We start from the raw sequence: 57041 nt of genomic DNA, 5'->3' as shown, positions 1-57041 counted from the left end.
TATTCCCAGGACAGCGCACCGCCCGTCTGATACTCGATCACACGCGTCTCGAAGAAGTTGCGTTCCTTCTTCAGGTCAATCATCTCGCTCATCCACGGGAACGGGTTTTCCTCGTTCGGGAACAGCGGATCGAGGCCGATCTGCTGGCAACGACGGTTGCTGATGAAGCGCAGATAGCTCTTGAACATCGACGCGTTCAGACCCAGCACGCCGCGCGGCATCGTGTCCTCGGCGTAGCGGTATTCGAGTTCGACAGCCTGCTTGAACAGCTCGCGGATCTCGGCGCGGAATTCCGCGGTCCAGAGATGCGGGTTCTCGAGCTTGATCTGGTTGATCAGGTCGATGCCGAAATTGCAGTGCATCGACTCGTCACGCAGGATGTACTGATATTGCTCTGCAGCACCCGTCATCTTGTTCTGGCGGCCGAGTGCGAGGATCTGCGTGAAGCCGACATAGAAGAACAGGCCTTCCATGATGCAGGCGAACACGATCAGCGACTTCAGCAGCTTCTGATCCGCTTCGAGCGTGCCGGTCTTGAAGGCCGGGTCCGTCAGCGTGTGGATGAACGGGATCAGGAATTCGTCCTTCGCGCGGATCGACGTGACCTCGTGGTACGCGTTGAAGATCTCGCCTTCGTCGAGACCGAGCGATTCGACAATGTATTGATACGCGTGCGTGTGGATCGCTTCCTCGAACGCCTGGCGCAGCAGGAACTGCCGGCATTCGGGCGCCGTGATGTGGCGGTACGTGCCGAGCACGATGTTGTTCGCGGCGAGCGAATCGGCCGTCACGAAGAAGCCGAGGTTGCGCTTGACGATGCGGCGCTCGTCCTCGGTCAGACCGTTCGGGTCCTTCCACAGTGCGATGTCGCGGGACATGTTGATTTCTTGCGGCATCCAGTGGTTCGCGCAACCCGCCAGATACTTTTCCCACGCCCACTTGTACTTGAACGGCACCAGCTGATTGACGTCAGTCTGGCCGTTGATGATGCGTTTGTCGGCGACATTGACCCGCGCTTCCGAACCGCCAGCGGGAACAGCCGATGCTTGCGGCGGCACCGCAAGATCGCCTTCGAAAATGTCGCGGACCTGATGGGCGGCAGGCGTTGCAGCCTGCAGTCCGACAGCCATCCCTGCGGAGGTGCGCATCGCGTTTTGCTGCGCTCCGCTCGCGGGGGTTACGGCAGTCTTCTCGTCATCCCAGTTGAGCATAAATTCTCACCATCAATTTAGAACGGTTTGTACCATCTTTTCCTGAGCGATAAAAGGGTTCGCTCACGAAAAATCCTTTTTTCGATTCGCGTTGCGACCTCGATACAACACTTTGAGCAACGCATCGTCGTTCATGCAGAGCGCGACGCGTGTCACGCATGTATCGCGAGGTGCGCTCGACGCATCGAACGCTGATCGAAACGCGACGTCGTCGGGGATGTTTCGATCGCTTGTCACTGCCTGCAACGCAAGTGCCGCGTTACAGATTCCTTATCATTTTTTTAGTAGAGAGCGGCGCACACTTCAACCTCGATCGGTTGCCGTGCGCGCCGCCCGAACCTTCTTCAGGTCATGCGCGCCGCGTTACTGGCAGGCTTCGCACTCGTCGAAGCCCGGGTCGCCCGGACGCATCGTGCACACCGGACCGTCTGCTTCGACCGGCGCCAGCGCCGGTGCAGCATTGATCGCGCCCGACGATGCATCGCCGCCCGCTGCACCGAAGCCGCCTGCCGCGCCTTGCGCGCCGCCGCTGCTCGAGCCGCCGCTCGTCGGCACTGCGTTCAGCGCGCCGTGTGCGACCGTCGACTTCTCGACGTGCGTCGCCGCCATCGTGCGGAGGTAGTAGGTCGTCTTCAGACCGCGCAGCCATGCGAGCTTGTAGACCTCGTCGAGCTTCTTGCCCGACGCGCCGCCCATGTAGATGTTCAGCGACTGCGCCTGGTCGATCCACTTCTGACGACGCGACGCCGCTTCGACCAGCCACGTCGGGTCGACTTCGAACGCGGTCGCGTAGATCGCGCGCAGGTCGGCCGGGATGCGGTCGATGCGCGACAGCATGCCGTCGAAGTACTTCAGGTCGGCAACCATCACTTCGTCCCACAGGCCGCGTTCCTTCAGGTCGCGAACGAGGTACTCGTTGACCACCGTGAATTCGCCCGACAGGTTCGACTTCACGTACAGGTTCTGGAAGGTCGGCTCGATGCATGCCGACACGCCGATGATGTTCGAGATCGTCGCCGTCGGCGCGATCGCGACGCAGTTCGAGTTGCGCATGCCGTGTGCGGCGATCCGCGAACGCAGCGTCGTCCAGTCGAGCGACTCGGACGTGTCGACCTCGACGTAGCCGCCGCGCGCTTCCGTCAGCAGCTTCAGCGTGTCCTGCGGGAGGATGCCGCGATCCCACAGCGAGCCGCGGTAGCTCGAGTAACGGCCGCGTTCCTCGGCCAGCTCGGTCGACGCGTAGTACGCGTAGTAGCAGACCGCTTCCATCGAACGATCGGCGAACTCGACGGCCGCTTCCGACGCGTACGGCGTGCGCAGCAGATGCAGGCAGTCCTGGAAGCCCATGATGCCCATGCCGACCGGACGGTGCTTCAGGTTCGAGTTACGCGCCTTCGGCACCGCGTAGTAGTTGATGTCGATCACGTTGTCGAGCATGCGCATCGCGACGCTGATCGTGCGCTTCAGCTTGTCGTGGTCGAGCGCGTAGCTGCCGTCGGCCTGCTTCACCAGGTGGGCGACGAGGTTCACCGAGCCCAGGTTGCACACCGCGATTTCGGTGTCGCTCGTGTTCAGCGTGATTTCCGTGCACAGGTTCGACGAATGGACGACACCGACGTGCTGTTGCGGCGAGCGCACGTTGCACGGATCCTTGAACGTGATCCACGGGTGGCCGGTTTCGAACAGCATGCCGAGCATCTTGCGCCAGAGTTGCTGCGCCGGGATCTTCTTGAACAGCTTGATCTCGCCGCGCGCGACCTTGTCTTCGTAAGCCGTGTAAGCCTTCTCGAACTCCGCGCCGAACTTGTCGTGCAGATCCGGGCAGGTCGACGGCGAGAACAGCGTCCAGTCGGCGCCTTCCATCACGCGCTTCATGAACAGGTCGGGAATCCAGTTCGCCGTGTTCATGTCGTGCGTACGGCGGCGGTCGTCGCCGGTGTTCTTGCGCAGCTCGAGGAATTCCTCGATGTCGAGGTGCCACGATTCCAGGTACGCGCACACCGCGCCCTTGCGCTTGCCGCCCTGGTTGACCGCGACGGCCGTGTCGTTGACGACCTTCAGGAACGGGACCACGCCTTGCGACTTGCCGTTCGTGCCCTTGATATGCGAGCCGAGTGCGCGCACGCGGGTCCAGTCGTTGCCGAGGCCACCGGCGAACTTCGACAGCAGCGCGTTTTCCTTCAGCGCTTCATAGATGCCGTCGAGGTCGTCCGCGACCGTCGTCAGGTAGCACGACGACAGCTGCGAGCGGTGGGTGCCCGAGTTGAACAGCGTCGGCGTCGAGCTCATGAAGTCGAAGCTCGACAGCACGTTGTAGAACTCGATCGCGCGCGTTTCGCGGTCGATCTCGTTCAGCGACAGGCCCATCGCGACGCGCATGAAGAATGCCTGCGGCATTTCGATGCGGGTGCCGTCGACGTGCAGGAAGTAGCGGTCGTACAGCGTCTGCAGGCCGAGGTAGCCGAATTGCAGATCGCGGTTCGCGTCGAGCGCTTCGCCCAGACGCTTCAGGTCGAACTGCAGCAGCTTGTCGTCGAGCAGGCCGGCGTCGACGCCGCGCTTCAGGAACTGCGGGAAGTATTCGGCGTAGCGGGCCGACATGTCGGCCTGCACCACTTCCTCGCCGAGGATCTCGCGACGGATCGTGTGCAGCAGGATGCGGGCCGTGACCTGGCTGTATGCCGGATCCTTTTCGATCATCGTGCGCGCAGCGAGGATCGCCGAGTCGTAGACCTGGCTCATCGGCACGCCGTCGTACAGGTTCTTCACCGTTTCCGCGACGATCGGGTCAGGGTTAACCGCAGCGCCGAGGCCGTCGCACGCCGACACGATCAGCGCACGCAGCGCGTTCATGTCGAGCGGACGCGTGACGCCATTGTCGACGACGTTGATGCCGGTGCTCGACTCACCGCCCACGGCCGCTGCTTCCTCGCCCGCATGCTGACGCTCGAGGTGACGCTTCTCGCGATACAGCACGTACGCACGCGCGACGTTGTGCTCGCCGCCGCGCATCAGCGCGAGTTCGACCTGGTCCTGGATGTCTTCGATATGGAACGTACCGCCGTTCGGACGGCTGCGCACGAGCGCGCGCACGACGTTGTGCGTCAGCTGCTCGACGAGTTCGCGTACGCGCGCCGATGCCGCGCCCTGCCCGCCGTTGACGGCCAGGAAAGCCTTGGTCACCGCAATCGCGATCTTCGAAGGCTCGAACGACACCACGCTGCCGTTGCGGCGGATCACCTTGTAGTCGGCGAACGTGGCCTGCGGCGCGAGCGCCTGTGCGCCCTGTTCGGTCCCGCCGAGCGGACGGCTCGAGGCGCTCTCGTACTGGGACGTCGCGTTGTCGGTGGTTTGCATGTGCAAAGCTCCTGGTGTTGGATGGTGCGGAGAGAACCGCGGATTAAAACGAACGCTGCGCAATGGCGTGCGCGAGCGGTAAGAGGCGAGCGATGCGTCGGGGAAGCCGGTTCGGTCGATGCGCGACAACCGTTCCGGTCGTGTGCTTCGTCATGTGTACCCTGCCCCGTCGAAGTTCGCTGCGCTTGATCGCGACGCCCGGACCGCCCGGCCTGGCGCGCCGCCCTGAGAACCCTGTCCGCCGGCGTTGCCCGCCGGCCGGTGCCGCTCGGGTTTCCCCTGCGACACACACTATATCTAGTACAGAACTGCTCAACTGGCACCAAGTATAGTGGACATTCGGACGAGGTCAAAACGGATAATTTGCGATGGAGGTCTTGACATCGCTCGCGCGCAGACACGACAAGGCATTGGTCGGAGAAAAAACTTTCCCCGGTCAAAAAACCCTGCGCTCAGTGCTGACGGAAAGGAAAGTATTCGGCGGAAAAGCCGGCATCGCCTGCGAAGCGTTGCCAATCGAAGTGCGGTCCCGGGTCGGTCTTGCGGCCCGGCGCGACGTCGGAATGCCCGGCCACCGCATCGATCGGATAGCGCGCGGCAAGCGTGCGCGCGAGCACGCCGAGCGTCGCGTACTGCGCCGCGTCGAACGGTACGTCGTCCGCGCCTTCGAGCTCGATGCCGATCGAGAAGTCGTTGCAGCGCGGTCGGCCGAAGAACTCCGACGCGCCCGCATGCCATGCACGCTCGTCGCACGACACGAACTGCACGAGCTCACCGTCGCGACGGATCAGGAAATGCGCGGACACGCGCACGCCGCGCAGGTGGCTCTGGTAATAAGGGTGCGCATCGCAATCGAGGCGATTCAGGAACAGCGCCTCGATCGCGTCGCCGCCGAACTCGCCGGGCGGCAGGCTGATGTTGTGGACGACGACGAGCGTCGGCACCGCGCCCGCGGGCCGCGCCTCGAAATTCGGCGACGGCGCGTGGCGCGCTTCGCGCACCCAGCCGTGCGCGTCGACCGACAGCAGCGCTGCGTCGCTCATCGGGCGTCGCGGCCGCTCGCGTGTGCGCCGTGGCGCTGCGCGTGCTCGGTGCTGCAGAAGTATTCGCCACCCGCGGCGACGGCGTCGCCCTTCGGCGTATGCACGCCGCATTCGGCGCAGCGCACCATCGGTTCGGGCAGCGAGCGCGCATCGCCGTTCGGGCGTGCCGTCCCGGCGCTGCCGGAACCGGGCGCGCCGTCGAAGCCGCCACCGCGGCCGTTGCGCGCCTGCGCGTGCTCCTGGGCCTGGCGCAGCTTGCGCGTGAGCCACGAACCCGCGAAGAAGAGAAGGATCAGGAGAAGAATCTGTCGCATCGGAAACCTGCGTTCAAACCACGGAGCGGTGCAGCAGCACCTCGAAAACGAACCGGCTGCCGACATACGCGAGCAGCAGCGCGGCAAACGACACGAGCACCCAGCGCGCGGCGCCGCGCCCCCGCCAGCCGGACGTCTTGTGGGCGACCAGCAGGCCGCCGAACATCAGCCACGACAGCACCGCGAACACGGTCTTGTGATCGAGCCGCAACGCGCGCGCATCGACCTGCTCGCTGAACAGGATCCCCGACGCGAGCGTCAGCGTCAGCAGCACGAAGCCGGCGCCGATCAGGCGGAACAGCAGCTTCTCGAGCGTGAGCAGCGGCGGCAGCGTTTCGAGCCAGCTCGCGATCCAGCCGGTCGAGCCGTCGCGCCCGCCGCTCCTCAACGACTGCAGACGCCGCTCGACCATCAGCATCAGGACCGCGTGCAGCGCGGCGATCGCGAAAAGGCCGTACGCGATGTTCGCGATCAGGAAGTGCATCTTGAACAGCGGCGCTGCGGCATAAGGCAGCACCCGCACACCGCCGAACACGAGCGGCAGCAGCGACGCGCCGCACGCGAGCGGCAGCACCAGCAGGCGCAGGCTGTCTAGCGGGAAGAAGAAGCTCTCGATCCAGTAGATGCCGGCGCCGAGCCAGAACATCGCGGACAGCGCGAACGCGAAGCCGAAGACCATCGCGTCGTGCGGAAAAATCGTCATGTGCAGCAGCACGCCGTGCGCGACGAGCGCCGCGAACAGCAGCGCGCGGCCGGCCCCGCTCATCCCCGACGCGGCGGACGCCGGAACCGGCACGGCCGGCACGCTCGCGACGAGCGAGGTCGCGCCCTGGCGGTGCGTGCGCCAGCCTGCGACGGCGAGGCCGCCGTACAGGAATGCGGTGAGGGCATACAGTACAATATCCATGTTCGAAGTTTACACTAGGCCCCCTTCCCGCGACGGCTCCCTTTGTTCGGTTCCGTTGCGCCTTCGGGCCCCACTGTCCATCGCTCCCCATGCTCGACAATCTCACTCAACGGATGGCGCGCGTCGTCAAGACGCTGCGCGGCGAGGCCCGGCTCACCGAGGCGAACACCCAGGAGATGCTCCGCGAGGTGCGTCTCGCGCTGCTGGAAGCCGACGTCGCGCTGCCCGTCGTCCGCGAATTCATCGCCAAGGTCAAGGAAAAGGCGCTCGGCGAGGAAGTGATCAGTAGCCTGTCGCCGGGTCAGGCGCTCGTCGGCGTGGTCCAGAAGGAACTGACCGCCGTGATCGGCGGCGACTACGAAGGCAAGGCCGCCGAGCTGAACCTCGCCGTCACGCCGCCCGCCGTGATCCTGATGGCCGGCCTGCAGGGCGCCGGCAAGACGACGACCGCCGGCAAGCTCGCGAAGCTGCTGCGCGAGAAGTACAAGAAGAAGGTGCTGACGGTGTCGTGCGACGTGTATCGCCCGGCCGCCATCATGCAGCTGAAAACGGTGAGCGAACAGGTCGGCGCCGATTTCTTCCCGTCGACGCCGGACCAGAAGCCCGTCGACATCGCACTCGCGGCCGTCGACTGGGCGAAGCGCCACTACCATGACGTGCTGATCGTCGACACGGCCGGCCGCCTCGGTATCGACGAGGCGATGATGCAGGAAATCGCCGCGCTGCACGGCACGCTGAAGCCGGCCGAAACGCTGTTCGTCGTCGACGCGATGCTCGGTCAGGACGCGGTCAACACCGCGAAGGCGTTCAACGACACGCTGCCGCTCACCGGCGTCGTGCTGACCAAGCTCGACGGCGATTCGCGCGGCGGTGCCGCGCTGTCGGTGCGCCACATCACGGGCAAGCCGATCAAGTTCGTCGGCGTCGCCGAGAAGCTCGACGGCCTCGAGGTGTTCCACCCGGACCGGATGGCGAACCGGATCCTCGGCATGGGCGACATCCTCGCGCTCGTCGAGGAGGCCCAGCGCGGCGTCGACGTGCAGGCCGCGCAGAAGCTCGCCGACAAGGTAAAGAAAGGCGGCGACTTCGACCTGAACGATTTCCGCGCGCAGATCTCGCAGATGAAGAACATGGGCGGCCTGTCGTCGCTGATGGACAAGCTGCCCGCGCAGTTCCAGCAGGCGGCGGCCGGCGCCGACATGGGCCAGGCCGAGAAGCAGATCCGCCGCATGGAAGGGATCATCAGCTCGATGACGCCCGCCGAGCGCGCGAAACCCGAAATCATCAAGGCGACGCGCAAGCGCCGCATTGCAGCCGGCGCGGGCGTGCCGGTGCAGGAAGTCAACCGAATGCTGAACCAGTACGACCAGATGCGTACGATGATGAAGAAGCTGAAGGGCGGCAACATGCAGAAGATGATGCGCGGCCTGAAGGGCATGATGCCCGGCATGCGCTGATTTCGCCCGTCGGTCGGCGCGCGGGTTTTTGCCGTAGCGCGCGCCGGCCGTTCTGCTTCATCCTTATTTGTATACCGACTGCCCGCCAGAACACATGAACCGCGAAGAAGCCCTCCACATTTTCGACCACTCCGAAGAGATCGTCTCGGCCGATGCCGTCAACGCATCGATCGCCCGGATGGCCGACGCGATCCGCGCCGACATCGGCGACGCGTTCCCGCTCGTGCTCTCGGTGATGGGTGGCGCCGCGGTGTTTACCGGGATGCTGCTGCCGCATCTCGATTTCCCGCTGGAATTCGACTACATCCACCTGACCCGCTACCGCAACACGACGCAGGGCAGCCCGGAGATGCACTGGCGCGTCGCGCCGCGCGAATCGGTGAAGGACCGGATCGTGCTCGTGCTCGACGACATCCTCGACGAAGGCGAGACGATGGCGGCGATCCGCGACCGCATCCTCGACATGGGTGCGAAGCGCTTCATGTCCGCCGTGCTGTGCGAGAAGACGCTCGCGAAGGCGAAACCGCTGCACCCGGACTTCTGCGGCTTCTCGGTGCCGGACCGCTACGTGTTCGGCTGCGGGATGGACGCAAAGGGCTACTGGCGCAATCTGCCGACGATCCGCGCGCTGACCGCGAACGTCTGACCGCCCTGCCCGCCACAAAGAAAAGCGGCGCCCCGGTTTCCCGGGGCGCCGCTTTTTTGCGTCGGCACGCGCCGCACCGCCCGCGCTACAGCTGGTGCACGAACGCCCGGATGCCGGCCAGCAGCATCTCGACCGAGATCGCGACGAGCACCAAACCCATCAGCCGCTCGAACGCGGCGACGGTTCGCTCGCCGAGCCACTGCTGGATCCGTTCGGCCAGCACCAGCGTGATCGCGCAGACGATCATCGTGACCGTCAGCGCGCCGACCCACTCGAACATCTTGCCCGGCGCCTGCGACGTCAGCAGCATCACCGTCGCGAGCGCGGACGGCCCGGCAAGCGCCGGAATCGCGAGCGGCACGATGAACGGCTCGCCGCCTGCGCGCGGATCGCTGCCGAGCGCGCCGTCCGGATGCGGGAAGATCATCCGCAGCGCGATCAGGAACAGCACGATCCCGCCGCCGAGCCGCAGCGACAGGTCGGTGAGGCTCATCATCCGCAGGAAGCGGTCGCCGACCACCATGAAGAACAGCAGGATCACGAACGCGATCCCCACTTCACGCAGGATCAGCTTCACGCGCCGCTCGCGCGGCACGTCCCGCATCGCCGTGATGAACAGCGGAATGTTGCCGAGCGGATCCGTGATCAGCACGAGGAGCACGGTGGCCGACAGGAAGGTGTATTCCACCGTGTCCCCCGGTTGCAGCGCTTAGCGCGCGAGCGCGGCGCGGATCTTCTCCGTCACCGTCGCCGCGGCCGCGTCGGCCGGCAGCAGCGTCGCTTCGGCGTCGCGGCGGCCCTGATACTCGATCTTGCCCTCCTTCAGGCCACGCTCGCCGATCACCAGGCGATGCGGCACGCCGATCAGTTCCCAGTCGGCGAACATCACGCCCGGGCGCTCGCCGCGATCGTCGAGGATCACGTCGATGCCGGCAGCGGCCAGTTCCGCGTACAGCTTGTCGGCTGCTTCGCGAACCATGTCGCTGCGATCGTAGCCCATCGGGCACAGCACGACCTCGAACGGGGCGATCGACTCGGGCCAGATGATGCCGCGGTCGTCGAAGTTCTGTTCGATCGCCGCGCCGAGAATGCGCGTGACGCCGACGCCGTAGCAGCCCATCAGCATCGGCTGCGGCTTGCCCGATTCGTCGAGGAACGTCGCGCCCATCGCTTCCGAGTACTTGGTGCCGAGCTGGAACACGTGGCCGACTTCGATGCCGCGGCAGATGTCGATCTCGCCCTTGCCGTCCGGCGACGGATCGCCTTTCTTGACGTTGCGCACGTCGGCGACGTCCGGCTCCGGCAGGTCGCGGCCCCAGTTCACGCCCGCGATGTGATAGTCGACCTCGTTCGCGCCGACGACGAAATCGCTCATGTTCGCGACCGTGCGATCGGCGATCACCTTCACCGGCTTCTTCGTGCCGACCGGGCCGAGATAGCCCGGCGGCGTGCCGAACCACTCGACGATTTCCTGCTCGGTCGCGAAGCGGTGGTTCTTCAGCCCCGGCAGCTTCGACACCTTGATCTCGTTCAGATCGTGGTCGCCGCGCAGCATCACGAGCCAGATGGTCGGCTCGGCGCCTTCGTTGTCGGTGGCAAGCACGATCGACTTGATCGTGCGCTCGAGCGGGATCGCCAGCAGTTCGGCGACGGCCTCGCACTTCGCCTTGCCGGGCGTCGCGACCTTCTCCATCGCTTCGGCCGGTGCGGCGCGCGCGGGCGTCAGCGGCAGCGCTTCGGCCGCTTCGACGTTCGCCGCGAAGTCGGACGTCGGGCAGTAGGCGATCGCGTCCTCGCCGGTATCGGCGATCACGTGGAACTCGTGCGAGAAGTTGCCGCCGATCGAGCCGCTGTCGGCCGCGACCGCGCGGAACTCGAGGCCGAGGCGCGTGAAGATGCGCACGTAAGCGTCATACATCTTGCGATACGACTCGTTCAGGCCGGCTGCGTCCTTGTCGAACGAATACGCGTCCTTCATGATGAATTCGCGGCCGCGCATCACGCCGAAGCGCGGACGAATCTCGTCGCGGAACTTCGTCTGGATCTGATAGAAGTTCACCGGCATCTGCCGGTAGCTCTTGATCTGGTTGCGCGCGATGTCGGTGACGACTTCCTCGTGCGTCGGCCCGATCACGAAGTCGTTGTCCTTGCGATCCTTGAAGCGCAGCAGTTCCGGGCCGTACTGTTCCCAGCGCCCCGATTCCTGCCACAGCTCGGCCGGTTGCACGGCCGGCATCAGCAGCTCGATGGCGCCTGCCCGGTTCATTTCCTCGCGCACGATCGCCTCGACCTTGCGAATCGAACGCAGGCCGACCGGCAGGTAGTTGTAGATGCCGCCGGCGACGCGACGGATCATGCCGGCGCGCACCATCAGCTTGTGGCTGACGATCTCTGCGTCGGCCGGTGCTTCTTTGAGGGTGCCGATAAAGAAACGGGAAGCTTTCATGCGGACGGTTCCAAATACGGCGCCCCCAGGCGGGGCGCCCGAAAAAGTTTCAAGGTGAAAAAGCTGCGCGCGACGAACGACGATGGCGCAGATGACGTAGCAGACTAATCAGGGACAATTCAGCCGGTGCACCCCGCGCGGATTCGCTCCGTCACGGTGCGCAGCGCCCGTTATCTGTTTATAATCAAAGCAATTTTAAAGGATTCGAAGGTGGTTGTATGCTGGATCGTGAAGGCTTTCGCCCGAACGTCGGCATCATCCTCTTGAACGCGCGCAACGAGGTGTTTTGGGGCAAGCGGCTCCGCGAGCATTCCTGGCAGTTTCCTCAAGGTGGGATCAAGTACGGCGAGACCCCCATGCAGGCGATGTACCGGGAACTGCACGAGGAGACCGGACTGCACCCGGAACACGTCAAGATAATCGGCCGCACCCGCGACTGGTTGCGTTACGAGGTGCCTGACAAGTTCATCAAACGCGAAGTACGCGGCCATTACCGCGGCCAGAAGCAGATCTGGTTCCTGCTGCGGATGGTCGGACGCGATTGCGACATTTGCTTGCGCGCGACCGATCACCCGGAGTTCGATGCGTGGCGCTGGAACGAGTACTGGGTGCCGCTCGATGCGGTGATCGAGTTCAAGCGGGATGTCTATCAGTTGGCGCTGACGGAACTGTCGCGCTTCCTGCGCCGCCCGGCGCAGCGAGCCGAAAAGCCGCGTGGGCCGCGTCCGTCGCGCTATCCGCGCGTTATCGGTGCGCAGGTCCAGCAGACGCTGACGATTGTCGACACATCGGTGGTCTGTTCGGAGATCGAAGTGGAGGCGAGCACGCTCGACGAGATGCCGCCCCGCGAGATCATCGGCAAATGACGAGTCGGACTGCATGACCGGGCGCGACCTTGTGTCGCGCCCTTTTTTTACGAGGAATGCATATTGAAAGCGATTGCTCTCGCGCTCGCATCGATTGTCGCGGCGGCCACGCTGGCCGGTTGCGCGAATTCGAAGACGCCGACCAACAAGGATGACAGCGAGTTCGTGTACCTGCTGGACCGCCAGGGCAACTGGAAGGAAAACCCGGTCGACACGCTGCCGCCGCTTCCACAAGCAGGCGACCTGTTGCCGTTCAACGTATCGCAGAACACGCCGCTCAAGTTCTCCGTCGATGCGAAGTCGCTCGCGGTCGGCACCGACGGCGTCGTGCGCTATGCGGTCGTCATCACGAGCCCGGCCGGCGCACGCAACGTGAACTACGAAGGCATCCGCTGCGACACCTACGAATGGCGTCAGTATGCAGGCCTGAATTCGGACCACGACGGCTGGGACCGAACGGTCGAGAACGACTGGCGTCGCATCGAGAACGGCGAGCTGAACGCGTACCACTCGGCGCTGTACCAGGACTACTTCTGCTCGAACAAGATGCCGCAGGGCACGACCCAGCAGATTCTCGAGAACATCCGGTTCCACCGCACCGCGATGAGCCAGCTGCGCTGACCGCGCGACGCAGGGCGCCGGCCTGGCCCCTGCCTCTCGCCAGTCGCAACAAAAAGCCCGCATAACGCGGGCTTTTTTGTGTCTCGCGACGCCTTGGCCGGATGATTACACGAGCACGAGGTTGTCGCGGTGAATCAGCTCCGGTTCCAGCATGTAGCCAAGCACCGTCTCGATCTCGCCGCTCGGCTTGCGGTGAATCAGCTTCGTTTCCGCGCTGCTGTAGTTCGTGAGACCGCGCGCCACTTCGCGCCCATCGGGGCCGACACATGCGATCACCTCGCCGCGCGCGAATGCGCCCTGCACGCCGATCACGCCGATCGGCAGCAGGCTCTTGCCGCCAGCCGTCAGCTTCTCGACCGCGCCGGCGTCGATCACGACGTGCCCGCGTACCTGCAGATGATCGGCCATCCATTGCTTGCGCGCGGCCATCCGCGCGGTGCGCGCGATCAACTGCGTGCCGATCGCCTCGCCCGCCGCCAGTCGCACCAGCACGTCGGCTTCACGGCCGCTCGCGATTACGGTGTTCGCGCCGCTGTGCGCTGCGCGCTTCGCCGCGAGGATCTTCGTCAGCATTCCGCCGCGGCCGAGGCTCGAGCCGGCTCCGCCCGCCATCGCCTCGAGTTCCGGTGCGCCCGCACTGGCTTCCGCGACCAGCGTCGCGTTCGGATCCTTGCGCGGATCGGCGGTGAACAGCCCGGACTGATCGGTCAGGATGATCAGCGCATCGCCTTCGATCAGGTTCGCGACCAGCGCGCCGAGCGTGTCGTTGTCGCCGAACTTGATTTCGTCGGTGACGACCGTGTCATTCTCGTTGATGATCGGCACGACGCCGAGCCGCAGCAGCGTGAGCAGCGTCGAGCGCGCATTCAGGTAGCGTTCGCGATCGGCAAGGTCGGCATGTGTCAGCAGGATCTGCGCGGTGCGGATATCGTGCTCGGTAAAGCGGCTTTCGTAGACTTGCGCGAGTCCCATCTGGCCAACCGCGGCGGCGGCCTGCAGTTCGTCGATCTCGCGCGGACGCTTGCTCCAGCCGAGCCGCTGCATCCCTTCAGCGATCGCGCCCGAACTGACGAGCACCACTTCCTTGCCCTGCGCGCGCAGCGCGGCGATCTGGGCCGCCCAGCGGCCGATCGCAGCATGATCGAGCCCCTTGCCGTCGTTGGTTACGAGGCTCGAGCCCACCTTCACCACCAATCGCTTCGAATCCGCGATGATCGAACGCATCGTGCGCTGTCTCCTGTATCTGATGCCGGCCCGACCGGGCGCGATTAAATTCCGGCACCAGGCGCGACACCCGGTGCGTTCCGGCCCCGCTCAGGCGTCGTCGCCGGGCGTCGCGCCGCCATCGGCAGGCGGCGCATCGCGGAACCGCACGTCCGCGGCCAGATCTTCCTCTTCCGCCGCGCGATGCGCGTCCGAATGCTCGGCGAGGTAGTCGTAGATCGCGTAGCACAGCGCTTCGCAGCCCTGACCCGTGAGCGCCGAAATCTCGAATACCGGGCCGTCCCAGCCGAAACGGTCGAGGAAATCGGCGACGCGCGCCTCGCGCTCGTCTTCCGGCACCATGTCGAGCTTGTTGAGGACGAGCCAACGCGGCTTCTCGTAGAGCGCCTCGTCGTACTTGCGCAGTTCGCCGACGATCGCGGTTGCTTCCGCGACCGGATCGACGCTTTCGTCGAACGGAGCCAAATCGACGAGATGCAGCAGCACACCGGTGCGCTGCAGGTGTCGCAGGAACTGGTGGCCAAGGCCCGCACCTTCGGCTGCGCCCTCGATCAGCCCAGGGATGTCGGCGATCACAAAGCTCTTGCTCGGGCCGACACGCACGACGCCGAGGTTCGGCGCGAGTGTCGTGAACGGATAGTCGGCGATCTTCGGCTTCGCATTCGACACCGACGAGATGAAGGTCGACTTGCCGGCGTTCGGCATGCCGAGCAGACCGACGTCGGCGAGCACCTTCAGTTCGAGCCTCAGCATGCGCCGCTCGCCCGGCTTGCCGTCGGTTTTCTGGCGCGGCGCACGGTTCGTGCTCGATTTGAAATGCAGGTTGCCGAGGCCGCCTGCGCCGCCCTTCGCGAGCATCACCTGCTGATCGTGCTCGGTCAGGTCGGCGATCAATTCGCCCGTGTCCATGTCCGTCACGACCGTGCCGACCGGCATGCGCAGCGTGACGTCGTCACCGCCCTTGCCGTAGCAATCGGATCCGCGACCGTTTTCGCCATTGCGCGCCAGGTGCTTCTTCGCGTAACGGTAGTCGATCAGCGTGTTGATGTTGCGGTCGGCGATCGCGTAGACGTTGCCGCCCCGGCCGCCGTCGCCGCCATCCGGCCCGCCGAACGGGACGAATTTCTCGCGGCGCATCGACGCGCTGCCATCGCCTCCGTCGCCGGCGATGACTTCGATTCGTGCTTCGTCAATGAACTTCATTCGTCACTCCGACCAGTATTTCCGCTATTGTGCCGCGCGCCGGCGCGCTTGAACAATCTGCCGTTCGGCCGATTGCCCGCCGTTTCGCGACAGCCGCCGGTGCGCACATGCGCCCGGCGGCCAAATAAAAAAAGGCCCCGCGAAGACTGCGGGGCCTTTCGGCTACGAAGCCCGTGGGTGCCTGAACTTAGGCAGCCGCCGGGACGACGATGACCAGATGCTTCTTGTCCGCGCCCTTGGTCGCGAACTTGACGTGACCGTCGACCAGCGCGAACAGGGTGTGATCCTTGCCCATGCCGACGTTCTCGCCAGCGTGCATGCGCGTACCACGCTGACGCACGATGATGCCGCCAGCGTTGATCGCCTGGCCGCCGTACACTTTCACGCCGAGACGTTTCGACTCGGAGTCGCGGCCGTTCCGGGAAGAGCCGCCTGCCTTTTTGTGTGCCATCTGATTGCTCCTTTACCGAGGCGCTTACGCGTTGATCGCGTCGATGCGCAGCTCAGTGTAGTTCTGGCGGTGGCCGCCGTGCTTTTGGTAGTGCTTCCGGCGACGCATCTTGAAGATGGTGACCTTGGCATGACGACCGTGCGACACAACGGTGGCCTTGACGGAAGCCCCACTGACCAGCGGCGTACCGAACTTAATCGATTCACCTTCGCCCACTGCGAGAACCTGGTCGAGCGTGATTTCAGCGTCAATGTCAGCCGGTATCTGTTCTACTTTGAGTTTTTCGCCAACGGCAACCTTGTACTGCTTGCCGCCGGTTTTTATGACCGCGTACATTGAGAACCTCACTCTGGATCCAATTTTTCCGCACACCACGCGCGGAAAACACGTGATTATACATGGGGTTAGCACCCGAGTCAAAGCCGATCCACGATTGCCGCGCGCAAGCCCTGGCCGGACGGCCAAAATCACGGTGCAGGCACGTCCGACAGACCGGGATATCGCGGATTCGACTTATAATCCGCGGCATCACCCATTTCGATCATCATGTCGTCGTCCACCGCCTCCCCCACCCTCAGCGCCGCCCACCTGCTCGCCCCGATCGCCAGCGACATGGAGCAGGTGAATCGCGTTATCCGGCAAAGCCTCGCGTCCGACGTGCTGCTGATCAACCAGATCGCCGAGTACATCATCGGCGCGGGCGGCAAGCGGCTGCGTCCGGCCCTGTTGTTGCTCGTCGCCGGTGCGCTCGGCGAGACGTCACACCAGCGGCACGTGCTGGCCGCCGTCGTCGAGTTCATCCATACGGCCACGCTGCTGCATGACGACGTCGTCGACGAATCCGAACTGCGGCGCGGCCGCCAGACGGCGAACGCGCTGTTCGGCAATGCGGCGAGCGTGCTGGTCGGCGACTACCTCTATTCGCGCTCGTTCGAGATGATGGTCGGCGTCGGCAAGATGCGCGTGATGGAGATCCTGTCGGAAGCGACGACGATCATCTCCGAAGGCGAAGTGCTGCAGCTTCTGAACATGCACGACGCGGACGTCGACGAGTCGCGCTACATGCAGGTGATCCGCTACAAGACGGCGAAGCTGTTCGAGGCATCGGCCCGCTTGGGCGCGGTGCTCGCCGGCGCCGATGCGCCGACCGAAGCCGCCGCGGCCGAATACGGCCGCCGGATCGGCACCGCATTCCAGATCATGGACGACTGGCTCGACTACGCGGGCACGGCCGAAGCGATGGGCAAGAATGCCGGCGACGATCTGCGCGAAGGCAAACCGACGCTCCCGCTCATCTATCTGATCGAGCGCGGCACGCCCGAACAGTCGGCGCTCGCGCGCGAGGCGATCGAACAAGGCGGCACCGATCGCTTCGATACGATTTTCGACGCGATCACGCGTTCGGGCGCGCTCGACCATACGCTCGAATGCGCGCGCCAGGAAGCACAGGCCGCTGCGGCCGCGATCGCCGCGTTCCCGGATTCGATCTACAAGGAAAGCCTGCTCGCGCTGTGCTCGTACTCGACGTCGCGGCAGTCGTAAACGCGCCGCGAAGGGAACGCGATACCCGAAGGGAACGCGATACCTTGCCTCGAAAAATTTCTTCAACAAGGTATTCCCTTTTAGAAAAAACATCGTTATAGTTACGTTCTTGCTTGAGACGACGCAGCGATCTTCACGAAGGCGCCAGAGTCGGAAGAGCAAAAAATCGGGGTGTAGCTTAGCCTGGTAGAGCGCTACGTTCGGGACGTAGAGGCCGGAGGTTCGAATCCTCTCACCCCGACCAGATTTGAAAAAACCGTGCACCATGTGCACGGTTTTTTTTTGCCTTCGTTTTGCCCGGTCGCACGGGCCCGATGCCGCGTGCGACACATCCCGGCCGCCGGCCTCTGCTATATTCCCTCCATCCCTGTCCTTCACTGCCCTTCTGACGCGTGGACCAAATTCCCTTATGGGCGCAAATCGGCGCCGTCTTCCTGCTTCTCCTCTGCTCCAGCTTCTTTTCCATTTCCGAGACCGCGATGATGGCGCTCAACCGCCATCGGCTGAAGCACCTCGCCGGCCAGGGCGTGCTCGGCGCGAAAACCACGCAGGGTCTTCTCACGCGCACCGACCTGCTGCTCAGCGTGATCCTGATCGGCAACAATCTGTTCAACACGATCATCCCGGTTCTGACGACCTCGCTCGCGCTGCATACGTTCGGCCGTAACAACCTCGCGCTGTCGATCGCGACCGGCATCGTCGCGTTCCTGATCATCGTGTTCGCGGAAATCGCGCCGAAGATCGTCGGCGCAACCTTTCCCGAGCGCATCGCGCTGCCCGCCAGTCTCGTGATCGCGCCGCTGATGCGCGTGTTCAAGCCGGTCGTCTGGTTCGTCAACGCGCTCGCGAACGGCGTGCTCTGGGTGCTGCGCATCAACACGAAGAAGGGCCGCGATCAGCGGATGTCTGCCGACGAGCTGCGCGCGATCGTGCTCGAATCGAGCAGCTTCATGCCGACCAAGCACCGCAGCATCCTGCTCAACCTGTTCGACCTCGAGAACATCACGGTCGACGACGTGATGGTGCCGCGTCGGCAAATCGAATCGCTCAACTTCTACGCGCCGCTCGACGACATCCTGCATCAGCTCGAGACCTGCTATCACAACCGCCTGGTCGTCTACGAAGGCGACATCGACAAGGTGCTCGGCGTGCTGCACGTCCGGAAGACACTCACCGCACTGCACAACCAGGATTTCGACCGCGAAACGTTGCGCACGCTGCTCGCCGAGCCGTACTACGTGCCGTCGGGCACGCCGGTCGTCCAGCAACTCCAGTATTTTCAGGAAAGCCGGCAGCGAACTGCGCTCGTCGTCAACGAGTATGGCGAACTCGAGGGGCTCGTCACGCCCGAGGACATCATCGAGGAACTGATTGGCGAGTTCACGACGTCGATGCCGCGCGGCGAACGCGCGGGCGGCTGGGACCAGAACGGCGAATGCATCGTCGCCGCCAGCATGCCGCTGCGCGAACTGAACCGCTGGCTGCACCTGCAATTGCCAACCGACGGACCGAAGACGCTGAACGGCCTGATCCTCGAAATCCTCGAAGAAATTCCCGAAGGCGACGTGTGCCTGAAAATCCGTGACGTAATGCTCGAGGTCATGCGCAGCGACGATCAGGCCGTGCGCACCGTCAAGCTCTTCAAGCCGCGCAGCACGCGCGCACGCGCCGCGCGCTAGCCGAACGGCCGACTGTCGGCGCCGCTCGCGATACGCGACCATTTGCTGGTCACGATCAACAGGCGGCCGAGCGCCGGCTCACATGCACTTCCCACCTCCCGGGGCGCCGCCGCGCACGCAGCGGCCGCCCGCCTCCCTCGACGCATCGCCCGCTGAAACGCCCCGGTCGCTCGATGCGGCGCAGCTCGACGACTCGCCCGCCGTACGGCTGCTGACCGACACGTTGCACGCCGCCCGCGTGCGCGACGCGTCCGACATCCACGTCGAGCCGTTCGAAGGAGGCTGGCGCATCCGCCTGCGCATCGACGGCGTCCTGCATGAACACGCGCGGCCGCCAGCTCATCTGCGCGATGCACTCGTAACACGCATCAAGGTGCTCGCCCGCATGGACATCGCCGAGCGCCGGCTTCCGCAAGACGGCCGGCTGCGCATCGCGGTCGACGGCGGCATACGAGGAGACTACCGGGTCAGCTCGCTGCCCACACTGTTCGGCGAGAAGCTCGTGTTGCGTCGCCTGGAAATGTTGCCGCCCGACCTCACGCTCGCGCGCCTCGGCTTCGACGCGCGTCAGGCCGCGGCGATGGAGGCCGCGATTCGCGCGCCGCACGGTCTCGTGCTCGTCACCGGGCCGACCGGAAGCGGCAAGACGCTGTCGCTCTATTGCGCGCTGCAGATGCTCGACCGCGATGCGCACAACGTGTGCACGGTCGAGGATCCGGCCGAGATTCAGCTCGACGGCATCAACCAGGTCGGCGTGGCCGAAAAAGCCGGGCTCACTTTCGCCACTGCGCTGCGCGCGCTGCTGCGGCAGGACCCGGACGTCATCATGGTCGGCGAGATTCGCGATGCGGAGACGGCCGACGTCGCGATCAAGGCCGCGCAGACCGGGCACCTCGTGCTGTCGACGCTGCACACGAACGACGCGCCGACAGCCGTCGCGCGACTGCTCGACATCGGCGTCGCACCATACAACCTGGCGGCCGCATTGCGCCTCGTCACCGCGCAACGCCTCGTCCGGCGCCTGTGCACGGTCTGCCGCGTGCGTTCGGACGCATCGGCACGCGCGCTGCGCGAAGCAGGCTGCGATTCGGCAGCGCTGGAATCCGGATGGCGCCCGTTCGTCGCGCGCGGCTGTGCCGCCTGTCACGGCATCGGTTATCGCGGCCGGATCGGCCTGCATCAGACGATGCCGGTTTCACCGGCAATGGTGGAGCACATCGTCGCACGCGCAAGCGTCGGCACGCTCGCGCAATGCGCGGCGTCCGAGGGTGTATGCAGTCTGCGCGACGCGGCACTCGCGCACGTCCGCGACGGCACGACGAGCATCGCGGAAGCGCTGGCTGCAACGCCTGACGCGTGATCGCCATGCATGCACCGCCAAACGAAACCTGCTTCGCGTGGCGCGGCCGTCGTCGCAACGGCACGCCATGCCGCGGGAACGTCATCGCCTTCGATGCAGCCGCCGCACGAGCAGCACTCGCGCGCGACGGCGTCGCGGTGCTGTCGCTCGACGTCCGCGGCGCGGCCCGACCACCCGCGGCCGGCGCACGAGAGGTCACGCGCTTCACGCGTCAGCTCGCGAGCCTGCTGCAAGCCGGACTACCGCTCGCACCGTCGCTCGAGATGCTCGCCCGCACCCGGACACGCGACGGGCTGCCGCGCATCGCCGCCGGTCTCGCGCGCGAGATCGTCGGCGGGCAACGCTTCGCCGCCGCGCTCGCACGCTATCCGTCCCAGTTCGGCACGCTGTATCGCCAGTTGATCGAGGTGGGCGAGGCATCGGGTGCGCTCGGTACCGTACTGACCCGCGTCGCGGAGCACCGGGAACGCGCCGACGCGCAATGGCGCAAGCTGCGTGCCGCGCTCGCGTACCCGGTCGCCGTCATCGTGTTCGCGCTCGCGATCTCGGCCGCGCTGATGGTGTGGGTCGTGCCGACGTTTCGACAGATTTTCGACGGTTTCGGCGCGGCGCTGCCGGCACCAACCCGCGCCCTGCTCGCCCTCTCGTCCGCGACATCGGCCTGGGGTGGCACGTTGGTTGCGGGCGCAGCCGGCGCCGGACTCGTCGCGCGCCACGCGCTGCGGCGCTCGTCTTCGCTGCGCTATACGGTCGCGCGGCATCTGTTGAATCTGCCGCTCGTCGGCACCGCGCTCATACGCTTCGCGACCGCACGCTGGTGCCGCTCGCTTGCAACGCTGCTCGGCGCGGGCGTCCCGCTCGCCGATGCGTTCGCCACGCTCGAGCGCACCGCCGGCCATCCGGTGTTCGAACAGGCCACCGCACAGATCGCGACGCGCGTGCTGCGCGGCGCGCGTCTGGCCGATGCGATGCACGCGGCAGGATGCTTCCCGGACGACGTCGTGCAGCCGATCGCCGTCGCCGAGGAAACCGGCGCGCTCGACACGATGCTCGCCGATATCGCCGCGCTATGCGAGCGTCAGCTCGACGCGCGCCTCGATGCGCTCGCCGCGCTCGGCGAGCCGCTGATCGTGATCGTGCTGGGCGCACTCGTCGGCGGCCTTGTGATCGCGATGTATCTGCCCATCCTTCAGCTGGGCAACGTGGTGTAGCATCGCAACCGATTCTGTCGCCTTTCATGCCCGAACCCGAGCCCCATGACGTCCGCGCCCCTGATCACCGTTTTCGACTCGCCCGACAGTACGTTGCTCGCGCTGGCGATGCTGCCGCCCGCAGTGCAGTATGCGTTCGCCGTCATGCTCGGCCTGTGCGTCGGCAGCTTCGTGAACGTCGTCGTGCACCGGATCCCGGTGATGATGCAGCGCGCCTGGCAGGCCGAGATCGCCGAAGCGACCGGCAGTGCAAGCACGCCGCCGGATGACGGCTATCCGCCGCACTACGATCTGTGGCGCCCGCGCAGCGCCTGTCCGCATTGCGGTCACGTGCTGCGTGCGTGGGAGAACATCCCGCTCGTCAGCTACTTGCTGTTGCGCGGGCGCTGCCGTCAGTGCGGCCATGCGATCGGCGTACGCTATCCGCTCGTCGAGCTCGCCGGTGCGCTGCTCGCCGCCGGTTCGCTCGCCGCGTTCGGCCCCACCGTCGCCGCACTCGCCTCGTTCGGATTGTGCGCGGCACTGCTGGCAATGAGCGCGATCGATATCCGGACCGGGTACCTGCCCGATTCGATGACGCTGCCGTTGCTGTGGGCCGGGCTCGCACTGAACCTCGGCGGCACGTTCACGTCGCTGCGTTCGGCCGTGGTCGGCGCGATGGCCGGTTACCTGTTCCTGTGGTCGATCTACTGGCTGTTCAAATGGTTGCGCGGAATCGAGGGCATCGGCTTCGGCGACCTGAAGCTGCTCGCCGCGCTCGGCGCATGGATGGGCTGGGCCGCACTGCCGCAGGTCGTGCTGTTCGCCGCGGTGACGGGCGCGCTCGTCGGGCTCGTCGCGACCTGGCGCGGACGCATGCGCTTCGAGGAGCCGATTCCGTTCGGCCCGTTCCTCGCGGCAGGCGGCGTCGCGACGCTGTTTTTCGGCACCCCTTTCTATTCGGCACTCGGCGGCTGACATGACGCACCGCCGGCGGTCGCCATGTTCGCTGCGTCGCGGGGAGGCGCTTCGCTGCCTCGTGACGGCACGGCGGAGGCTCACATGTTTGCAATAGGACTCACCGGCGGCATCGGCAGCGGCAAGACGACCGTCGCCGACATGTTCGCCGCACGCGGTGCATCGCTCGTCGATACCGACCTGATCGCGCACCGCATCACCGCACCGGCCGGCCTCGCGATGCCGGCGATCGAACATGCATTCGGACCGGACTTCGTCGCGGCCGACGGCTCGCTCGACCGTGCAAAGATGCGCGCACTCATTTTCAGCGACGACGACGCACGCCGGCGCCTCGAAGCGATCACGCATCCGCTGATCCGCGCCGAGACCGAGCGCGAGGCCCGCGAAGCGCAGGGCCCTTACGTGATCTTCGTCGTGCCGCTGCTCGTCGAGTCAGGTAACTGGAAGGCGCGCAGCGATCGCGTGCTGGTCGTCGACTGCCCGGTCGAGACGCAGATCGCACGTGTGATGCGGCGCAATGATTTCACGCGCGAACAGGTCGAAGCGATCATCGCAAGACAAGCGACGCGCGAAGCACGTCTCGCTGCGGCCGACGACGTGATCGTCAACGACGCGACGACACCCGCAGCTCTCGCCGCACAGGTCGATGCACTGCACCAACGCTATCTCGCATTCGCGGCCGCCGCGCACTGATCGCCGCGCGCGATCGTGATGGTGTACGAAATTGGTGCGTTGCTAGGGTAGACAGTGAGCATTAGAATGTCCTCCATTGTTTCAATCCCTACCCTAGAGGCGAGCGCGCTTGATTCTTTACGAGTATCCGTTCAACGAGCGAATTCGCACGCTGCTGCGCCTCGAAGACCTGTTCGAGCGCTTCGCGTTCTTTTTGGCTCAGGAGGACCCGCGTGAACATCACGTCGCGCTGACGACGCTGTTCGAAATCGCCGAGGTCACGGGCCGCGCGGACCTGAAATCGGATCTGATGAAGGAGCTCGAACGTCAACGCCAGACGCTCGCCCCCTTTCGCGGCAATCCGGGCATCGAACAGAATGCGCTCGAGGCCGTTCTCGGTGAAATCGAGCAGACGCTCGCCAATCTTGCGCAGATGCAGGGCAAGACCGGGCAGCATCTGATCGACAACGAGTGGCTCGCTAGCATCCGCAGCCGCGCGGTGATTCCCGGCGGCACATGCAAGTTCGACCTGCCGTCGTACTATGCGTGGCAGCAATGGCCCGCGGAACAGCGGCGCCAGGACATCGCGAAATGGATCCTGCCGCTGCTGCCGTTGCGCGACGCCGCTGCGATCGTGCTGCGGCTCGCGCGTGAATCGGGCCAGGCTTCGAAAGTGATGGCGATGCAGGGCAGCTACCAGCAGATGCTGTCGGGGCGCACCTATCAGCTGATGCAGGTGCGCGTGCCGCCGGAGCTGCGAGTGATTCCCGAAGCGAGCGCCAACAAATACATGCTGTGGGTACGGTTCACCATGCAGGACGGCGACGTGCGGCCGCGTGCGGTGGACATCGACGTGCCATTCCACCTGACACTGTGCAATCTGTAACGGCCGCGTGCCGGTTCGACGCTCTCGTATGACTACCGTTGTGAAATGTCCTTCGTGCGGCGCAGAAGTGCGCTGGACGCCTGAAAACAAGTTCCGTCCCTTCTGTTCGGCCCGCTGCAAGCAGCTCGACCTCGGCGCATGGGCCGCAGAAAAGTACCGGATCGGCGGGTCCTCCGACGAGGGTCCGTCGTCGGAGGAAGACGGCACCGACGGCCGCCGCGACAGCTGAGCGGCGCGCGACGCCGCCCGTCCTGCGATGTGGCCCGCCTTTCCGGCGAGCCGCCACGGCGTCATTGCGACGCCGCCTCCTTCTCGAGCAGTTCCAGCACCGGCAGCGCCGCCGGCAACAGCGGCGCGACCTCGACCGGCAGTTGCTGCCACACGAACGCCTGCCCTTCCTTGCTGTGCGGTTCGCCCGTCCAGCCCGTCACCTTGCAGAAATAGAGCCGCACGTACGCGTGCGGATAATCGTGCTCGAGCGTATGCCAGCGGTGGCTGGCCGTGACTTCGATGCCGAGTTCCTCGTGCAATTCGCGCGCCAGCGCGTCCTCCACGCTCTCCCCGGCCTCCAGCTTGCCGCCAGGAAACTCCCAGTAGCCCTCGTACGGCTTGCCCTGCAGCCGCTGCGCGAGCAGGTAACGACCGTCTGCCTGCACCATCACGCCGACCGCGACCTCCGTCACCTTGCGTCCATCAGGCGCGCGCACACCGCCTGCTGCGAAATCCGCACTCATGCCTGCTCCTTGCGACCCGACCAGTCGCGCGCGAACTGCCATGCGACGCGACCCGAACGCGAACCGCGCTCGAGCGCCCAGACGAGCGCGTCGCCGCGCGCCGTCTCGATCTCGGCGTCCGCGCAGCCGAAATGGCGCAGCCAGTGCGCGACGATGTCGAGGTAGTCGTCCTGCTTGAACGGGTAGAAGCTGACCCACAGCCCGAAGCGCTCCGACAGCGAGATCTTTTCCTCGACGACTTCACCGGGGTGGATCTCGCCGTCCGGCAGATGCTTGTACGACTCGTTGTCGCTCATGTACTCGGGCAGCAGATGGCGGCGGTTCGACGTCGCGTAGATCAGCACGTTGTCGGACTGCGCGGCGATCGAGCCGTCGAGCGCGACCTTCAGCGCCTTGTAGCCCGACTCGCCCTCCTCGAACGACAGGTCGTCGCAGAACACGATGAACCGCTCCGGACGCTGCGCGATCAGGTCGACGATGTCGCCGAGATCGTGCAGGTCGTCCTTGTCGACTTCGATCAGGCGCAGGCCGTCCTTCGCATACGCGTTCAGGCAGGCCTTGATCAGGGACGACTTGCCGGTGCCGCGCGCACCGGTCAGCAGCACGTTGTTCGCCGGCTTGCACTGGACGAACTGTCGCGTGTTCTGCTCGATCAGCCCTTTCTGTCGGTCGATGTTGTGCAGGTCGTCGAGCGTGACCGACGATGCTGCCGGCACCGGCTGCAGATAGCCGCGCCCCTGGCGCTTGCGCCAGCGGAACGCGGTGGCGGCGTTCCAGTCGATGGCCGCCGGCGCAGGCGGAAGCATCCCCTCGAGGCGGCCGAGCAGCGCTTCCGCGCGCGTCAGAAACTGTTCGAGCTTGTCCATGTCGTTCGAGCGCTCCGGATCAGGAGCGGTAATCCGCGTTGATGCTCACGTAATCGTGCGAAAGATCGCACGTCCAGACGGTTGCCTGCGCGTCGCCGCGGCCGAGCAGCACGCGGATCGTGATTTCGCTCTGCTTCATCACGCGCTGGCCGTCCTCCTCCTGGTAAGCCGGATTGCGGCCGCCGGCCTTCGCGACGAGCACGTCGTCGAGATAGAGATCGATCTTGCCGACGTCGAGATCCGTGACGCCCGCGTAGCCGATCGCCGCGAGGATCCGGCCAAGGTTGGGGTCGGATGCATAGAAGGCCGTCTTCACGAGCGGCGAGTGCCCGATCGCATATGCGATCTGGCGGCACTCGGCGACGCTCTTGCCGCCTTCGACCTGCACCGTCATGAATTTCGTCGCGCCTTCACCATCGCGCACGATCAGTTGCGACAGCACCTGGGCGACCTGCGTGACCGCTTCGCGCAGCGCCGCATAGGCCGGCGAGTCGGTCGACGTGATCGCGGGCAGCGTGCTCTTGCCGGACGCGATCAGGATGAACGAGTCGTTCGTCGACGTGTCGCCGTCGATCGTGATGCAGTTGAACGAGCGGTCGGCCACTTCCTTCACGAGCGTGTCGAGCACCGGCTGCGCCACGTTCGCATCGAACGCGAGGAAGCCCAGCATCGTCGCCATATTCGGCTTGATCATGCCCGCACCCTTGCTGATGCCCGTCAGCGTGACCGTATGGCCGTCGATCGTCACCTGGCGCGACGTGGCCTTCGGCAACGTGTCGGTCGTCATGATCGCCTGCGCGGCGTCGTACCAGTTCGCGGCCTTGCGGTTTGCGAGCGCTGCCGGCAGCCCGGCCTTCAGGCGGTCGATCGGCAGCGGCTCGAGAATCACGCCGGTCGAGAACGGCAGCACCTGTGCAGCGTCGATGCCCGCAAGGCGCGCGAGTTCCGAGCAGGTCTCGCGCGTGTTCGCGAGGCCCGGCTCGCCGGTGCCCGCATTCGCATTGCCCGTGTTCACGACGAGCGCGCGGATGCCCGCACCGCCGGCGCGCACCTTTGCCAGGTGCTCGCGGCACACCGTCACCGGCGCGGCGCAGAAGCGATTCTCGGTGAATACGCCGGCGACCGTCGCCCCTTCATCGACGGAGATGACCAGCACGTCCTTGCGATTCGGCTTGCGGATGTTCGCTTCCGCCCAGCCGAGCGTGACGCCGGCGACGGGATGGAGTTGGGCGGGATCGATCGACGGAAAATTGACAGCCATGGGGCACACCTGCCGGATGGAAAATGCCGGCATGCGCCGGCATCGATTGGAAGAACCGGCGGCCGCACGCGCGGGCCGCCGCAACTCACATCACTGACTCGAAGCTGCGAACGAAGCGGCACGCGAATGCGCGCCGCCGCCGATCATGACAGCTTCCCGTGACATTGCTTGTACTTCTTGCCGCTGCCGCACGGGCACGGGTCGTTGCGGCCGACCTTCGGCATCTCGCCGCCGGGGCCGCTGTGGGTCATCGCGCTGCCGACCATGTCGGCCGTGGCCGTGGCCGCGGTGGCGGCCGCGACGTTCGCGACCGGCGCGCCGGATTCCGCATAGTCGGCATGCTGATACTCGACGTTTTCGAGATGACCGCCGCGCTCCTCGATCTGCTCGGCGGCTTCCTCGAGCTGTTCCGGCGACTGGATCTGCACGTTCATCACGATGCGCGTGACTTCCTGCTTGATCGCCTCGAGCATCGCGGCGAACAGCTCGAACGCTTCGCGCTTGTATTCCTGCTTCGGGTTCTTCTGCGCATAGCCGCGCAGGTGGATGCCCTGGCGCAGGTGGTCGAGCGCCGCGAGGTGCTCGCGCCACAGGCGGTCGACCGTCTGCAGCATCACCGAGCGCTCGAACGCGCTGAACGATTCGCGGCCGACCATCGCGACCTTCGTCTCGTATTGCTCGTCGGCGGCGGTCGTCACCGCTTCGAGAATCTCCTCGGCCGTGATCGACGTCGACTCGTTCACCATTTCCTGGATCGCAAGGTCGAGCTGCCAGTCGTTGCGCAGCACTTCCTCGAGTTCGGGCACGTCCCACTGTTCCTCGATGCTGCCTTGCGGCACGAACTGGTGGACGACTTCGGCGATCACGCCATGACGCATCGCCGAGATCGTCTCGGTGATGTCGTGAGCTTCGAGCAGTTCATTGCGCTGCTGATAGATCACCTTGCGCTGGTCGTTCGACACGTCGTCGTATTCGAGCAGCTGCTTGCGGATGTCGAAGTTGCGCGCTTCGACCTTGCGCTGCGCGGACTCGATCGAACGCGTGACGATGCCGGCCTCGATCGCCTCGCCTTCCGGCATCTTCAGGCGATCCATGATCGAGCGCACGCGGTCGCCCGCGAAAATACGCAGCAGCGGATCGTCGAGCGACAGGTAGAAGCGCGACGAGCCCGGGTCGCCCTGGCGGCCCGCACGGCCGCGCAGCTGGTTGTCGATCCGGCGCGATTCGTGGCGCTCGGTGCCGATGATGTGCAGGCCGCCCGCAGCCTTCACCTGCTCGTGCAGCGTCTCCCACTCGTCGTGCAACTGCTTGATGCGGCGCGCTTTTTCGTCGGCGGGGATCGCGTCGTCGGCGTCGATGAACGCAGCCTGCTTCTCGGCGTTGCCGCCGAGCACGATGTCGGTACCGCGACCGGCCATGTTGGTCGCGATCGTGATGCGGTTCGGCCGACCGGCTTCCGCGACGATCGCGGCTTCACGCTCGTGCTGCTTCGCGTTCAGCACCTCGTGCGGCAGGCCTGCCTGCTTCAGCAGGTGCGACAGCAGTTCCGAGTTCTCGATCGACGTCGTGCCGACCAGCACCGGCTGGCCGCGCTCGTAGCAGTCGCGAATGTCGCGGATCACCGCGTCGTAGCGCTCCTTGGCCGTCTTGTAGATCTGGTCCTGCTTGTCGATCCGCTTCGGCGGGCGGTTGGTCGGGATCACGACCGTCTCGAGGCCGTAGATCTCGTTGAATTCGTACGCTTCGGTGTCGGCCGTACCGGTCATGCCCGCGAGCTTCGCGTACATGCGGAAGTAGTTCTGGAACGTGATCGAGGCGAGCGTCTGGTTCTCGCTCTGGATCTTCACGTGTTCCTTCGCCTCGACCGCCTGATGCAGGCCGTCGGACCAGCGGCGGCCCGCCATCAGGCGGCCCGTGAATTCATCGACGATCACCACTTCGCCGTTCTGCACGACGTAGTGCTGGTCCTTGTGGAACAGCGTGTGCGCGCGCAGCGCGGCGTACACGTGGTGCATCAGCGTGATGTTCTGCGGCGCGTACAGGCTTTCGCCCTCGCCGATCAGGCCCCACTCGGCAAGCAGCCGCTCGGCCTTCTCGTGGCCCGACTCCGTCAGGAACACCTGGCGCGCCTTCTCGTCGAGCGTGTAGTCGCCCGGCTTCTCGACGCCCGTGCCGTCGGCCTTCTCCTCGCCGATCTGGCGCTCGAGCAGCGGCGGAAGCGCGTTCATCCGCACGTACAGTTCGGTGTGATCTTCCGCTTGGCCGGAGATGATCAGCGGCGTACGCGCCTCGTCGATCAGGATCGAGTCCACTTCGTCGACGACCGCGAAGTTCAGTGCCCGCTGCACGCGCGCGTCGGTCTCGTAGACCATGTTGTCGCGCAGGTAGTCGAAGCCGAACTCATTGTTCGTGCCGTAGGTGATGTCCGACGCGTAGGCTTGCTGCTTCTGGTCGTGCTCCATGCCGGACAGGTTGATGCCGACCGACAGACCGAGGAAGTTGTAGAGGCGCGCCATCCATTCGGCGTCGCGCTGCGCGAGGTAGTCGTTGACCGTCACGACGTGCACGCCACGGCCGGCCAGCGCATTCAGGTAGACGGGCAGCGTCGCGACGAGCGTCTTGCCCTCGCCGGTGCGCATTTCCGCGATCTTGCCGTAGTGGAGCACCATGCCGCCGATCATCTGCACGTCGAAGTGGCGCATCTTCAGCACGCGGCGGCTCGCCTCCCGGCAGACCGCGAACGCCTCGGGCAGCAGCTTGTCGAGCGACTCGCCGCCCGCGATCCGCTGGCGGAACTCATCCGTCTTGCCGCGCAACTGGTCGTCCGTCAGCTTCTCGATCTGCGTTTCGAGCGCATTGATCGTCGCGACGGTCTTTTGGTATTGCTTGACGAGCCGCTGGTTGCGGCTGCCAAAAATTTTCTGGAGAAAACCGGTTGTCATCGGATCGGATCCTGCGTCGCAGCACCGGCGCCCGGCGCGCGTTGCGCGCCCCGACGCCCGAGCCTCGGCGGCTTAGCGAATTAGTGGAATCAAACGAGGAATTTTAGCACGCGAGGAAGCATGCGCCGGTGTCCCGGCCGGACTCGCGCCGCACGCCAAACCCGTGCGAGCAATCGGGCGCATGGCCGGAAAGCCGCCCGTGCGCGAGCCGGCGCGGGTACAATCGGCGTCAACGTCCGCGCCCGTGCGCGCCCGAAGAATGCCTCGATGAACCGATTTTCCAAGCGTTTCGGCCCGCTCGCCGCGTATCGCCCGCAACCCGTGTCCGAAGTGCTCAACCGCACCGACGCGTTCGCGGCGCTGCGCGCCGGCGTCGAACAGGTCGCGTCGCTGCAGCGCGACCTCGCCGCGCTGCTGCCCGACTATCTCGCGAATCACGTCGAGCCGGGCTCCATCAAGGACGGCACCCTGACCCTCTTTGCCGCGCACAATGCGCTCGCCGCCCGGCTGCGGCAGGTCGAGCCGCGCCTGCTCGCCGATCTCCAGAAGCGCGGCTGGCCGGTCTCGGCGCTGCGCGTGCGCGTGCGTCCGAAGGACGCGCCGGAACCCCCGCACGTGAAGCAGGCGCGCATGACGACCGTCGGCGCCACCGCGTTGCGCGACCTCGCCGATCACCTCGAGCCGTCGCCACTGCAGGCTGCACTCGCGCGAATGGCCGCGCGGCACGGTGCAAAGTCGTCGCGCTGAGTGCGCGCCGCCCCCGCGGGCCTGACGCCCAACAAAAAAGCGACCCGAAGGTCGCTTTTTTATCGCGGGTGCCGAACGCCGATCAGGCGAAGGCCGTCTGCGTGTCGAACGCGAAGCCGCTCGGCGCGGCTTGCGGGTCGTCGAACGTGACGATCTCGTACGCGTCCTCGTGCGCGAGCAGTTCGCGCAGCAGCGCGTTGTTCAGCCCGTGACCCGACTTGTATGCGGTGTACGACGCCAGCAGCGGATGGCCGACCACGTACAGGTCGCCGATCGCGTCGAGCATCTTGTGCTTCACGAACTCGTCGTCGTAGCGCAGCCCGTCGTTGTTCAGGATCCGGTATTCGTCGAGCACGATGGCGTTGTCCATGCTGCCGCCGCGTGCGAGACCCAGCTCGCGCATCATTTCGACTTCATGGGCAAAACCGAACGTGCGCGCACGCGCGATCTCGCGCACGTACGACGTGTTCGCGAAGTCGACCTCGAGTTCCTGGCCGGTCTTGTCGACGGCCGGGTGACGGAAGTCGATCGTGAACTTCAGCTTGAAGCCGAAATACGGATCGAGACGCGCGAACTTGTCGCCGTCGCGGATTTCGACCGGCTTCTTCACCTGGATGAAGCGCTTCGGCGCGTTCTGCTCCTCGATGCCCGCGGACTGGATCAGGAACACGAAGGACGCGGCGCTGCCGTCCATGATCGGGATTTCCTCGGCCGTCACGTCGACATAGAGGTTGTCGATGCCGAGACCGGCACACGCCGACATCAGGTGTTCGACGGTCGACACGCGCGCACCATCCTTCTGCAGCACCGACGCGAGCCGCGTGTCGCCGATCGACATCGCGGATGCCGGAATGTCGACAGGCGTGGGCAGGTCGACGCGCGAGAAAACGATCCCCGTGCCCGGCGCGGCCGGGCGGAGCGTCAGTTCGACCTTGCGGCCCGAGTGGAGACCGATGCCCACGGTCTTCACGATCGATTTGATGGTGCGCTGCTTCAGCATGATGTTCTTCATCTTGATTGAGAATATCAATCAGGAGTTATATTCGATAGGTGGGATTATAGCGTAATTCCCTATTCAACGCTGTTTGAAACTGCGTATCAATCTGTTTCGACTGTTTACCCGCGCCGATACGGGACGGGCCGATGCCCGGAACGGAGGCGTTTCCGGTCATCGGCCCGTGTTACAACTGCCCTGAGGCCGGTGAGTAGCGTTGCCGGCAGGCAACGGCGCACCGCACGATCAGGACGTCAACGTCGCGAGCACACTCGCCGCATCGCTCACTTCGAACTTGCCCGGCGCTTCGACGGCCAGCGTCTTGACCACACCGTCGTCGACCACCATCGCGTAGCGCAGGGAACGGATTCCCATGCCACGCGCGGACAAATCCTGCGTCAGCCCCAGCGCATGAGTGAAAGCAGCGCTGCCGTCCGCCATCATGCGCACCTTGCCCGCGGTGTGCAGATCACGTCCCCATGCGCCCATCACGAATGCGTCGTTGACGGACACGCACCAGAGCTCGTCGATGCCCGCCGAGCGCAGTTGCTCGGCGTGCTCGACATAGCCCGGCACATGCTGCGCCGAACAGGTCGGCGTGAAAGCGCCCGGCAATCCGAAGATCACCACCCGCTTTCCCGCAACCTGATCGCGCACGCTGCAGGCATTCGGCCCCAGCGTGCAGCCTTCGCGCGCGTCGTCGATGAACTCGAACAGTTGCGCGTCGGGCAGCGCGTCGCCCACTTGAATCATGGCTGGTCCCTCATAGCGATACGGTTTTTCGGCGTATTGCGGACAGCACGTCCCATCCCGCTCCGCTCATGCGAAGAGGGCACGTTTCCCGGCCCGGCGTCGCATTCGACGCGGCCTGTCGTGGTCCGTGGCATCCGTCACGCCGGCGTTACCGCGGCAATCTCGTCGATCGCGCCGCGGCTTCGCCTGTGTGTGCGTCGTCAGTCAGCCTGCTTGCGCAGGAAAGCCGGGATGTCGTACGTGTCGACACCCTTCTCCTGCAGCGCCTGCACGTGCGATGCCGCGGTTTCGCGCGAGTTGCGCCACACCGCCGGCGTATCGAGCGCGCCGTAGTCGGCCGTGCTGACGTGCTGCGGCTGCGCATAGCCGTGCGAGACCGCGCTGACCGGCTGGTTGTCGGTACCCGTGCGCAGCAGCGTCATCGGTGCCGATTGCTGCTTCTTCGCCGCACGGCCCAGACCCGTCGCCACGACCGTCACGCGCAGTGCATCGCCCATTGCGTCGTCGTACACCGCACCGAAGATCACCGTGGCGTCTTCCGCCGCGTAGCTCTTGATCGTGTTCATCACTTCGCGCGTTTCCGACAGGCGCAGCGAACGGCTCGACGTGATGTTGACCAGCACGCCGCGCGCGCCCGACAGATCGACGCCTTCGAGCAGCGGGCTCGCCACGGCCTGTTCCGCCGCGAGGCGTGCGCGATCGACGCCGGCGACCGTCGCCGTGCCCATCATCGCCTTGCCCTGCTCGCCCATCACCGTCTTCACGTCTTCGAAGTCGACGTTCACGAGGCCATCGACATTGATGATTTCGGCAATGCCTGCAACCGCGTTGTTCAACACGTCGTCCGCGCACTGGAAGCACTTGTCCATCTCGGCGTCATCGCCCATCACGTCGAACAGCTTGTCGTTCAGGACGACGATCAGCGAGTCGACGTGATCCTCCAGTTGCTGCGAGCCTGCTTCCGCGACGCGCATGCGCTTGCCGCCTTCGAATTCGAACGGCTTGCTGACGACACCCACCGTCAGGATGCCCATCTCCTTCGCGATCTGCGCGACCACCGGCGCCGCGCCCGTGCCCGTGCCGCCACCCATGCCGGCCGTGATGAACACCATGTGCGCGCCACGCAGCGCGTCGGCGATGCGCTCGCGCGCCTCTTCCGCCGCCGCCTTGCCCATTTCCGGCTTCGCGCCGGCGCCGAGGCCGGTGTTGCCGAGCTGGATCACGGACGGTGCGCGCGCGCGCGACAGCGCCTGTGCGTCGGTGTTCATCACGATGAAGTCGACGCCCTGCACGCCACGGTTGATCATGTGCTGAACGGCATTGCCGCCAGCGCCGCCAACGCCGACCACCTTGATGATGGTGCCGTTGGTTTCGGTTTCCAGCATTTCGAATTCCATTGTTGCCTCCGTCAAGAAAATAAAACTACTCGGCCGTTATTCGGCAGGAGATCGGGCAACCCCCTGTCGCGCGCCAGCCGCCGGCACCGGCGCGAATTTCGATTCGGTTCGTCAGAAGTTGCTCAGGAACCATTCCTTCATCCGCGAGAAGATCTGCCCCGCGTTGCCGGACTGCACGGCGACCTTGCGGCCGCGCATGCGCTGAGCACTACCTTCGACGAGCAGGCCCATCGCCGTCGAGTAGCGCGGATTGCGCACCACGTCGGCGAGGCCGCCTGCGTATTCCGGCGCGCCGATGCGGACCGGTTTCAGGAAAATGTCTTCGCCGAGCTCGACCATGCCCGGCATCATCGAAGCCCCGCCGGTAATGACCACGCCGGAGCTCAGCAGTTCTTCGTAACCCGACTCGCGCACGACCTGCTGCACGAGCGAGAACAGTTCCTCGACGCGCGGCTCGATCACGGCCGCGAGCGCCTGGCGCGACAGCGTGCGCGGGCCGCGTTCGCCGAGGCCCGGCACTTCGACCATCTCGTCCGGATCGGCGAGCGCCTGCTTCGCGATCCCGTAGCCGACCTTGATGTCTTCCGCGTCCGGCGTCGGCGTGCGCAGCGCCATCGCGATGTCGCTCGTGATCTGGTCGCCGGCGATCGGAATCACCGCGGTATGGCGGATCGCGCCTTCGGCGAAGATCGCGATGTCGGTCGTGCCGCCGCCGATGTCGACCAGCACCACGCCGAGATCCTTCTCGTCTTCCGTCAGCACGGCCAGCGACGACGCGAGCGGCTGCAGGATCAGGTCGTTCACTTCCAGCCCGCAGCGGCGCACGCACTTGACGATGTTCTGCGCGGCACTGACCGCGCCCGTCACGATGTGCACCTTCACCTCGAGGCGGATGCCGCTCATCCCGATCGGCTCGCGCACGTCTTCCTGGCCGTCGATGATGAATTCCTGCGTGAGGATGTGCAGCACCTGCTGGTCGGTCGGGATGTTGATCGCCTTCGCGGTCTCGATCACGCGCGCGACGTCCGTCTGCGTGACTTCCTTGTCCTTGATCGCGACCATCCCGCTCGAGTTGAAGCTGCGGATATGGCTGCCGGCAATCCCCGTAAACACGTTGGTGATCTTGCAGTCGGCCATCAGCTCGGCTTCCTCGAGCGCGCGCTGGATCGACTGCACGGTGGCCTCGATATTGACCACCACGCCCTTCTTCAGACCCTTCGATTCGCTCTGGCCGAGGCCGATCACCTCGTAATGGCCTTCGCCCTTCAGCTCGGCGACGATGGCCACCACCTTCGACGTGCCGATGTCGAGGGAAACCAGCAGATCCTTGTAGTCTTTGCTCATAAAGTGCTCTTGCGTGTGATCTCTCGTTACTTCTTGCGCTTGTCGGTATCGGTCAGGAACCGCATGCCTGCCGCACGAATCGCGAATCCGTTCGGATAACGCAGGTCCGCGTACTCGATGTCGTTGCCCCAACGCTCCGTGACGGCCGGCCACGCGGCGACGAGGCGCTGGCTCCGGTCATGCAGGGTCTCGCTGGTGCGCTCCTTGCCCAGCTCGACCTGCATGCCGTTCGACAGCTTCACCGTCCACGCGTAGCGCGCCGACAGCGTCACTTCTTCCGGCGCCGCCTTCAGCGGCGCAAACCAGTTCGTGAAGTCGCGATACCGCGTGACGACTTCCTTCGCACTGCCCTCCGGGCCGTCGAACGCCGGCAGTTCCTGATCCAGTTCGCCCTGGTTTGCGGTGAACAGCTCACCGTCTACGCTCACGAGCTGCGCGCTGCCCCAGGTCCCGAGCGGTTTGTACTCCTCGAGCGTGACAGCCAGCGCATTCGGCCACACCCGGCGCACGCTCGCGTGGCGCACCCACGGCATCTGCTCGAACGCGGCACGCGCCGTATCGAGATCGACCGTGAAGAAATTGCCCTTCAGCCGGCCGACCACGCCCGCACGCACCGTCGGCGTGTTGATGTGCTCGGTGTCGCCGTCGATCCGGATTTCGCGCAGCGCGAACGTCGGACGCTGGATCAGCCAGTAGCAGCCGGCCGCCGCCAACACGAGCAGCAACAGCGCGTACAGCGCGCTGGCGGCAAGGTTGAGTTGGCGAACGTTGTTCCACATACGTCGTTCCGTTCCTGCGTCAGTCGTTGAGCGTAAGCGACAGCACCTTCACGACCAGCTCCGAATAGCTGATGCCGATCGATCGCGCGGCCTTCGGCGGCAGCGAGTGGTCGGTCATCCCGGGGGCCGTGTTCACTTCCAGGAAATACGCGTTGCCGGCGGCATCGAGCATGAAGTCCGCCCGACCCCAGTCGGTACAGCCGAGCACGTCGAACGCGCGGCGCGCGATGCGCTTCAGTTCCGCTTCCTGTTCCGCGGGCAGCCCGCACGGAATCAGGTACTGCGTATCGTCGGCGACATACTTCGCGTGGTAGTCGTAGAACTCGCCTGCCGGCACGATCTTGATCAGCGGCAGGTCGAGATCGCCGGCGATGCACGCGGTGTATTCGCCGCCGCCTTCGATGCTCTTCTCGACGATCACGATCTTGTCGTGCGTCGCCGCTTCCGACAGTGCGGCGGGCAACGCGTCGGCCGTCTTCACCTTCAGCACCGCGACGCTCGAGCCCTCGCTCGCCGGCTTCACGAACAGCGGCAGGCCGAGCTTCGCGACGATGTCCGCCGCGCGCGCCGCGTAGTCGTCGCCGCGCATCACCGTCTCGAACGGCGGCGTCGGCACGCCCGTCTGCTGCCACACGAGCTTCGTGCGGAACTTGTCGAGGCCGAGCGCCGAGCCGAGCACGCCGCTGCCCGTGTAGCGGATCCCGTAGAAGTCGAGCGCGCCCTGGATCTGGCCGTTCTCGCCGTAGCCGCCGTGCAGCGCGTTGAACGCGCGCACGAAGCCTTCGTCCTTCAGCGCCGACAACGGCCGCTCGGCCGGGTCGAACGGATGCGCGTCGACGCCCGCGTCACGCAGGCCCTGCAGCACGAGACGGCCCGAGGTGAGCGACACCTCGCGCTCGGCGGATTCGCCGCCGAACAACACCGCCACCTTGCCGAAACGTTTCGGATCGATCCCGCTCATGTCATGCCTTCTGTTGTGTGTGTTGCACGAGCTTCGCCGGCACGCCGCCGATCGAACCCGCGCCCATCGTGATCACCACGTCGCCGTTCTGCGCGACCTTGGCCAGTGCGTCCGGCACGTCGTCGACCGTCGCGACGAACACCGGGTCAACCTTGCCCACCGCGCGCAGCGCACGCGACAGCGCGTCGCCGTTGGCCGTCGCGATCGCCGCTTCGCCCGCGGCATAGACTTCCGTCAGCACCAGCGCGTCGACCGTCGACAGCACATTGACGAAGTCGTCGAAACAATCGCGCGTGCGCGTGTAGCGGTGCGGCTGGAACGCCAGCACGAGGCGGCGGCCCGGGAACGCGCCGCGCGCGGCCGCGATCGTCGCGGCCATCTCGACGGGGTGGTGGCCGTAGTCGTCGATCAGCGTGTACTGGCCGCCGTCCGCGCTCGGCACCTCGCCGTAGCGCTGGAAGCGTCGGCCGACGCCGTTGAATTCCGCCAGCGCCAGCTGGATCGCGTCGTCCGCCACGCCGAGATCGGTCGCGATCGCGATCGCCGCGAGCGCGTTCTGCACGTTGTGCAGGCCCGGCAGGTTCAGCACCACCGCGAGCGGCGCACGGCCTTCGCGGATCACCGTGAAGTGCATGCGGCCGTCGCGCGCGTCGATGTCTTCCGCGCGCACCTGCGCGTCCGGCGACAACCCGTAGCGCACGACCGGCTTCGAGATGAACGGGATGATCTGCCGCACGTTCGGATCGTCGACGCACACCACCGCGCTGCCGTAGAACGGCAGGCGCTGCGTGAACTCGATGAACGCCTGCTTGAGCCGCGCGAAATCGTGGCCGTAGGTGTCCATGTGATCGGCGTCGATGTTCGTGATGACTTCGATCACCGGATACAGGTTCAGGAACGACGCGTCCGACTCGTCGGCCTCGGCGACGATGAAGTCGCCCGTGCCGAGCCGCGCGTTCGCACCGGCGCTGATCAGCCGGCCGCCGATCACGAAGGTCGGGTCCAGCCCGCCCGCCGCGAGCACGCTCGCGACGAGGCTCGTCGTCGTGGTCTTGCCGTGCGTGCCGGCGATCGCGATCCCCTGCTTCAGGCGCATCAGCTCCGCGAGCATCACCGCGCGCTGCACGATCGGCACGCGCTGGTGGCGCGCGGCGAGCACTTCGGGGTTGTCCGAGCGCACGGCCGTCGACACGACGACCGCGTTCGCGCCCTCGATGTTCGCCGCGTCGTGCCCGATCGCGATCCGCGCGCCGAGCGCCGCGAGACGATCGGTCACCGCGTTGCGCGACAGGTCGGAGCCGCTGACCTCGTAGCCGAGGTTGACGAGCACTTCGGCGATGCCGCTCATGCCCGCGCCGCCGATCCCGACGAAATGAATGTGTTTGACGATGTGTTTCATTGCAGTTGTTCCAGGTTCGCGCCGGCCACCTTCGCGCAGACGCGCGCGACTTCGTCGGTGGCCTCGGGCTTCGCCAGCGAGCGCGAACGCTCCGCCATGTCCGCGAGCGACACCCGCGACTGGCCGCGCAGCCAGTCGGCAAGCAGTTCCGCCGACAGGTCGCGTTGTTGCACCAGCACCGCCGCGCCCGCATCGGCGAGGAACGCGGCGTTGGTCGTCTGGTGGTCGTCGACCGCGTACGGGAACGGCACGAACAGCGCCGCCACGCCCACCGCCGCGATTTCCGACACCGTCATCGCGCCGGAACGGCAGATCACGAGATCCGCCGCCGCGTAAGCGGTGGCCATGTCGTCGATGAACGGCACGAGCCGCACGTCGTCGCCGCCGGTGAATCCGGCCGCTTCGTAATTCGCCTTCAGCGCGTCGATGTGCTTCGCGCCGGCCTGGTGCACGATACGCGGGCGCTCGCCCGGCGCCAGCAGCGCCAGCGCGCGCGGCACGACTTCGTTCAGCGCGGCGGCGCCGAGACTGCCGCCGACGACCAGCACGTTCAGCGGGCCGCTGCGCGACGCATAGCGTGCTTTGGGCGTTTCCGTGCGCGCAAGTTCCGCGCGAATCGGGTTGCCGGTCCATTCCGCGTGCGGCAGTGCGCCCGGGAACGCGACGAGCACACGCTTCGCGAATTTCGCGAGCACCTTGTTCGCGAGACCGGCGATCGAATTCTGTTCGTGCAGCACGAGCGGGCGGCCCGACAGCGCGGTCATCACGCCCGCCGGGAACGTGATGTAGCCTCCCATCCCGAGCACGACGTCCGGCCGCACGCGACGCAGCGCGCCGAGACTCTGCCAGCACGCGCGCAGCAGGTTGATCGGCAGCGTCAGCTTGGTCTTCAGGCCCTTGCCGCGCAGTCCGCCGAAGCGCACGTATTCCATCGGAATGCCGTGCTTCGGCACGAGCGTCGCTTCCATCCCGGCCGGATTGCCGAGCCACACGACGCGCCAACCCGCCGCTTCCATCCGGTGCGCGACGGCGAGCCCCGGGAACACGTGGCCCCCGGTGCCGCCTGCCATCACCATCAGCGTGCGTCGCGACGCGGTCATACCTTCCCTCCCCGCATCAATACGCGATTTTCATAGTCGACCCGCAACAGCACCGCAAGCGCGACACAGTTCAGCAGGATGCCCGAGCCGCCGTAGCTCACGAGCGGCAGCGTCAGGCCCTTGGTCGGCAGCAGGCCGAGGTTCACGCCCATGTTGATGAACGTCTGCGCGCCGAACCAGATGCCGATGCCCTTCGCCATCAGGCCCGCGAACGTGCGGTCGAGCGCGAGCGCCTGACGGCCGATCTCGAACGCGCGGCGCACGATCCAGTAAAACAGCAGGATCACGACCAGCACGCCGACGAAGCCGAGTTCCTCGCCGATCACCGCGAGGATGAAGTCGGTATGCGCTTCGGGCAGGTAGTTCAGCTTCTCGACGCTGCCGCCGAGGCCGACGCCGAACCACTCGCCGCGGCCGAACGCGATCAGCGAGTGCGTGAGCTGGTACGCCTTGCCCTGCGCATAGCGTTCGTCCCACGGATCGAGGTACGCGAAAATCCGCTCGCGACGCCACGGTGACAGCCATACGAGCATCGTGAAGGTGCCAACCGCCGTCGCGACCAGGCCGCCGAACAGCTTGCCGTTGACGCCGCCGAGGAACAGCACGCCCATCGCGATCGCGGCAACCACCATGAACGCGCCCATGTCCGGTTCGAGCAGCAGCAGCGCGCCGACGAGACCGACCGCGAACGCCATCGGCAGGAAGCCCTTCGCGAAGCTCTGCATGTATTCCTGCTTGCGCACCGTGTAGTTCGCCGCGTAGATCGTCACCGCGAGCTTCATGATTTCCGACGGCTGCATGTTCGTGATGCCGAGCGGAATCCAGCGGCGCGCACCGTTCACACCCTTGCCGACGTGCGGGATCAGCACGATCACGAGGCCGACCAGTGCGATCAGGAAGAGATGCGGCGCGTATTTGTCCCAGGTCGACACGGGCACGCGGAACGCGATCACCGCCGCGATGAACGCGACGCCAAGCGACACGCAGTGGCGCATCAGGAACGCATAGTCGTGATACGACGCGTATTTCGGCGAATCGGGCATCGCGATCGACGCCGAGTACACCATCACCACGCCGAGCCCGAGCAGCGCGATCGCGACCCACAGCAGCGAGTAGTCGAAATCGAGCATCCGCGAGCGGCTCGGCCGCACGCCGTTGACGACGCTCGCGAGGCCGCCGGTCGCGGCGCGCGTGGCCGACGCGACGCGGCCGCCGGCGGCATTGCCGCCGGTGTCGCGCCGGTCGTTGAAACGGGAGACGAGGCGATCGGACCAGCTCATGGCGTCGCTCCTTTGTCGATGGCGATTTCATCCACCGCCGCGCGGAACACATCCGCGCGATGGGCGTAGTTCCTGAACATGTCGAGGCTTGCGCACGCGGGCGACAGCAGCACCGCATCGCCCGGCTCGGCGAGGTCGGCAGCGGCACGCACCGCGCCTTCGAGCGTCGCGTGGTCGGCGAGCGGCACGCCGGTTTCGGCGAGCGTGTCGCGAATCGCCGGCGCATCGCGGCCGATCAGCATCACCGCACGACACCAGCGCGCGACCGGCGCGACCAGCGGCGCAAAATCCTGCCCCTTGCCGTCGCCGCCGGCGATCAGCACGATCTTCTGCGCGAGCCCGTCGAGCGCGGCTACCGTCGCGCCGACGTTCGTTCCCTTGCTGTCGTCGACGTAGTCCACGTCGTCGATCGTCGCGATCACTTCGACGCGATGCGCCTCGCCGCGATATTCGCGCAGCGCGTGCAGCAGCGGCGCGGCCGGCAGGTCGATCGCGCGTGCAAGCGCGAACGCGGCCAGCGCGTTCGCCGCGTTGTGCAGCCCGCGGATGCGCAGCGCGTCGGCCGGCATCAGGCGCTTCTGCGCGATGTCGGGCGTATGCGCGCCGTCGCGCTTGCGGCGACGGCTCGTCGTCTCGTCCGGCGCGTCGCGGTCGACCGCTTCGACCAGCCACGCAATGCCGTTGTCGCGCGACAGGCCGTAGTCGCCGTCCTGCGTCGGTTCGTTCAGGCCGAACGTGACCGTGCGCGCCGCATCGGCCGCGCCGGCGGCCGGCGCGAACTTCATCACGGCCGCATCGTCGCGGTTGAGCACGCGCGTGGTCGTCGCGCCGAAGATCCGGCCCTTCGCGGCCGCATAGGCGTCGAAGCTGCCGTGCCAGTCGAGGTGATCCTGCGTGATGTTGAGGATCGCGGCCGCGTCCGGCGCGAACGTGCGTGCCGTCTCGAGCTGGAAGCTCGACAGTTCGAGCACCCAGACGTCGGGCAACGCCGTATCGTCGATCGCGCCCGCGAGCCGGTCGAGCATCGCCGGGCTGATGTTGCCCGCGACGGCGACCTTCTTGCCCGAACGCTGGCACAGCAGGCCCGTGAGGCTCGTCGTCGTGGTCTTGCCGTTGGTGCCGGTGATCGCGAGCACCTTCGGCTGGTAGCCGCTCGTGCCGAGCGCGCGCAGCGCCTGCGCGAAGAATTCCAGTTCGCCCCACACGGCGATCGCGCGCTCGTTCGCGGCCGCGATCAGCGCCGCCAGTGCCGGTTCAAGCGGCGACAGGCCGGGGCTCAGCCCGACGATCTCGACGCCGCCGTCGAGCAGTGCAGGCGTGAACGGCCCGCCGACGAACTCCGCATCGATGCCTTCGGCCTGCAGCGCGGCAAGGTTCGGCGGCGCCTCGCGGGTATCGGCAATACGCAGCCGGCACCCGTGCCTCGCGCACCATCGCGCGATCGCGAGACCCGATTCCCCGAGCCCCAGTACGAGCACCATCGGCCGCTGCCGATCTCCAAACATCTCGCCAGACATCCTTGTTACCTTTCCTTTACCGCAACTTGAGGGTGGACAGACCGAACAGGCACAGCATCAGCGTGATGATCCAGAAGCGCACCACCACCTGCGTTTCCTTCCAGCCGGACAATTCGAAATGGTGATGCAGCGGTGCCATCTTCAGCAGGCGCCGCCCTTCGCCGTAACGCTTCTTCGTGTACTTGAACCACGACACCTGCAGCATCACCGACAGCGTTTCCGCGACGAAGATGCCGCCCATGATGAACAGCACGATTTCCTGGCGCACGATCACCGCGACCGTGCCGAGCGCGCCGCCAAGCGCCAGCGCGCCGACGTCGCCCATGAACACCTGCGCGGGGTGCGTGTTGTACCAGAGGAACGCGAGCCCTGCCCCGCCCATCGCGGAGCAGAAGATCAGCAATTCACCGGCGCCCGGGATGTGCGGGAACAGCAGGTATTTCGAATAGACCGAGCTGCCCATCACGTACGCGAACACACCCAGCGACGCACCGACCAGCACGACCGGCATGATCACGAGACCGTCGAGGCCGTCGGTCAGGTTCACCGCGTTGCTCGCGCCGACGATCACGAAGTAGGTCAGCACGATGAAGCCCCAGACGCCCAGCGGGTAGCTGATCGACTTCAGGAACGGCAACATCAGGTCGGCCCGCGCGGGCAGCCCCATCGACAGGCCGCTGCGCACCCACGCCATGAACAGGTCGAACACACGCACGTTGTTCGCCTCGGACACGCTGAATGCGAGGTAGACGGCCGCGAACAGCCCGATCACCGACTGCCAGAAATACTTTTCGCGCGACGACATCCCGCGCGGGTCCTTGTAGACGACCTTGCGGTAGTCGTCGACCCAGCCAATCACGCCGAAGCCGAACGTGACGAGCATCACGATCCAGATGAAACGGTTCGTCAGGTCGCCCCACAGCAGCGTCGCGACTGCGATGCCGATCAGGATCAGCACGCCGCCCATCGTCGGCGTGCCGGACTTGACGAGATGGCTCTGCGGGCCGTCCTTGCGCACGGCCTGCCCGACCTTCATTTGCGTCAGCTTGCGGATCACCCACGGTCCGCACACGAGCCCGATCCCGAGCGCGGTGATGGTAGCCATCACCGCACGGAACGTCAGGTACGTGAACAAGCGCAAAAAGCTTGCGTCTCCTTGCAGCCATTGCGCCAGCGCCAGCAGCATGCTTCCTTCCTTCTACTCAGTGTGCCGCGGGCACCGTGCCCGCCGCGGGTTGTTTCGTCAGCGCGTCGACCACGCGCTCCATCTTCATGTACCGCGAGCCCTTCACGAGCACCGTCGCCTGCGCGCCGTAGCCCGCCGCGAGCAGTGCCGTCACCAGCGCGCCGACGTCGCCGAAATGGCAGGCCGTGTCGCCGTACGCGGTACATGCATCGCGCGACGCATCGCCGAGCGCGAACAGCGCATCGATGCCGCGCTCGCGCGCATACGCGCCGATCTCCCGGTGAAATGCCGGGCCTTCGTCGCCCACCTCGCCCATGTCGCCGATCACCAGCACGCGCGGCACCGGTTGTGCGGCCAGCACGTCGATCGCCGCGCGCATCGAATCGGGGTTCGCGTTGTAGGTGTCGTCGACGACCGTCGCGCCCGCGAGGCTGCCGACGTCCGCTCGCCGGACCTGCAAACGGCCCTTGACCGGCTCGAACGATTCGAGGCCCTGCTTGATCGCGGCCAGCTCGATACCGGCCGCGAGCGTCGCGGCCGTGGCCGCCAATGCGTTGCGTGCGTTGTGCTCGCCGAGCGCGCGCAGCCGCACCGTCACCGAGCCGGACGGCGTGTCGATCGCAAGCTCGCCGCCGTGCAGACGGCCCGTGACCTGCGCTTCGATCTGCCGTTCGGCGTCGTGCAGCGCGAAATCGAGAATCCGGTTGCCGGTCGCCGCGACACGCCAGATACCGGCGTACGCATCGTCGGCCGGAAACACCGCGACGCCGTCCGGTGTCAGCGCGTGGATCACGGCCGCGTGTTCGAGCGCGACCGCCTCGACCGTCGCCATGAATTCCTGGTGTTCGCGCTGCGCATTGTTGACGAGCGCGACGGTCGGCGCCGCGAGGCGCGCGAGAACTTCGGTCTCGCCCGGGTGATTCATCCCGAGCTCGATCACCGCGACGCGATGCGCGCCCGACAGGCGCAGCAGCGTCAGCGGCACGCCGATGTCGTTGTTCAGGTTGCCGGCCGTCGCCAGCCGCGCGTCCGTGCCGACTGCCGCCGTAAAGATCGACGCGATCATTTCCTTGACGGTCGTCTTGCCGTTGCTGCCCGTCACCGCGACGAGCGGCACCGCGAAGCGCTTGCGCCAGCCATGCGCGAGCGCGCCGAGCGCGGCACGCGTTTCACCGCCCTCGACGACCGGCATCGCAAGGCCCGCCGGCGCGTGCGCGACGAGCGCCGCGGCCGCGCCGCGCGCGGCCACGTCGCCGAGGAAGTCGTGCGCGTCGAAGCGCTCGCCCTTCAGCGCGACGAACAGGTCGCCCGGGCCGACCGTGCGGCTGTCCGTCGACACGCGCTCGAAGGTGGTGTCCGGATCGCCGTGGACGGTCGCGCCGGGAATCAGGCGCGCGGCTTCGCCGAGACTGAGCATCGTCATTCGCCGCCTCCCTTGCCGTGCGTCGCGCGTGCCGCGAGCGCGAGCCGCGCGTGATCCTGATCGGAGAACGCGCGCTTCTTGCCCATGATTTCCTGCGTCGCCTCGTGCCCCTTGCCGGCCAGCACGACGACGTCCTCGCGGGCGGCGCCGCGCACGGCCTGCAGGATCGCGCTCGCGCGATCCTCGATACGGCGTGCGCGATCGGGCGCGGTCATCCCCGCGATGACCTGGTCGATGATGCGCTGCGGATCCTCGCTGCGCGGATTGTCGCTCGTCACGACGACTTCGTCGGCGAGCCGCTCGGCGATCGCGCCCATCAGCGGGCGCTTCGTCGCGTCGCGATCGCCGCCGCAGCCGAACATGCAGACGAGCCGCCCGCCGCGCGCCGCCGCGATCGGGCGCAATGCATCGAGCGTCTTGTCGAGTGCATCGGGCGTGTGCGCGTAGTCGATCACGACCAGCGGTTCGTCGTTCTGCAGCCGGCCGCCAAGGCGCTGCATGCGCCCGTTGACGGACTCGAGCCGCGTAATCTCCGCGACGGCCGCATCGAACGGCACGTCGGCCGCGAGCAGCGAGCCGAGCACCGCGAGCAGGTTGCTGACGTTGAACGTGCCGAGCGTGCCGACCTCGACGTCCGCGTCGCCCCACGACGAGCGCAGGCGGAAAGCCGTGCCCGTGGCGGTCGCGCGCACGTCGAGCGCGACCAGCTCGCGATCGGCGTCGGCCGCCTGTGCGTCGCCTATCCCGTATGCGATCGTGCGCACGCGGCCGGCCAGCTTCTCGAGCAGGCGACGGCCGGCCTCGTCGTCGCGATTGACGACCGCCGCGCGCAGACCGCGCCACGCGAACAGCTTCGACTTCGCGGCTTCGTACGCGTCGAACGTGCCGTGATAGTCGAGGTGATCCTGCGTGAGGTTCGTGAAAACGGCGATGTCGAATGCCGTGCCGTTCACGCGGCCCTGATGCAGCGCGTGCGAAGACACTTCCATCGCGACGGCTTTCGCGCCCGCGTCGTGCAGTTGCGCGAGGCTGCGCTGCAGCTGCGGCGCGTCAGGTGTCGTGAAGCCGGTCGGCACCAGCTGCCCCGGCATGCCGCTGCCGAGCGTGCCGATCAGCGCGCACGGCTGGTGCAGCGCCGTCAGCGCGGCCGCGATCCATTGCGTGCAGGACGTCTTGCCGTTGGTGCCGGTCACGCCGATGGCGAGCAGGCTGTCGCTCGGGTCGCCGTACCAGCCGCTGACGATCTCGCCGGCCAGCTGGTCGAGCGCCGGCACCGCGAGTGCGACGGGCACGGCCGGTGCGGCTTCGAGACCTTCCGGCTGATACAGCACGGCGGCCGCGCCGCGCGCGACGGCATCGGAAATGAAGGCGCGATTGTCTGCCCCGTCGACCGCATAGCCGAGGAACACGTCGCCGGTCTTCAGGCTGCGCGTGTCGGCATGCAGTTGCGCTGCGGGGGCCACATGCTGGCGCAGCCACGCAAGCGCGGCCGCGATCTGCTGATGCGCCGGATGGGAACTGCGAGCGGCGCTCATCGAACAACTCCTGGTGAATTACGTGTCGTGCTGGATACGATCATATGCTTCGCACCGCCGCCCGCGGCGAGCTTTTGCGGGCCCGTCCCGGCGGGCGCGCCAGGCGCGTCGTCGGACACGACGAGCTGCTTGATCGGCATGTTCGGTGGCACGTTCAGCGCGCGCATCGTATCGCCCGCGATCGCCGAGAATACGGGGCCCGACACCTGGCCGCCGAAGTGGCTGCCGGCGGTCGGCTCGTCGACCGACACCGCGATCACGACGCGCGGATTCGGCATCGGCGCCATGCCGACGAACGACGCGCGGTACTTGCGCGTGTAGCCGTGACCTTCATGCTTGTACGCGGTACCGCTCTTGCCGCCGACGCGATAACCCGGCACGGCCGCATCGGGCGACGTACCGCCCGGCGCCACCACCGTTTCGAGCATCGCACGCACTTCGCGCGCGGTAGTCGGGTTGAACACCTGCGTGCCCACGATCGGCTGATTGGGGTCGGTCTTGAAAATGGTCACGGGCATCAGCTCGCCGTCATGCGCGATCGCCGTATAGGCGCGCGCGAGCTGGAACAGCGACACCGACAGGCCGTAGCCGTACGACATCGTCGCCTGCTCGATGCGACGCCAGCTCTTCCACGGACGCAGGCGACCGGCCACCGCGCCCGGGAACCCGACCTTCGGCGCCTGGCCGAGGCCGATGCTCGTATACATATTCCACATTTCCTCGGGCCGCATCGTCATCGCGATCTTCGTCGCACCGATGTTGCTCGACTTCTGGATCACACCGCCGACCGTCAGCGTGCCGAAACCTGCGTCGTCGGTGATCGGTGCGCCGTCGAGCACGAAATGCCCGTTGCCCGTCTCGACGAGCGTGTTCGGCGTCACGCGGTGCAGGTCGAGCGCGAGCGACACCGTAAACGGCTTCATGATCGAACCCGGTTCGAACACGTCGGTCATGATCCGGTTGCGCAACTGCTCGCCCGTCATGCGCGAGCGGTCGTTCGGGTTGTACGTCGGGTAATTGACGAGCGCCAGCACCTCGCCGGTGCGCACGTCGACGACCATCGCCGCGCCGGCCTTCGCCTTGAACTTCTCGACGGCGGCCTTCAGATTCGCATACGCGATGTACTGGATCTTGCTGTCGATCGACAGGTCGACGTCCGTCCCGTTGTGCGGCGGAATCTGTTCGGCGACATCCTCGACGATGTGCCCCATCCGGTCCTTGATCACGCGGCGCACGCCGGATGTGCCGGACAGCATCTTCTGGTCGCCGAGTTCGACGCCCTCCTGCCCTTCGTCCTCGACGTTCGTGAAGCCGATCAGGTGAGCGGTGATCTCGCCTTCCGGATAGAAGCGCTTGTATTCGTTGCGCTGATAGATACCGGGAATGTCGAGCGCTGCGACCTTGTCCGCGACGTCGATCGGCACCTGGCGCTTTACGTAGACGAAACCCTTGTCCTGCGACAGCTTCACGCGCAGTTCCTTCGGCGTCATGCCGAGGAGCTTGCCGAGCTGGTTGACCTTGCCGGCGTCGAGATCGTCCGGCACGGCGTCGGGAATCGCCCAGATCGCGCGCACGGGCAGACTCGTCGCGAGCACGAGCCCGTTACGGTCGAGGATCTTGCCGCGCGTGGCCGGCAGCTCGATCGTGCGCTGGTAGCGGCTCTCGCCCTGCTTCTGGTAGAACGCGTTGCCGGGGCCCTGGATCCAGAACGCCCGCGCGGCGAGCGCGACGAACGCCATGAACAGCAGGAACACGACGAGTTTCGAGCGCCACATCGGCAGGTGCACGCCGAGCACGGGGCTCGACGAGAACTTCACGTCCTGGCGCTTTTGCGACGGCTTCATCGCGCGCCTCCATTGCCCTTGGTGGCCGTATCGGCCGACGCGGGAATCGGCGCGTCGATCGCCTTCGCGGCGCCCGACGGCAGCGTCAGGTACTGGGTGCGGCCCGTCGTGATCGGCTGCATCTTCAGCGAATCGTTCGCGAGCTGCTCGATGCGGGACGTCTTGGACAGCGCGCTCTGCTGATATTGAAGCTGCGCGTAGTCCTGCTGGAGCTGACGCTCCTGCGACTGCGCGCGCTGCAGCTGAATGAAGATCTGGCGCTGCTGGTTCGTCGAGTTGACGACCGACAACGCGCAGCCCATCACGATGATCAGCAGGAAGATGTTGAAGCGGCTCATGGCGTGACGCGCTCCGCGATGCGCATCACTGCCGACCGGGCGCGCGGATTCGCGGCGACTTCCGCCTCGCTCGGGAACTGACGGCTGATGATCTTGAGCGGCGGGCTTGGGAGGTCGACGGCACGGATCGGCAGGCGACGATCGACCGCGGGCGCACTCGCGTGCGCTTGCATGAATCGCTTGACGATCCGGTCTTCGAGTGAATGAAAGCTGATGACCACCAGCCGCCCCCCTTGCTCCAGCAACGACAATGCCGCGTCTAGTACGACTTGCAGGTCCGCAAGCTCTTGATTGACGTGAATCCGTATAGCCTGAAAGGTGCGGGTTGCCGGATCCTTGCCCTTCTCACGGGTTTTGACGACGTTACCCACGATTTGGGCAAGCTCGCCCGTGGTGTCGAGAGGCCCAAGACGGTCGGACTCTGCCCGGCGAGCAACAAGCGCCTTTGCAATCTGAAAAGCAAACCGTTCTTCCCCATAATCTCGTATCACCTCCGTCAATTCCTGCACCGAAGCCCGCGCGAGCCACTCGGCCGCCGACTCGCCGCGCGTCGGATCCATTCGCATGTCCAGCGGGCCATCCGCGCGAAAGCTGAAGCCGCGCGCCGGATCGTCCACCTGCGGCGAGGACACGCCCAGGTCCAGCAACACACCCGACACCTTCTCGACACCGCGCGCCGCAAGCGCATCGCGCATCGATGCAAAGCTGTCATGCACGATCGAGAAGCGCGCATCCTCGATGCGCTGCGCCGTCTCGATCGCCCTCGGATCCTTGTCGAACGCGATCAGCCGGCCGCCCGGCGCCAGCCGCGCGAGCACCGCGCGACTATGACCGCCGCGCCCGAACGTGCCGTCGACATAAATGCCGTCCGGCCGCGTCACGAGCGAATCGACCGCTTCGTCCAACAGTACGGTCCGATGCTGCAATTCGTTTCCCATCGCGGGCGTCTCCGTCACCGCAATCAGAACGTGAAGTTCTTCAGCGCGTCGGGCATGCCCTGCGCCATCGCTGCCTGCTCCTTCGCGATGTAGGTCTGCGAATCCCACAGCTCGAAGTGACTACCCATTCCCAACAACATGACTTCCTTTTCCAGTCCGGCCGCCATCCGCAGCTCGGGCGATACGAGAATCCGGCCTGCGCTGTCGAGATCGACATCCATCGCATTGCCGAGAAAAATTCGCCGCCACCAATGCGCGTCCATCGGCAGCGCGGCGATCTTGGCGCGAAATACCTCCCATTCGGGGCGCGGAAACAGCAACAGGCAGCCGTCCGGGTGCTTGGTCACAGTCACCCGTCCTTCTGCCTGTCCTTGCAGCGCTTCGCGATAGCGAGCCGGCACCGACATCCGCCCTTTCGCATCGAGCGTCAGCGCCGACGCCCCTTGGAACACTTTCCGCTCTCCCGTTCAGGGCACCGAAGCACCCGCTCAATGCTCAAGAATTTAGCCGGAATAGCCCGCTAAATCACACAAAAATACACTTTCTCACACTGTCTCCCACTTTAGTGGAAGGGTTTGGCACGGTCAAGGGAGCGGCCCGGTTTTTTGACGAATTTTGTTAGTTAGAACAAGGACTTACGCGCGCATGCTCATGCGGCCCCTCATACCAAAAACCGTTATAAATGAATGAGCTAGTGCAACTTGTGAAGGTGATACGTGAGAAAGGCGGGCCAGACTGGCGTGCGGACGGGGCTTTCGGGGGCGGGAAAACGCGGAAAAAACGGGCGGTATCGGGGACGGCGAACCAGGACGGCGTCGCGCGCCGCCCCGGCCCGAATGTCAGAGATAGTATGCAGTGCTCGTCATGACTTTCGATGCGGCGCGCATCAACATCCGGGCAGGCAACGGCAGCTCGATCCCGCCTGCATCGGTCGCGGCCTTGCCGTGCTTCACTTCGTCGAGCCGCATCTGCTCGACGATCGCACGCGACGCCGTGTCGGTCGGCGGCAGCTCGGACAGGTGCCCGTCGAGATGGCTCTCGACCTGACGCTCCGTCTCCGCCATGAAGCCGAGGCTGACCTTGTCGCCCAGCGTGCCGGCGACGACGCCGATCGCGAGCGCGCCAGCGTACCACAGCGGGTTGAGCAGGCTCGGACGCGAATCGAGTTCCTTCAGCCGATGCGCGGTCCACGCGAGATGATCCTCCTCCTCGCGCGCGGCTTCCTCGAACATCGCCTTCGACGACGACGAGCGCGCGGTCAGCTTCTGCGCCTGATAAAGCGCCTGCGCGCAGACCTCGCCGACATGGTTCACGCGCATCAGCCCGGCGGCGTGCGTGCGCTCCGCGGGCGTCAGTTCGCCGGCCGGCGGCTCCGCCGGCGCGGGCACCGGGCGGCTCATCCGGCTAATGCCGGTCAGCGATCGCAGGCCGCGATCGAATTCGCTGATCAGTTCATCCAACACCATCCTGTTCTCCTGGCTGCGTGTGCTGCCGCGGGCGGCAAAGGCACGTGCTCCGCTGCGTAACCGACTTGATTATTCAGCGGAAATTGCGGTTAACCCGTGATTTTAACCATTGTTGCATAAAGGAAACATGGCAGCCTTGCGCCACGGCATTTCGCTTTGTCGGAAAAATCGGCTTTGCTACATTACGTGCAACTTCTTGCGAAGTTGACGGGGCCCGTCAACACAACATAACTATCCGCCCCGCCAAAAAAATTCAGTGTTTCTTGGAGATCCGTTAATGAAAAAGTCGCTTCTCGCGCTCGTCGCGCTGGGCGCGTTTGCTGGCGCAGCCCATGCGCAAAGCAGCGTGACGCTCTACGGCATCATCGATGAAGGCTTCATCTTCAACAACAACGCCAAAGGCGGCCACCTGTACGGTCTGGCAAGCGGCGTGATGCAAGGCAGCCGCTTCGGCCTGCGCGGCACCGAAGATCTGGGCAGCGGCCTGAAGGCGATCTTCGTGCTCGAAAACGGTTTCGACGTCAACTCCGGCAAGCTGGGCCAGGGCGGCCTGATGTTCGGCCGCCAGGCTTACGTCGGCCTGTCGAGCCAGTACGGTACGGTCACGCTGGGTCGCCAGTACGACTCCGTCGTCGACTTCGTCGGCCCGCTCGAGGCAGGCGACCAGTGGGGCGGCTACATCGCTGCTCACCCGGGCGACCTCGACAACTTCAACAACGCATATCGCGTGAACAACGCGGTCAAGTACACGAGCCCGACCTACGGCGGCTTCTCGTTCGGCGGCCTGTACAGCTTCGGCGGTCAAGCCGGCCAGTTCTCGAAGAACCAGGTCTGGTCGCTCGGCGCCGGTTACAACAACGGCCCGCTGGTGTTGGGTGTCGGCTACTTGAATGCACGCACGCCGGCGAACTTCGGCGGCATGTTCAACACCGGTGCGTCGGCTGCAGCGACGGCCGTGTCGTCGCCGGTCTACGGCGCATATGCGAACAGCGCGAACACGTACCAGGTCATCGGTGCGGGCGGTGCGTACACGTTCGGCGCAGCAACGATCGGCGCGACGTACTCGAACACGAAGTTCAAGGGCTTCTCGGTCGGTCCGTTCGTGAACCAGACCGCGACGTTCAACAACGGCGAAATCAACTTCAAGTATCAGCTGACCCCGGCGCTGATCGTCGGCGCGGCGTACGACTACACGCAAGGCAGCAAGATCGACGGCAACTCGGCAGCCAAGTACCACCAAGGCTCGCTGGGCGTCGACTACTTCCTGTCCAAGCGCACGGACGTCTACGTGATCGGCGTGTACCAGCATGCGTCGGGCAACGTGCTCGACTCGGCAGGCAACGTCGTTCAGGCACATGCGTCGATCAACGGTCTCGATCCGTCGAGCACCAGCAACCAGGTTGCAGCGCGCGTCGGCATCCGTCACAAGTTCTAATCAGCTTGACTGACAAGCCGCAGCATATTGAAGGCGCCTTCGGGCGCCTTTTTCTTTTGCGGCTGCGAAGCGGCGAGCGGCGAACAGGACGATCACCGGGCGGCCCGTTCACGGCGACGACGCGTTCGCGACGCCTCATCCACGTGAAGGCCGCCGCTGCCGGCGGGTGGCACGCACCGAGACCGCGCCATGCGGATCGTGGCCGGCGGCGGCCCGCTCGAGCCGCTCCGTCGGCCACGGCGCCCCCCCCGGTAGAACGCGCGCCGTTACTGCGACCGTCGAACCACGATGCGGCATCCTCAATGCCCGCCACGAATAAAAAAGCCCGGCACTGGCCGGGCTGGTTGATTCGACTTCGGTGTTACGCGCGTCCGTCGCGCAGTTCGCGCCTCAGGATCTTGCCGACATTCGTCTTCGGCAATTCCGTGCGGAACTCGACGAGTTTCGGCCGCTTGTAGCCGGTTAGCCGCTCCTTGCAGTACGCGAGGATGTCCTTGTCGGTAAGCGCCGGATCCTTCTTCACGACGAACAGCTTCACGGCTTCGCCCGAGTGCTCGTCCGGCACGCCGACCGCCGCCACCTCGAACACGCCCGGGTGCGACGCCACCACGTCCTCGACCTCGTTCGGATACACGTTGAAACCGGATACCAGGATCATGTCCTTCTTCCGGTCGACGATCTTCACGTAACCGCGCGCGTCCATCACGCCGACGTCGCCGGTCTTGAAGAAACCGTCCGGGAACATGACCTTCGCGGTTTCGTCCGGACGGTTCCAGTAGCCGGCCATGACCTGCGGCCCGCGGATACAGATCTCGCCCGGCTCGCCGAGCGCGACGTCGTTGCCGGCGTCATCGCGGATGGCGACTTCCGTCGACGGCAGCGGCAGGCCGATCGTCCCGCTGTATTCGGTCGCGGTCACCGGGTTGCAGGTCGCGACCGGCGAAGTCTCCGACAGGCCGTAGCCCTCGACGATCGCCGTATGGGTCTTCTCATACCAGCGCTTCGCGACACCTTCCTGGATCGCCATGCCGCCACCATTGGCGATCACGAGCTTCGACAGGTCGAGCTGATTGAATTCGGGATGGTTCAGCAGTGCGTTGTACAGCGTGTTGACGGCCGGAATCGTCGAGATCTGGTACCCCTTCAACTCCTTGATCATGCCGCCGATGTCGCGCGGATTCGGGATCAGGACGCCCATGCCGCCCGTGCGCATCGTCAGGAAGCCGCAGACCGTCAGCGCGAACACGTGATAGAGCGGCAGCGCGACAACCGTCACGAACTGTTTCACCTCGGGGTACTTCTCGTGCGCGGGATGATGCCATGCGCCCGCCTGCAGCACGTTCGACACGATGTTCCGGTGCAGCAGCGTCGCGCCCTTCGCGACACCCGTCGTACCGCCCGTGTACTGGAGGAACGCGACGTCGTCGGGGCCGAGCTTCTCTGCCTTGAAGGTCTGCCGCGCACCTTCCGACAGCGCGGCCTTGAAGCGCGTGAACGACGGAAGCTGCCAGGCCGGCACCATCTTCTTCACGTTGCGCACGACGTAATTGACGAGCCAGCCCTTGATGCCCAGCAGATCGCCCATCGACGCGACCACGACATGCTTGACCGCGGTATTGGCGATGACGGCCTGCAGCGTGGACGCGAAATTCTCGAGAATGACGATCGCCTCCGCTCCGCTGTCCTTCAGCTGATGTTCGAGCTCGCGCGGCGTATAGAGCGGGTTGACGTTGACGACGGTGAAACCCGCGCGGAGCACCGCGACGATCGCCACCGGGTACTGCAGCACGTTCGGCATCATGAGCGCGACGCGCGCACCGCGCTTCAGGCCGCGCGACTGCAACCACGCGCCGAACTGGCGCGACAGCGCATCGAGTTCGCCGTACGTGATGCTCTTGCCCATGCAGACGAACGCCTTGCGGTCACGATACTGCTTGAAGCTTTCGTCGAGGAGATCCGGGATGGAAGGATACGGGGACGCGTCAATTTCGGCTGGAACGCCGGGTGGGTACGATTTCAGCCAAATTTTGTTCATACTGCGCGTCTCCTCACATATTTTCGAATGGTCGTGCTAAAACGCATCGTAGCGGCTCGTCCATGCTGAGACAACAGGGTTAGATGCCCACTTCGAACTTTCGGATGCATTCATCTGATGATATCAAGAAGTTCGGTCAAATCCGCTCAACTTCCACCAGACAATCGTAAAACGTCGCCGAGTTTCCGAGATCGGTCAGCGCCTGGCTCGTCACCTCGTTCGCGTTCCGTCCATCCGCCGACAATTTCTTCCACCAGATCGACAGTCCGACGACGAGCCCCGCGCGCGCACGATCAGTCACTCTCGCGACCGCCTGCATCGATCCGCGGTCGTTGAAGATGCGCACGATGTCGCCCTCCCCGATGCCGCGCGCGTCGGCGTCGGCCGGGTGTATATCGAGGTGCGGCTGGCCTTCCGTACTGCGCAGGCTGTCCACGTTCACGAACGTGCTGTTCAGGAAGTGGCGGGCCGGCGGGGAAATCATCGCCAGTGGATAGCGAGCGGCGAGTTCAGGCGCGGCCTCCGCCGATTCGAACGGCGGCAGATAATCAGGCACCGGGTCCATGCCCATCTGCTCGAGCCGCGCACTGTAGAACTCGCATTTGCCGGACGGTGTGCGAAAGCCGCCATTCGCGAAAGGCGCGTCCGCGACCTTGAGCTTCAGCCAGCCGGCACGCTTCAACGTCTCCCAATCGCTGTCGAGTGCCGGATCGTCCCAACGGAGCGCCGTCTGCGCAACCTCTTCGTCGCTGTGATAAAGCGCGGGCTCGTCGAGCCCCATGCTGAGTGCGATGCCCCGAAAGATTTCCGTGTTCGGCCGTGCGTCGCCAACTGGCGGAATTGCCGGTAGATTCGCCATCACATAGGTGTGGCCGTACGACTTGTGGACGTCGAGATGCTCGAGTTGCGTCGTGGCAGGCAACACAATGTCGGCGAAATCGACCGTATCTGTCTTGAAGTGCTCCAGAACGACCGTGAACAGATCTTCGCGCGCGAACCCGGCGGCAACTTTCGACGAGTCGGGCGCGACCGCGACGGGATTCGAGTTGTAGACGATCACCGCTTCGACCTTCGGCCCGAAGGTGGCGTCGCCCGGATGCAGCAGCGCATCGCCGATTGCATTCATGTTGATGATGCGCGGCAGTTTGTGAGGCCAGCCGGGCATCAGATCCGGACGCAGCAGCCCCGCCTGATTAACCGGTGCGGATTCCGACGACGACAGCAGAAGCCCGCCGGCCCGGTCCCGCCACGCGCCTGTCAGCGCGGGCAGGCTCGCAATCGCGCGCACGGCATTGCCGCCGCCGCGCACGCGCTGCATGCCGTAATTGAGGCGAATCGACGCCTTGCGGGTCGCGCCGTAACGACGTGCGAGTTCGATCAGTTCCGACGCTTCGATGCCGCAGATTTGCGCGACACGCTCCGGCGGATAGGACAGGGCTCGCGCCTTGAGCGCGTCGAAGCCGAGCGTATGACGCGCGATGTAGTCGTGATCGAGCAGATCTTCGGTAATCAGCACATGCATCATGCCGAGCGCGAACGCGCCGTCGGTGCCCGGTTTCAACGCGATGTGCTGATGGCATTTCTCGGCCGTCAGTGAGCGGTAGGGATCGATCGCGACCAGACGGGCGCCTCGACGCTTGGCTTCCTGCGCTCGGGTCCAGAAATGCAGACTGGATGCGATCGGGTTGGCGCCCCAGATCAGAATCAGTTCGCTTTCCTCGAAATGCTCGAGATGCATGCCGACGCTTCCACCATACGTGTAGCGCAGCCCCGCTGCACCGGCTGCGGCGCAGATGGTCCGCTCAAGCCGGGACGCACCGAGCTTATGGAAGAACCGCTGCGCAATGCCTTCGCCCTGCACGAGTCCCATCGTTCCCGCGTAGCTGTACGGCACGATCGCCTCCGGCGCGCGCGCGGCGATTTCCCCGAGACGACGACCGATCTCGTCAAGTGCTTCGCTCCAACTGATCGGCACGAAGCGCCCTTCCCCCTTCGCGCCGATGCGCTTGAGGGGAACGGTGAGCCGGTCGGGGTGATGAACGCGGTCGGCATATCGGCTGACTTTCGTACACAGCACACCCTGCGTGGGCGGATGGTCGGGATCGCCCGTCACCTTGATGGCCCGGCCGTTTTCGACGGTCACGCGCATTGCGCACGTGTCCGGACAATCGTGAGGGCAAACGGCCCGAGCTATCTGAGTGGCGGCGTTCATCGTTCTGGATGCGACTGGGGTGGAGATTCGCAAATTTTACGTGGATGGGCCGAATAAGGCCTCATTTCGCGCGAATTTCCTGCCTATGCAGTGAGAAAATAGAGATGGCGGATGAAAAATATCAACGCTGAACCGACTCCGAATCGCCGATGCGACGATACGGACGCGGAGCGGGTGTTAGAAGTGCCTTGCCGAACCGGCAAGAGTCGTCTCCCTGGCTGGAGATTGCAACGAATCGGCGGTTGATTGGTCCGGGATGATGGAAAGCGGTGGATTCCGGCGACGCGCTTGGGCAGCAAACGGAGAGGTTCGATTGCCTGCACTCGCATTTCCGTCGCGCCAATGCAAAAACCCCCGCCTTGTCGGGCGGGGGTTCTTGGCTTGAGGGAGCCTGACGATTACCTACTTTCACACGGGAATCCGCACTATCATCGGCGTAGAGTCGTTTCACGGTCCTGTTCGGGATGGGAAGGGGTGGGACCGACTCGCTATGGTCATCAGG

Annotated in this window: 49 protein-coding genes, 1 tRNA gene and 1 rRNA gene (1 of these 51 running past the window's edge); 15 read left to right on the top strand and 36 right to left on the bottom strand. The window is 65.6% G+C overall.

The features are described 5' to 3' along the window. The 5 genes from HWX25_RS24905 to ccsA all read right to left on the bottom strand — a co-directional run. A protein-coding gene (locus HWX25_RS24905; RefSeq protein ID WP_059535212.1) for a ribonucleotide-diphosphate reductase subunit beta crosses the window boundary here: on the bottom strand, positions 1-1211 show its 5' portion. Its footprint begins 1 nt before the window's first position; the window shows 1211 of its 1212 coding nt (coding positions 1-1211); it begins with the start codon at positions 1209-1211; the stop codon is cut by the window's left edge — 2 of its three bases fall inside, at positions 1-2. Between the two features lie 363 nt (positions 1212-1574). Next, positions 1575-4568 carry a ribonucleoside-diphosphate reductase subunit alpha gene (locus HWX25_RS24900; protein ID WP_059820706.1) on the bottom strand — a complete coding sequence of 998 codons (2994 nt, stop codon included), beginning with the start codon at positions 4566-4568 and terminating at the stop codon, positions 1575-1577. Positions 4569-5020: 452 nt separating this feature from the next. Continuing rightward, entirely contained in the window at positions 5021-5611 is a 591-nt protein-coding gene (gene ampD, locus HWX25_RS24895; RefSeq protein ID WP_059608190.1) for a 1,6-anhydro-N-acetylmuramyl-L-alanine amidase AmpD, read from the bottom strand. Beyond that, a complete protein-coding gene (locus HWX25_RS24890) occupies positions 5608-5925 on the bottom strand; it encodes a PP0621 family protein (RefSeq protein ID WP_059700725.1) in 318 nt (105 codons plus the stop codon). The genes ampD and HWX25_RS24890 overlap by 4 nt, the downstream gene beginning before the upstream one ends. Before the next feature lie 13 nt (positions 5926-5938). Then, positions 5939-6832: a cytochrome c biogenesis protein CcsA gene (gene ccsA / locus HWX25_RS24885; RefSeq protein WP_059535204.1), complete on the bottom strand. Its 894-nt coding sequence runs from the start codon at positions 6830-6832 to the stop codon at positions 5939-5941. Between the two features lie 89 nt (positions 6833-6921). Here ccsA and ffh point away from each other — a divergent pair, with 89 nt between their 5' ends. Both ffh and HWX25_RS24875 read left to right on the top strand, forming a co-directional pair. Continuing rightward, positions 6922-8289 carry a signal recognition particle protein gene (gene ffh / locus HWX25_RS24880; RefSeq protein WP_059465333.1) on the top strand — a complete coding sequence of 456 codons (1368 nt, stop codon included), beginning with the start codon at positions 6922-6924 and terminating at the stop codon, positions 8287-8289. Positions 8290-8383: 94 nt separating this feature from the next. Then, positions 8384-8935 carry a hypoxanthine-guanine phosphoribosyltransferase gene (locus tag HWX25_RS24875; RefSeq protein ID WP_059465332.1) on the top strand — a complete coding sequence of 184 codons (552 nt, stop codon included), beginning with the start codon at positions 8384-8386 and terminating at the stop codon, positions 8933-8935. An 85-nt stretch (positions 8936-9020) separates the two neighbouring features. On the opposite strand, the gene HWX25_RS24870 is transcribed toward HWX25_RS24875, so the two are convergent. Both HWX25_RS24870 and HWX25_RS24865 read right to left on the bottom strand, forming a co-directional pair. After that, complete coding sequence (locus tag HWX25_RS24870) at positions 9021-9623, bottom strand: MarC family protein (RefSeq protein WP_012363042.1); 603 nt, start codon at positions 9621-9623, stop codon at positions 9021-9023. Between the two features lie 21 nt (positions 9624-9644). Further along, on the bottom strand, positions 9645-11381 hold the full coding sequence (locus HWX25_RS24865) for a proline--tRNA ligase (RefSeq protein ID WP_059820705.1): 1737 nt from the start codon (positions 11379-11381) through the stop codon (positions 9645-9647). 218 nt (positions 11382-11599) lie between these two features. Here HWX25_RS24865 and HWX25_RS24860 point away from each other — a divergent pair, with 218 nt between their 5' ends. Together HWX25_RS24860 and HWX25_RS24855 are read left to right on the top strand one after the other, a co-directional pair. Beyond that, positions 11600-12247: an RNA pyrophosphohydrolase gene (locus HWX25_RS24860; RefSeq protein ID WP_059535199.1), complete on the top strand. Its 648-nt coding sequence runs from the start codon at positions 11600-11602 to the stop codon at positions 12245-12247. 63 nt (positions 12248-12310) lie between these two features. Next, a complete protein-coding gene (locus HWX25_RS24855) occupies positions 12311-12868 on the top strand; it encodes a CNP1-like family protein (RefSeq protein WP_059465329.1) in 558 nt (185 codons plus the stop codon). 105 nt (positions 12869-12973) lie between these two features. On the opposite strand, the gene proB is transcribed toward HWX25_RS24855, so the two are convergent. From proB to rplU, 4 genes are all read right to left on the bottom strand, one after another. After that, positions 12974-14092, bottom strand: coding sequence for a glutamate 5-kinase (gene proB / locus HWX25_RS24850; protein ID WP_059465328.1), 1119 nt, complete (start codon positions 14090-14092; stop codon positions 12974-12976). A gap of 90 nt (positions 14093-14182) precedes the next feature. Next, positions 14183-15295, bottom strand: a complete 1113-nt coding sequence (cgtA, locus tag HWX25_RS24845; RefSeq protein WP_059535195.1) for an Obg family GTPase CgtA — start codon at positions 15293-15295, stop codon at positions 14183-14185. Positions 15296-15482: 187 nt separating this feature from the next. Beyond that, positions 15483-15746, bottom strand: coding sequence for a 50S ribosomal protein L27 (gene rpmA, locus HWX25_RS24840; protein ID WP_006476999.1), 264 nt, complete (start codon positions 15744-15746; stop codon positions 15483-15485). A gap of 24 nt (positions 15747-15770) precedes the next feature. Next, positions 15771-16082, bottom strand: coding sequence for a 50S ribosomal protein L21 (gene rplU, locus HWX25_RS24835; protein WP_006025184.1), 312 nt, complete (start codon positions 16080-16082; stop codon positions 15771-15773). Positions 16083-16292: 210 nt separating this feature from the next. Between rplU and HWX25_RS24830 the strand changes: the two genes are divergently transcribed. The 9 genes from HWX25_RS24830 (at position 16293) to HWX25_RS24790 (ending at position 24282) form a co-directional block, all read left to right on the top strand. Then, positions 16293-17288 (top strand): polyprenyl synthetase family protein, encoded by a 996-nt coding sequence (locus HWX25_RS24830; protein WP_059451907.1) that lies wholly within the window; start codon positions 16293-16295, stop codon positions 17286-17288. A gap of 167 nt (positions 17289-17455) precedes the next feature. Next, positions 17456-17532, top strand: a tRNA-Pro gene (locus tag HWX25_RS24825). Positions 17533-17680: 148 nt separating this feature from the next. Beyond that, positions 17681-18967, top strand: coding sequence for an HlyC/CorC family transporter (locus tag HWX25_RS24820; RefSeq protein WP_081055055.1), 1287 nt, complete (start codon positions 17681-17683; stop codon positions 18965-18967). An 82-nt stretch (positions 18968-19049) separates the two neighbouring features. Next, positions 19050-20327 (top strand): ATPase, T2SS/T4P/T4SS family, encoded by a 1278-nt coding sequence (locus HWX25_RS24815; RefSeq protein WP_175911072.1) that lies wholly within the window; start codon positions 19050-19052, stop codon positions 20325-20327. Between the two features lie 5 nt (positions 20328-20332). Next, a complete protein-coding gene (locus HWX25_RS24810) occupies positions 20333-21538 on the top strand; it encodes a type II secretion system F family protein (protein ID WP_175911070.1) in 1206 nt (401 codons plus the stop codon). A 45-nt stretch (positions 21539-21583) separates the two neighbouring features. Beyond that, positions 21584-22495 (top strand): A24 family peptidase, encoded by a 912-nt coding sequence (locus tag HWX25_RS24805; protein WP_175911068.1) that lies wholly within the window; start codon positions 21584-21586, stop codon positions 22493-22495. Between the two features lie 84 nt (positions 22496-22579). After that, positions 22580-23188 carry a dephospho-CoA kinase gene (gene coaE / locus HWX25_RS24800; RefSeq protein WP_059820699.1) on the top strand — a complete coding sequence of 203 codons (609 nt, stop codon included), beginning with the start codon at positions 22580-22582 and terminating at the stop codon, positions 23186-23188. 109 nt (positions 23189-23297) lie between these two features. Beyond that, entirely contained in the window at positions 23298-24053 is a 756-nt protein-coding gene (gene zapD, locus HWX25_RS24795; protein WP_059535184.1) for a cell division protein ZapD, read from the top strand. A gap of 28 nt (positions 24054-24081) precedes the next feature. Beyond that, positions 24082-24282 (top strand): DNA gyrase inhibitor YacG, encoded by a 201-nt coding sequence (locus HWX25_RS24790; RefSeq protein WP_039317342.1) that lies wholly within the window; start codon positions 24082-24084, stop codon positions 24280-24282. Positions 24283-24343: 61 nt separating this feature from the next. Here the strand turns inward: HWX25_RS24790 and HWX25_RS24785 are convergent, their stop codons facing one another. From HWX25_RS24785 to secA, 4 genes are all read right to left on the bottom strand, one after another. After that, positions 24344-24787: an NUDIX domain-containing protein gene (locus HWX25_RS24785; RefSeq protein WP_059535183.1), complete on the bottom strand. Its 444-nt coding sequence runs from the start codon at positions 24785-24787 to the stop codon at positions 24344-24346. Further along, positions 24784-25653 (bottom strand): ATP-binding protein, encoded by an 870-nt coding sequence (locus HWX25_RS24780; RefSeq protein WP_175911067.1) that lies wholly within the window; start codon positions 25651-25653, stop codon positions 24784-24786. The genes HWX25_RS24785 and HWX25_RS24780 overlap by 4 nt, the downstream gene beginning before the upstream one ends. Positions 25654-25672: 19 nt before the next feature. Beyond that, positions 25673-26914, bottom strand: a complete 1242-nt coding sequence (gene argJ / locus HWX25_RS24775) for a bifunctional glutamate N-acetyltransferase/amino-acid acetyltransferase ArgJ (RefSeq protein ID WP_175911066.1) — start codon at positions 26912-26914, stop codon at positions 25673-25675. A 143-nt stretch (positions 26915-27057) separates the two neighbouring features. After that, the gene (gene secA / locus HWX25_RS24770; RefSeq protein WP_175911065.1) at positions 27058-29856 is read right to left on the bottom strand and encodes a preprotein translocase subunit SecA; all 2799 of its coding nucleotides are present in this window, start codon (positions 29854-29856) and stop codon (positions 27058-27060) included. Positions 29857-30123: 267 nt separating this feature from the next. Between secA and HWX25_RS24765 the strand changes: the two genes are divergently transcribed. Continuing rightward, on the top strand, positions 30124-30603 hold the full coding sequence (locus HWX25_RS24765) for a DUF721 domain-containing protein (protein ID WP_059535175.1): 480 nt from the start codon (positions 30124-30126) through the stop codon (positions 30601-30603). 82 nt (positions 30604-30685) lie between these two features. On the opposite strand, the gene lpxC is transcribed toward HWX25_RS24765, so the two are convergent. From lpxC to coq7, 18 genes are all read right to left on the bottom strand, one after another. Then, positions 30686-31603, bottom strand: coding sequence for a UDP-3-O-acyl-N-acetylglucosamine deacetylase (lpxC, locus tag HWX25_RS24760; protein ID WP_059535496.1), 918 nt, complete (start codon positions 31601-31603; stop codon positions 30686-30688). A gap of 240 nt (positions 31604-31843) precedes the next feature. Next, positions 31844-32350 carry a peroxiredoxin gene (locus HWX25_RS24755; RefSeq protein ID WP_059535173.1) on the bottom strand — a complete coding sequence of 169 codons (507 nt, stop codon included), beginning with the start codon at positions 32348-32350 and terminating at the stop codon, positions 31844-31846. A 200-nt stretch (positions 32351-32550) separates the two neighbouring features. Beyond that, positions 32551-33747, bottom strand: a complete 1197-nt coding sequence (gene ftsZ, locus HWX25_RS24750; RefSeq protein ID WP_011883181.1) for a cell division protein FtsZ — start codon at positions 33745-33747, stop codon at positions 32551-32553. Positions 33748-33858: 111 nt separating this feature from the next. Continuing rightward, positions 33859-35091, bottom strand: a complete 1233-nt coding sequence (ftsA, locus tag HWX25_RS24745) for a cell division protein FtsA (RefSeq protein ID WP_006752447.1) — start codon at positions 35089-35091, stop codon at positions 33859-33861. 26 nt (positions 35092-35117) lie between these two features. Beyond that, the gene (locus HWX25_RS24740; RefSeq protein WP_057926855.1) at positions 35118-35870 is read right to left on the bottom strand and encodes a cell division protein FtsQ/DivIB; all 753 of its coding nucleotides are present in this window, start codon (positions 35868-35870) and stop codon (positions 35118-35120) included. A 19-nt stretch (positions 35871-35889) separates the two neighbouring features. Continuing rightward, positions 35890-36831 (bottom strand): D-alanine--D-alanine ligase, encoded by a 942-nt coding sequence (locus tag HWX25_RS24735; protein ID WP_059535171.1) that lies wholly within the window; start codon positions 36829-36831, stop codon positions 35890-35892. 1 nt (position 36832) lies between these two features. Further along, positions 36833-38230, bottom strand: coding sequence for a UDP-N-acetylmuramate--L-alanine ligase (murC, locus tag HWX25_RS24730; protein ID WP_175911064.1), 1398 nt, complete (start codon positions 38228-38230; stop codon positions 36833-36835). Then, positions 38227-39330 (bottom strand): undecaprenyldiphospho-muramoylpentapeptide beta-N-acetylglucosaminyltransferase, encoded by a 1104-nt coding sequence (gene murG / locus HWX25_RS24725; protein WP_175911063.1) that lies wholly within the window; start codon positions 39328-39330, stop codon positions 38227-38229. The genes murC and murG overlap by 4 nt, the downstream gene beginning before the upstream one ends. Next, entirely contained in the window at positions 39327-40610 is a 1284-nt protein-coding gene (ftsW, locus tag HWX25_RS24720; RefSeq protein WP_059535166.1) for a putative lipid II flippase FtsW, read from the bottom strand. Before ftsW ends, murG begins: the two co-directional genes overlap by 4 nt. Beyond that, positions 40607-42115 (bottom strand): UDP-N-acetylmuramoyl-L-alanine--D-glutamate ligase, encoded by a 1509-nt coding sequence (gene murD, locus HWX25_RS24715; RefSeq protein ID WP_059820693.1) that lies wholly within the window; start codon positions 42113-42115, stop codon positions 40607-40609. Before murD ends, ftsW begins: the two co-directional genes overlap by 4 nt. Before the next feature lie 28 nt (positions 42116-42143). Beyond that, a complete protein-coding gene (gene mraY / locus HWX25_RS24710; protein ID WP_059451891.1) occupies positions 42144-43313 on the bottom strand; it encodes a phospho-N-acetylmuramoyl-pentapeptide-transferase in 1170 nt (389 codons plus the stop codon). Between the two features lie 16 nt (positions 43314-43329). Further along, the gene (gene murF, locus HWX25_RS24705; RefSeq protein WP_175911062.1) at positions 43330-44736 is read right to left on the bottom strand and encodes a UDP-N-acetylmuramoyl-tripeptide--D-alanyl-D-alanine ligase; all 1407 of its coding nucleotides are present in this window, start codon (positions 44734-44736) and stop codon (positions 43330-43332) included. Continuing rightward, a complete protein-coding gene (locus HWX25_RS24700; RefSeq protein WP_175911061.1) occupies positions 44733-46271 on the bottom strand; it encodes a UDP-N-acetylmuramoyl-L-alanyl-D-glutamate--2,6-diaminopimelate ligase in 1539 nt (512 codons plus the stop codon). The genes murF and HWX25_RS24700 overlap by 4 nt, the downstream gene beginning before the upstream one ends. Beyond that, entirely contained in the window at positions 46268-48115 is a 1848-nt protein-coding gene (locus HWX25_RS24695; protein ID WP_059535159.1) for a penicillin-binding protein 2, read from the bottom strand. The genes HWX25_RS24700 and HWX25_RS24695 overlap by 4 nt, the downstream gene beginning before the upstream one ends. Beyond that, positions 48112-48453, bottom strand: coding sequence for a cell division protein FtsL (ftsL, locus tag HWX25_RS24690; RefSeq protein WP_059535158.1), 342 nt, complete (start codon positions 48451-48453; stop codon positions 48112-48114). Before ftsL ends, HWX25_RS24695 begins: the two co-directional genes overlap by 4 nt. Continuing rightward, positions 48450-49391, bottom strand: a complete 942-nt coding sequence (gene rsmH, locus HWX25_RS24685; RefSeq protein WP_059535156.1) for a 16S rRNA (cytosine(1402)-N(4))-methyltransferase RsmH — start codon at positions 49389-49391, stop codon at positions 48450-48452. The genes ftsL and rsmH overlap by 4 nt, the downstream gene beginning before the upstream one ends. A 23-nt stretch (positions 49392-49414) precedes the next feature. Further along, complete coding sequence (gene mraZ / locus HWX25_RS24680) at positions 49415-49843, bottom strand: division/cell wall cluster transcriptional repressor MraZ (protein WP_006400450.1); 429 nt, start codon at positions 49841-49843, stop codon at positions 49415-49417. Between the two features lie 387 nt (positions 49844-50230). Beyond that, entirely contained in the window at positions 50231-50857 is a 627-nt protein-coding gene (gene coq7, locus HWX25_RS24675) for a 2-polyprenyl-3-methyl-6-methoxy-1,4-benzoquinone monooxygenase (RefSeq protein WP_059535152.1), read from the bottom strand. A gap of 277 nt (positions 50858-51134) precedes the next feature. Here coq7 and HWX25_RS24670 point away from each other — a divergent pair, with 277 nt between their 5' ends. Continuing rightward, the gene (locus HWX25_RS24670) at positions 51135-52292 is read left to right on the top strand and encodes a porin (RefSeq protein WP_175911060.1); all 1158 of its coding nucleotides are present in this window, start codon (positions 51135-51137) and stop codon (positions 52290-52292) included. 361 nt (positions 52293-52653) lie between these two features. Here HWX25_RS24670 and HWX25_RS24665 read toward each other — a convergent pair whose 3' ends face one another. The 3 genes from HWX25_RS24665 to rrf form a co-directional block, all read right to left on the bottom strand. Further along, the gene (locus tag HWX25_RS24665; RefSeq protein ID WP_059820688.1) at positions 52654-54327 is read right to left on the bottom strand and encodes a long-chain fatty acid--CoA ligase; all 1674 of its coding nucleotides are present in this window, start codon (positions 54325-54327) and stop codon (positions 52654-52656) included. 136 nt (positions 54328-54463) lie between these two features. Further along, positions 54464-56539: a molybdopterin oxidoreductase family protein gene (locus tag HWX25_RS24660; RefSeq protein ID WP_175911059.1), complete on the bottom strand. Its 2076-nt coding sequence runs from the start codon at positions 56537-56539 to the stop codon at positions 54464-54466. 389 nt (positions 56540-56928) lie between these two features. Next, a 5S ribosomal RNA gene (gene rrf, locus HWX25_RS24655) occupies positions 56929-57041 on the bottom strand.

The organism is Burkholderia sp. BCC1640 (genome assembly GCF_902833125.1).
Lineage (GTDB): Bacteria > Pseudomonadota > Gammaproteobacteria > Burkholderiales > Burkholderiaceae > Burkholderia > Burkholderia diffusa.
The sequence above is the reverse complement of the archived record's forward strand: the minus strand, read 5'-3'. Positions and strand labels throughout refer to the sequence as shown.

Excerpts from the sequence above, each read along its gene's own strand:
- ftsW (WP_059535166.1), bottom strand. The coding sequence starts at position 40,610 with ATGAGCTGGTCCGATCGCCTCGTCTCCCGTTTCAACGACCGGCGCGAC.
- rsmH (WP_059535156.1), bottom strand. The coding sequence starts at position 49,391 with ATGGGAAACGAATTGCAGCATCGGACCGTACTGTTGGACGAAGCGGTC.
- HWX25_RS24780 (WP_175911067.1), bottom strand. The coding sequence starts at position 25,653 with ATGGACAAGCTCGAACAGTTTCTGACGCGCGCGGAAGCGCTGCTCGGC.
- murD (WP_059820693.1), bottom strand. The coding sequence starts at position 42,115 with ATGTTTGGAGATCGGCAGCGGCCGATGGTGCTCGTACTGGGGCTCGGG.
- HWX25_RS24670 (WP_175911060.1), top strand. The coding sequence starts at position 51,135 with ATGAAAAAGTCGCTTCTCGCGCTCGTCGCGCTGGGCGCGTTTGCTGGC.
- HWX25_RS24805 (WP_175911068.1), top strand. The coding sequence starts at position 21,584 with ATGACGTCCGCGCCCCTGATCACCGTTTTCGACTCGCCCGACAGTACG.
- HWX25_RS24660 (WP_175911059.1), bottom strand. The coding sequence starts at position 56,539 with ATGAACGCCGCCACTCAGATAGCTCGGGCCGTTTGCCCTCACGATTGT.
- HWX25_RS24755 (WP_059535173.1), bottom strand. The coding sequence starts at position 32,350 with ATGATTCAAGTGGGCGACGCGCTGCCCGACGCGCAACTGTTCGAGTTC.
- HWX25_RS24810 (WP_175911070.1), top strand. The coding sequence starts at position 20,333 with ATGCATGCACCGCCAAACGAAACCTGCTTCGCGTGGCGCGGCCGTCGT.
- ftsA (WP_006752447.1), bottom strand. The coding sequence starts at position 35,091 with ATGAGCAAAGACTACAAGGATCTGCTGGTTTCCCTCGACATCGGCACG.
- murC (WP_175911064.1), bottom strand. The coding sequence starts at position 38,230 with ATGAAACACATCGTCAAACACATTCATTTCGTCGGGATCGGCGGCGCG.
- ftsZ (WP_011883181.1), bottom strand. The coding sequence starts at position 33,747 with ATGGAATTCGAAATGCTGGAAACCGAAACCAACGGCACCATCATCAAG.
- HWX25_RS24785 (WP_059535183.1), bottom strand. The coding sequence starts at position 24,787 with ATGAGTGCGGATTTCGCAGCAGGCGGTGTGCGCGCGCCTGATGGACGC.
- HWX25_RS24735 (WP_059535171.1), bottom strand. The coding sequence starts at position 36,831 with ATGAGCGGGATCGATCCGAAACGTTTCGGCAAGGTGGCGGTGTTGTTC.
- mraY (WP_059451891.1), bottom strand. The coding sequence starts at position 43,313 with ATGCTGCTGGCGCTGGCGCAATGGCTGCAAGGAGACGCAAGCTTTTTG.
- HWX25_RS24900 (WP_059820706.1), bottom strand. The coding sequence starts at position 4,568 with ATGCAAACCACCGACAACGCGACGTCCCAGTACGAGAGCGCCTCGAGC.
- HWX25_RS24815 (WP_175911072.1), top strand. The coding sequence starts at position 19,050 with ATGCACTTCCCACCTCCCGGGGCGCCGCCGCGCACGCAGCGGCCGCCC.
- HWX25_RS24860 (WP_059535199.1), top strand. The coding sequence starts at position 11,600 with ATGCTGGATCGTGAAGGCTTTCGCCCGAACGTCGGCATCATCCTCTTG.
- cgtA (WP_059535195.1), bottom strand. The coding sequence starts at position 15,295 with ATGAAGTTCATTGACGAAGCACGAATCGAAGTCATCGCCGGCGACGGA.
- lpxC (WP_059535496.1), bottom strand. The coding sequence starts at position 31,603 with ATGCTGAAGCAGCGCACCATCAAATCGATCGTGAAGACCGTGGGCATC.
- HWX25_RS24665 (WP_059820688.1), bottom strand. The coding sequence starts at position 54,327 with ATGAACAAAATTTGGCTGAAATCGTACCCACCCGGCGTTCCAGCCGAA.
- ftsL (WP_059535158.1), bottom strand. The coding sequence starts at position 48,453 with ATGAGCCGCTTCAACATCTTCCTGCTGATCATCGTGATGGGCTGCGCG.
- secA (WP_175911065.1), bottom strand. The coding sequence starts at position 29,856 with ATGACAACCGGTTTTCTCCAGAAAATTTTTGGCAGCCGCAACCAGCGG.
- HWX25_RS24865 (WP_059820705.1), bottom strand. The coding sequence starts at position 11,381 with ATGAAAGCTTCCCGTTTCTTTATCGGCACCCTCAAAGAAGCACCGGCC.
- HWX25_RS24830 (WP_059451907.1), top strand. The coding sequence starts at position 16,293 with ATGTCGTCGTCCACCGCCTCCCCCACCCTCAGCGCCGCCCACCTGCTC.
- rpmA (WP_006476999.1), bottom strand. The coding sequence starts at position 15,746 with ATGGCACACAAAAAGGCAGGCGGCTCTTCCCGGAACGGCCGCGACTCC.
- coaE (WP_059820699.1), top strand. The coding sequence starts at position 22,580 with ATGTTTGCAATAGGACTCACCGGCGGCATCGGCAGCGGCAAGACGACC.
- HWX25_RS24875 (WP_059465332.1), top strand. The coding sequence starts at position 8,384 with ATGAACCGCGAAGAAGCCCTCCACATTTTCGACCACTCCGAAGAGATC.
- HWX25_RS24890 (WP_059700725.1), bottom strand. The coding sequence starts at position 5,925 with ATGCGACAGATTCTTCTCCTGATCCTTCTCTTCTTCGCGGGTTCGTGG.
- HWX25_RS24695 (WP_059535159.1), bottom strand. The coding sequence starts at position 48,115 with ATGAAGCCGTCGCAAAAGCGCCAGGACGTGAAGTTCTCGTCGAGCCCC.
- murG (WP_175911063.1), bottom strand. The coding sequence starts at position 39,330 with ATGACCGCGTCGCGACGCACGCTGATGGTGATGGCAGGCGGCACCGGG.
- HWX25_RS24700 (WP_175911061.1), bottom strand. The coding sequence starts at position 46,271 with ATGAGCGCCGCTCGCAGTTCCCATCCGGCGCATCAGCAGATCGCGGCC.
- ccsA (WP_059535204.1), bottom strand. The coding sequence starts at position 6,832 with ATGGATATTGTACTGTATGCCCTCACCGCATTCCTGTACGGCGGCCTC.
- HWX25_RS24740 (WP_057926855.1), bottom strand. The coding sequence starts at position 35,870 with ATGTGGAACAACGTTCGCCAACTCAACCTTGCCGCCAGCGCGCTGTAC.
- HWX25_RS24790 (WP_039317342.1), top strand. The coding sequence starts at position 24,082 with ATGACTACCGTTGTGAAATGTCCTTCGTGCGGCGCAGAAGTGCGCTGG.
- argJ (WP_175911066.1), bottom strand. The coding sequence starts at position 26,914 with ATGGCTGTCAATTTTCCGTCGATCGATCCCGCCCAACTCCATCCCGTC.
- HWX25_RS24765 (WP_059535175.1), top strand. The coding sequence starts at position 30,124 with ATGAACCGATTTTCCAAGCGTTTCGGCCCGCTCGCCGCGTATCGCCCG.
- rplU (WP_006025184.1), bottom strand. The coding sequence starts at position 16,082 with ATGTACGCGGTCATAAAAACCGGCGGCAAGCAGTACAAGGTTGCCGTT.
- coq7 (WP_059535152.1), bottom strand. The coding sequence starts at position 50,857 with ATGGTGTTGGATGAACTGATCAGCGAATTCGATCGCGGCCTGCGATCG.
- ampD (WP_059608190.1), bottom strand. The coding sequence starts at position 5,611 with ATGAGCGACGCAGCGCTGCTGTCGGTCGACGCGCACGGCTGGGTGCGC.
- ffh (WP_059465333.1), top strand. The coding sequence starts at position 6,922 with ATGCTCGACAATCTCACTCAACGGATGGCGCGCGTCGTCAAGACGCTG.
- murF (WP_175911062.1), bottom strand. The coding sequence starts at position 44,736 with ATGACGATGCTCAGTCTCGGCGAAGCCGCGCGCCTGATTCCCGGCGCG.
- proB (WP_059465328.1), bottom strand. The coding sequence starts at position 14,092 with ATGCGTTCGATCATCGCGGATTCGAAGCGATTGGTGGTGAAGGTGGGC.